Source organism: Shewanella sp. 10N.286.51.B7 (assembly GCF_002873615.1).
Taxonomy (GTDB): domain Bacteria; phylum Pseudomonadota; class Gammaproteobacteria; order Enterobacterales; family Shewanellaceae; genus Shewanella; species Shewanella electrodiphila.
In genome coordinates, this window is sequence record NZ_MCUF01000017.1 from 1 (window position 1) to 56,099 (window position 56,099).

The 56,099-nt window shown below is 40.8% G+C and carries 45 protein-coding genes and 1 pseudogene; 17 read left to right on the plus strand and 29 right to left on the minus strand.

Going from position 1 to position 56,099, the window contains the following annotated elements; translation table 11 throughout:
* Positions 1–57 precede the first annotated feature (57 nt).
* The gene (locus BCU84_RS02425) at positions 58–963 is read left to right on the plus strand and encodes a LysR family transcriptional regulator (protein WP_102526517.1); all 906 of its coding nucleotides are present in this window, start codon (positions 58–60) and stop codon (positions 961–963) included.
* Positions 964–1,042: 79 nt separating this feature from the next.
* Here the strand turns inward: BCU84_RS02425 and BCU84_RS02430 are convergent, their stop codons facing one another.
* Positions 1,043–1,771, minus strand: a complete 729-nt coding sequence (locus BCU84_RS02430; protein WP_157936184.1) for an energy transducer TonB — start codon at positions 1,769–1,771, stop codon at positions 1,043–1,045.
* 464 nt (positions 1,772–2,235) lie between these two features.
* Between BCU84_RS02430 and BCU84_RS02435 the strand changes: the two genes are divergently transcribed.
* The gene (locus tag BCU84_RS02435) at positions 2,236–4,320 is read left to right on the plus strand and encodes a M13 family metallopeptidase (protein ID WP_102526519.1); all 2,085 of its coding nucleotides are present in this window, start codon (positions 2,236–2,238) and stop codon (positions 4,318–4,320) included.
* A gap of 105 nt (positions 4,321–4,425) precedes the next feature.
* On the opposite strand, the gene BCU84_RS02440 is transcribed toward BCU84_RS02435, so the two are convergent.
* The gene (locus BCU84_RS02440; protein ID WP_102526520.1) at positions 4,426–5,409 is read right to left on the minus strand and encodes an MDR family oxidoreductase; all 984 of its coding nucleotides are present in this window, start codon (positions 5,407–5,409) and stop codon (positions 4,426–4,428) included.
* A 48-nt stretch (positions 5,410–5,457) separates the two neighbouring features.
* Positions 5,458–6,102: a TetR/AcrR family transcriptional regulator gene (locus BCU84_RS02445; protein WP_102526521.1), complete on the minus strand. Its 645-nt coding sequence runs from the start codon at positions 6,100–6,102 to the stop codon at positions 5,458–5,460.
* A 690-nt stretch (positions 6,103–6,792) separates the two neighbouring features.
* Between BCU84_RS02445 and BCU84_RS02450 the strand changes: the two genes are divergently transcribed.
* Positions 6,793–7,995 (plus strand): ammonium transporter, encoded by a 1,203-nt coding sequence (locus tag BCU84_RS02450; protein ID WP_102526522.1) that lies wholly within the window; start codon positions 6,793–6,795, stop codon positions 7,993–7,995.
* An 87-nt stretch (positions 7,996–8,082) separates the two neighbouring features.
* On the opposite strand, the gene BCU84_RS02455 is transcribed toward BCU84_RS02450, so the two are convergent.
* Positions 8,083–8,742: a nitroreductase family protein gene (locus tag BCU84_RS02455; RefSeq protein WP_102526523.1), complete on the minus strand. Its 660-nt coding sequence runs from the start codon at positions 8,740–8,742 to the stop codon at positions 8,083–8,085.
* A gap of 323 nt (positions 8,743–9,065) precedes the next feature.
* Here BCU84_RS02455 and BCU84_RS02460 point away from each other — a divergent pair, with 323 nt between their 5' ends.
* From BCU84_RS02460 to BCU84_RS02470, 3 genes are all read left to right on the plus strand, one after another.
* The gene (locus tag BCU84_RS02460) at positions 9,066–9,887 is read left to right on the plus strand and encodes a polysaccharide deacetylase family protein (protein ID WP_157936185.1); all 822 of its coding nucleotides are present in this window, start codon (positions 9,066–9,068) and stop codon (positions 9,885–9,887) included.
* A gap of 209 nt (positions 9,888–10,096) precedes the next feature.
* The gene (locus BCU84_RS02465) at positions 10,097–12,592 is read left to right on the plus strand and encodes an EAL domain-containing protein (protein WP_102526525.1); all 2,496 of its coding nucleotides are present in this window, start codon (positions 10,097–10,099) and stop codon (positions 12,590–12,592) included.
* Between the two features lie 149 nt (positions 12,593–12,741).
* On the plus strand, positions 12,742–13,620 hold the full coding sequence (locus tag BCU84_RS02470) for a patatin family protein (RefSeq protein ID WP_241906342.1): 879 nt from the start codon (positions 12,742–12,744) through the stop codon (positions 13,618–13,620).
* 260 nt (positions 13,621–13,880) lie between these two features.
* On the opposite strand, the gene BCU84_RS02475 is transcribed toward BCU84_RS02470, so the two are convergent.
* Positions 13,881–15,056, minus strand: coding sequence for a patatin-like phospholipase family protein (locus BCU84_RS02475; protein ID WP_102526527.1), 1,176 nt, complete (start codon positions 15,054–15,056; stop codon positions 13,881–13,883).
* Between the two features lie 921 nt (positions 15,057–15,977).
* Here BCU84_RS02475 and BCU84_RS02480 point away from each other — a divergent pair.
* The 3 genes from BCU84_RS02480 to BCU84_RS02490 all read left to right on the plus strand — a co-directional run bounded on the left by BCU84_RS02480 (position 15,978) and on the right by BCU84_RS02490 (position 21,568).
* Positions 15,978–17,657: a hypothetical protein gene (locus BCU84_RS02480; protein ID WP_198589517.1), complete on the plus strand. Its 1,680-nt coding sequence runs from the start codon at positions 15,978–15,980 to the stop codon at positions 17,655–17,657.
* A gap of 270 nt (positions 17,658–17,927) precedes the next feature.
* On the plus strand, positions 17,928–19,994 hold the full coding sequence (locus BCU84_RS02485) for a carboxylesterase family protein (protein ID WP_102526528.1): 2,067 nt from the start codon (positions 17,928–17,930) through the stop codon (positions 19,992–19,994).
* Between the two features lie 101 nt (positions 19,995–20,095).
* Complete coding sequence (locus BCU84_RS02490; RefSeq protein ID WP_102526529.1) at positions 20,096–21,568, plus strand: phospholipase D family protein; 1,473 nt, start codon at positions 20,096–20,098, stop codon at positions 21,566–21,568.
* Between the two features lie 149 nt (positions 21,569–21,717).
* On the opposite strand, the gene BCU84_RS02495 is transcribed toward BCU84_RS02490, so the two are convergent.
* From BCU84_RS02495 to BCU84_RS02525, 7 genes are all read right to left on the minus strand, one after another.
* The gene (locus BCU84_RS02495; RefSeq protein ID WP_102526530.1) at positions 21,718–22,596 is read right to left on the minus strand and encodes a DMT family transporter; all 879 of its coding nucleotides are present in this window, start codon (positions 22,594–22,596) and stop codon (positions 21,718–21,720) included.
* Positions 22,597–22,837: 241 nt separating this feature from the next.
* The gene (locus tag BCU84_RS02500) at positions 22,838–23,938 is read right to left on the minus strand and encodes an alkene reductase (RefSeq protein ID WP_102526531.1); all 1,101 of its coding nucleotides are present in this window, start codon (positions 23,936–23,938) and stop codon (positions 22,838–22,840) included.
* A 54-nt stretch (positions 23,939–23,992) separates the two neighbouring features.
* A complete protein-coding gene (gloA, locus tag BCU84_RS02505; RefSeq protein WP_102526532.1) occupies positions 23,993–24,370 on the minus strand; it encodes a lactoylglutathione lyase in 378 nt (125 codons plus the stop codon).
* 376 nt (positions 24,371–24,746) lie between these two features.
* On the minus strand, positions 24,747–24,932 hold the full coding sequence (locus BCU84_RS02510; protein WP_102490408.1) for a hypothetical protein: 186 nt from the start codon (positions 24,930–24,932) through the stop codon (positions 24,747–24,749).
* Between the two features lie 194 nt (positions 24,933–25,126).
* Positions 25,127–26,209 (minus strand): L-dopachrome tautomerase-related protein, encoded by a 1,083-nt coding sequence (locus BCU84_RS02515; protein WP_102475381.1) that lies wholly within the window; start codon positions 26,207–26,209, stop codon positions 25,127–25,129.
* Between the two features lie 82 nt (positions 26,210–26,291).
* Complete coding sequence (locus BCU84_RS02520; RefSeq protein ID WP_055026561.1) at positions 26,292–26,582, minus strand: putative quinol monooxygenase; 291 nt, start codon at positions 26,580–26,582, stop codon at positions 26,292–26,294.
* Positions 26,583–26,781: 199 nt separating this feature from the next.
* Complete coding sequence (locus BCU84_RS02525; protein ID WP_102526533.1) at positions 26,782–27,072, minus strand: putative quinol monooxygenase; 291 nt, start codon at positions 27,070–27,072, stop codon at positions 26,782–26,784.
* Positions 27,073–27,288: 216 nt separating this feature from the next.
* On the opposite strand from BCU84_RS02525, the gene BCU84_RS02530 reads away from it, so the two are divergent.
* Positions 27,289–28,212, plus strand: coding sequence for a LysR family transcriptional regulator (locus BCU84_RS02530; protein WP_102526534.1), 924 nt, complete (start codon positions 27,289–27,291; stop codon positions 28,210–28,212).
* Positions 28,213–28,272: 60 nt separating this feature from the next.
* Here the strand turns inward: BCU84_RS02530 and BCU84_RS02535 are convergent, their stop codons facing one another.
* From BCU84_RS02535 to BCU84_RS02545, 3 genes are all read right to left on the minus strand, one after another.
* Positions 28,273–29,052 carry a glycine betaine ABC transporter substrate-binding protein gene (locus tag BCU84_RS02535; RefSeq protein ID WP_102475383.1) on the minus strand — a complete coding sequence of 260 codons (780 nt, stop codon included), beginning with the start codon at positions 29,050–29,052 and terminating at the stop codon, positions 28,273–28,275.
* Between the two features lie 44 nt (positions 29,053–29,096).
* Positions 29,097–29,837 carry a sulfite exporter TauE/SafE family protein gene (locus BCU84_RS02540; protein WP_102526535.1) on the minus strand — a complete coding sequence of 247 codons (741 nt, stop codon included), beginning with the start codon at positions 29,835–29,837 and terminating at the stop codon, positions 29,097–29,099.
* A 98-nt stretch (positions 29,838–29,935) separates the two neighbouring features.
* Positions 29,936–30,226 carry a putative quinol monooxygenase gene (locus BCU84_RS02545; protein ID WP_102475384.1) on the minus strand — a complete coding sequence of 97 codons (291 nt, stop codon included), beginning with the start codon at positions 30,224–30,226 and terminating at the stop codon, positions 29,936–29,938.
* 299 nt (positions 30,227–30,525) lie between these two features.
* Between BCU84_RS02545 and BCU84_RS02550 the strand changes: the two genes are divergently transcribed.
* Together BCU84_RS02550 and BCU84_RS02555 are read left to right on the plus strand one after the other, a co-directional pair.
* Positions 30,526–31,554, plus strand: a complete 1,029-nt coding sequence (locus BCU84_RS02550) for a radical SAM protein (RefSeq protein WP_055023927.1) — start codon at positions 30,526–30,528, stop codon at positions 31,552–31,554.
* A 17-nt stretch (positions 31,555–31,571) separates the two neighbouring features.
* Positions 31,572–32,129 (plus strand): DUF1349 domain-containing protein, encoded by a 558-nt coding sequence (locus BCU84_RS02555; RefSeq protein WP_198589518.1) that lies wholly within the window; start codon positions 31,572–31,574, stop codon positions 32,127–32,129.
* A 456-nt stretch (positions 32,130–32,585) separates the two neighbouring features.
* Here BCU84_RS02555 and BCU84_RS02560 read toward each other — a convergent pair whose 3' ends face one another.
* From BCU84_RS02560 to BCU84_RS02600, 9 genes and pseudogenes are all read right to left on the minus strand, one after another.
* A complete protein-coding gene (locus BCU84_RS02560) occupies positions 32,586–33,077 on the minus strand; it encodes a tyrosine-protein phosphatase (RefSeq protein ID WP_102526536.1) in 492 nt (163 codons plus the stop codon).
* 191 nt (positions 33,078–33,268) lie between these two features.
* A complete protein-coding gene (locus tag BCU84_RS02565; protein WP_102526537.1) occupies positions 33,269–35,452 on the minus strand; it encodes an OsmC domain/YcaO domain-containing protein in 2,184 nt (727 codons plus the stop codon).
* Positions 35,453–35,735: 283 nt separating this feature from the next.
* Positions 35,736–36,650, minus strand: coding sequence for an aspartyl protease family protein (locus BCU84_RS02570; protein WP_102526538.1), 915 nt, complete (start codon positions 36,648–36,650; stop codon positions 35,736–35,738).
* A 167-nt stretch (positions 36,651–36,817) separates the two neighbouring features.
* Positions 36,818–37,498, minus strand: coding sequence for a flavin reductase (locus BCU84_RS02575; protein ID WP_102526539.1), 681 nt, complete (start codon positions 37,496–37,498; stop codon positions 36,818–36,820).
* Between the two features lie 67 nt (positions 37,499–37,565).
* Positions 37,566–39,173 carry a cryptochrome/photolyase family protein gene (locus tag BCU84_RS02580; RefSeq protein WP_102526540.1) on the minus strand — a complete coding sequence of 536 codons (1,608 nt, stop codon included), beginning with the start codon at positions 39,171–39,173 and terminating at the stop codon, positions 37,566–37,568.
* Positions 39,166–39,291, minus strand: a pseudogene (locus BCU84_RS02585) (DUF2256 domain-containing protein); the annotation flags it as partial. The pseudogene BCU84_RS02585 and the gene BCU84_RS02580, both read right to left, overlap by 8 nt.
* A 40-nt stretch (positions 39,292–39,331) precedes the next feature.
* Positions 39,332–40,840 carry a DASH family cryptochrome gene (locus tag BCU84_RS02590; RefSeq protein WP_102526542.1) on the minus strand — a complete coding sequence of 503 codons (1,509 nt, stop codon included), beginning with the start codon at positions 40,838–40,840 and terminating at the stop codon, positions 39,332–39,334.
* Positions 40,841–40,897: 57 nt separating this feature from the next.
* On the minus strand, positions 40,898–41,191 hold the full coding sequence (locus BCU84_RS02595; RefSeq protein WP_102526543.1) for a hypothetical protein: 294 nt from the start codon (positions 41,189–41,191) through the stop codon (positions 40,898–40,900).
* A 119-nt stretch (positions 41,192–41,310) separates the two neighbouring features.
* Positions 41,311–41,811 carry a VF530 family DNA-binding protein gene (locus tag BCU84_RS02600; protein ID WP_102526544.1) on the minus strand — a complete coding sequence of 167 codons (501 nt, stop codon included), beginning with the start codon at positions 41,809–41,811 and terminating at the stop codon, positions 41,311–41,313.
* A 219-nt stretch (positions 41,812–42,030) separates the two neighbouring features.
* Here BCU84_RS02600 and BCU84_RS02605 point away from each other — a divergent pair, with 219 nt between their 5' ends.
* Positions 42,031–42,888 (plus strand): PA4780 family RIO1-like protein kinase, encoded by an 858-nt coding sequence (locus BCU84_RS02605; RefSeq protein ID WP_102526545.1) that lies wholly within the window; start codon positions 42,031–42,033, stop codon positions 42,886–42,888.
* A 307-nt stretch (positions 42,889–43,195) separates the two neighbouring features.
* Complete coding sequence (locus BCU84_RS02610; RefSeq protein WP_102526546.1) at positions 43,196–44,437, plus strand: 4Fe-4S binding protein; 1,242 nt, start codon at positions 43,196–43,198, stop codon at positions 44,435–44,437.
* A 102-nt stretch (positions 44,438–44,539) separates the two neighbouring features.
* Here the strand turns inward: BCU84_RS02610 and BCU84_RS02615 are convergent, their stop codons facing one another.
* A complete protein-coding gene (locus BCU84_RS02615; RefSeq protein WP_102526547.1) occupies positions 44,540–46,150 on the minus strand; it encodes an ABC-F family ATPase in 1,611 nt (536 codons plus the stop codon).
* A 406-nt stretch (positions 46,151–46,556) separates the two neighbouring features.
* On the opposite strand from BCU84_RS02615, the gene BCU84_RS02620 reads away from it, so the two are divergent.
* The 3 genes from BCU84_RS02620 (at position 46,557) to BCU84_RS02630 (ending at position 49,384) form a co-directional block, all read left to right on the plus strand.
* Positions 46,557–47,147, plus strand: a complete 591-nt coding sequence (locus BCU84_RS02620; protein WP_102526548.1) for a carboxypeptidase-like regulatory domain-containing protein — start codon at positions 46,557–46,559, stop codon at positions 47,145–47,147.
* 45 nt (positions 47,148–47,192) lie between these two features.
* Positions 47,193–48,365 (plus strand): lipase family protein, encoded by a 1,173-nt coding sequence (locus tag BCU84_RS02625; protein WP_102526549.1) that lies wholly within the window; start codon positions 47,193–47,195, stop codon positions 48,363–48,365.
* Positions 48,366–48,541: 176 nt separating this feature from the next.
* Entirely contained in the window at positions 48,542–49,384 is an 843-nt protein-coding gene (locus tag BCU84_RS02630; protein ID WP_102526550.1) for a hypothetical protein, read from the plus strand.
* A 240-nt stretch (positions 49,385–49,624) separates the two neighbouring features.
* On the opposite strand, the gene BCU84_RS02635 is transcribed toward BCU84_RS02630, so the two are convergent.
* The 4 genes from BCU84_RS02635 to BCU84_RS02650 all read right to left on the minus strand — a co-directional run bounded on the left by BCU84_RS02635 (position 49,625) and on the right by BCU84_RS02650 (position 55,704).
* Positions 49,625–50,155, minus strand: a complete 531-nt coding sequence (locus tag BCU84_RS02635; protein ID WP_102526551.1) for a 2Fe-2S iron-sulfur cluster-binding protein — start codon at positions 50,153–50,155, stop codon at positions 49,625–49,627.
* On the minus strand, positions 50,152–52,977 hold the full coding sequence (locus tag BCU84_RS02640; RefSeq protein WP_102526552.1) for a molybdopterin cofactor-binding domain-containing protein: 2,826 nt from the start codon (positions 52,975–52,977) through the stop codon (positions 50,152–50,154). The genes BCU84_RS02635 and BCU84_RS02640 overlap by 4 nt, the downstream gene beginning before the upstream one ends.
* 468 nt (positions 52,978–53,445) lie before the next feature.
* On the minus strand, positions 53,446–53,838 hold the full coding sequence (locus tag BCU84_RS02645) for a ribosome recycling factor family protein (RefSeq protein ID WP_229369118.1): 393 nt from the start codon (positions 53,836–53,838) through the stop codon (positions 53,446–53,448).
* A 312-nt stretch (positions 53,839–54,150) separates the two neighbouring features.
* Positions 54,151–55,704: an ammonia-forming cytochrome c nitrite reductase subunit c552 gene (locus BCU84_RS02650; protein ID WP_102526554.1), complete on the minus strand. Its 1,554-nt coding sequence runs from the start codon at positions 55,702–55,704 to the stop codon at positions 54,151–54,153.
* Positions 55,705–56,099 lie beyond the last annotated feature (395 nt).

Sequence of the window (56,099 nt, forward strand, 5' to 3'; positions counted from 1 at the left end):
TAAGATAATTAATTTAAGATGATGATTTTAGGGTGTTGATTTTAAGATGATGATGACATGAGTCGAGAACACAAGAAATTTGAACGGCTATTTCTGTTCAGTGAAGTCGCAAAACAATTAAGTTTTACTGAAGCCGCAGCATCGCTTGGGATCTCAAGAGGATATCTTTCTGAGCAAATTAGACAGCTTGAAAAAGAGTTCGCCAGACCCTTACTCATCCGCACCACTCGCAGTGTAAAACTCACGCCTCAAGGTGAGCTTATCCTTGCAAGCATGAGTCATGTAAAACAGTCGCTTTTAGATTTAGACCGACAGATCCGTCATGAGAATAACAGTATTGCGGGACGGATTAAAATCACCGCACCAAGTCAATTTACCCAGCGTTATTTATTAGCTATCTGCAGTGAGTTTCAGCAACAACATCCACAGATTAACTTTAGTCTCGATAGCAGTTACACCACCCATGACCTTGCCAAAAGTGATTTTGATTTAGCGATTCGCGCGACTAACACACCACCACAAAATATGGTGGCAAAAAAGCTGTTTTCTTATCAGCACATTTGCTGTGCTTCCCCTCAATACCTTAACCGTAATGGTATGCCTCAACGGGTGACAGATTTAACTAAGCATGAATGCCTAACAGCAACGGAGTTTACTGAATGGCCATTAAATGGCGAGTCATTACCTGTATTAAGTAGCCTTAGCGTTAATGACAATCACATGCTCAAATCGTTAGCCATTGCCGGACAAGGGATTATTATGGTGCCCGAATACTTAGTGGACAAAGAAATAGCCTCAGGGCAACTCATTACAGTATTGCCACAGGTAAGCACTATCTCTTCAGCCACGTATTTGATGCATCCACAATTGATCCATCAATCAGCTAGATTGTCTCGCTTTATCGAATTTACCTTGCAATGGATAGCCAATAATTTACCGCCCTCTCAGCAAGCTGCCAGCTAATCATTCTTCCTCGACGATAAATTTAGTCGACAAAAAACCTATCAATACTTGATAGGTTTTAGTGCGAATAAGCTCAAGTTTAGTTAGCCTGATCAAGGCTAAAGTCTAGCCTCACTTGCAGCCCTTTTTGCTCAATGGCTTGCCCTGCAACCGTTTTAGGTTTGTACTTCCAATTATTAATCGCTTGTATTGCCGAGCGATTAAACACTCTTTTGGGCTCAGCCTGCATCACTTGAGCATTGATCACTTCGCCCGTCTTACTAATATCAAACATCACAATCACATAGCCCTCTTTACCATCTCGCGCTGCAGCCATGGGATATTGCGGTGAAACCTGCACAACAGGCATCGCATCTCCATCATTGTAGCTGCGATCATAGTTCTCTTTTGGCACAGGTAAGGCTTCAGGCGTAAAACCTTTAATGACGTCAGCATCTCCCTCTGAAGAAGTTGACATAGGAGTATGATCAATAATTGCAGGCACTTTTTGAGGTTGCACCCTGATTTTTTTGATCACTTTTTGAGGCTCTTGTGGCTTTTGAAAAAAGTTAATCACTGGCAATGGAGCAGGTTCATCAACATATACAGCGTCACTTTTAACTAATTGCGCCATGAAAACGAATAACGCTAAAGTGACAATTGCGCCTAACAACATAATTCCAGCTTTAGTGATTAGCTGACGTGGTGCTAACAATCCCCCCTCTGAAACAAGGGCATTGCCCATATGCTGCATCACTAAATTTACTTGGTTATGCAACTGAGTTTGCGCCTGAACTTGAAGCTTAAAGATGATATTGGATTTGATCATAGACATTCCTTGTTATTTATTATTAAAACAATAGGTGGTGCCTTTTAACCTCTAGTTGCCAATTAAGTTAACTGGCAAATATTTTGTTACAAATAGCTAAAACTCGCCCAAATTTAACATCAACCAAACAAATTATTCACGCAAAACCAACCAACCAGAAACACAAAAAGCACATCACAAGGGGGAGTGACAAACATATTAAGTTGATAATATCGCGATATTTTTCAGAACTGGGGGGATAAACTTAGTTATTGTCCGCGCCTAAAATCTAGGCTGATATTGAAATTACTCAATAAAAACAAGATTTGCTAACAATTATTAAATTGACTTTTTTCTTCAGTCTAAGAGTATGGATAGGTTTTTTACCGATAAAGCCCACTTTCGTTAAAATACCCATAAAAAATAACATCAAATAATTATAAAAATATAAACCGATTCCATCCTTTGTAAGGAAGCAGACAACAATGAAAAAAACACTGATCGCAATTGCACTGGCCTCAACATTTTTGAGCGCTTGTGGCACTTCAGATGTAAAAACAACAGATAACGCCACAGATAAAGTTAAAGCAGCAGTCGCCACCCTAACCCAAAAAGCTGAATTGGGTGATTTCGGCGTTGATTTAACCGCCCGTAATGAAGCTGTTAAACCAGGTGATGATTTCTTTATGTATGCCAGCGGTACTTGGTATGACAATTTTGAAATGCCTGCTGATAAAACTCGCTACGGTGCATTTACCGCATTAGGTGAACGCAGCGAGCAGCAAGTCAAAGAAATCATTGATGATATCGCAAGCCGCAGCGACCTAAATGCTGAAGAGCAATTAATTGCTGACTTTTATCAGTCTTATATGGACACAGATACCATCAACAAACTGGGCATCAGCCCAATTCAAGGTACTTTAGACACCATTACAGCGATCAAAAATACCGATGACTTAACCCAAGTTTTTGGTAATGCATGGCTAACCGATGCTGAATCGCCAATTTCTGGTGGTATGTGGTTTAACCGTCTTGATCCAAACCAGTATGAATTATCAATTGGTGCCGGTGGTTTAGGTCTTCCAGATCGTTCTTACTACCTAGAAGATAGCGAGCGTTTTGTAAAGATTCGTAGCGCGTACGTAAGCCATATTGCTGAAATGCTTGCTTTTGCAGGCATTAAAGATGGCCAAGCTCGCGCTGAAGCGATTGTGGCATTAGAAACTAAAATAGCTGAAGGTCAATGGCCACGTGAAAAACGTCGTAACCGTGATTTAACCTTAAATCAGGTAAAACGTGCTGACTTAAACAATGAATACCCTAACTTCAACTGGGACTTATTCTTTGAGCAATCAGGTTACCAAATACCACAGCTTAACGTTTCTCAGCCTGAACCTATCAAGGCAATGATTGAGTTGGTTAATAATCAGCCACTCAATGTATGGCAAGATTACCTCACCTTCCACACTGTCAGTAACAATGCAGGTTTATTATCAGAAGATATCTACAATGCTAGCTTTGCGTTTTACGGCAAAGAACTCAGCGGTCAAGAAGAGCCTAAGCCACGTTGGAAGCGCGCTGTCGCTGAAATGTCTGGTACTCAGTCACTTGGTTTTGCAATCGGTAAAGTCTATGTTGCTCGCTACTTCCCTGAGTCATCTAAGCAACAAATGGCTGAGTTAGTAGAAAACCTTCGATCTGCATTAGGCCAACGCATTGATGGTCTTGATTGGATGGGCGATGAAACTAAAGTGAACGCTCACGCTAAGCTAGCTGCCTTCAAGCCTAAAATTGGTTACCCTGATGTGTGGCAAGAGTTTGATGGATTAGCACTGACTAACAAAGATTTGCTAAGCAATATCAAAAATCTACGTCAGTACTTCCATGCTGATAGCGTTGCTAAAGAGCTGAAGAAAACCGATCGCAATCGTTGGGGCATGACACCACAATTTGTCAATGCTTATTACAATAGCTCATTTAACGAAATTGTATTCCCAGCGGCAATTTTACAACCACCATTCTTCGATCCTAACGCTGATCCTGCTGTGAATTACGGTGGTATTGGCGCAGTTATTGGCCATGAAATGGGCCATGGTTTTGATGACCAAGGTTCTAAGTCCGATGCTAATGGTATTCAGCGTAACTGGTGGACTGATAGCGACCGTGCTGCATTTGAAGCGAAAGCAGATATGCTTGCCGCCCAATACAGTCAATATGAGCCTATCCCTGAAAACTTCGTTAATGGCCGTAATAGCTTAGGCGAAAACATTGGTGATGTTGGTGGTCTATCTATGGCATATCACGCTTACCAGTTAAGTTTAAATGGCAAAGAAGCACCTATTATCGACGGATTAACTGGCGATCAGCGTTTCTTCTTAGCTTGGGCACAAGTGTGGAAAGAAAAACGCACCGAACAAAGCATGTTAAGCCAGCTTCGCGCCGGTACCCATGCTCCAGGTCGATACCGCGCATTAGCACCACGTAACCATGATGCATGGTACAAAGCATTTGATGTTAAACCTGGTGACAAACTTTACTTGCCTGAAGATGAACGTGTTCGCATCTGGTAATCAGTTAACCATTCAAACGTGAGTTTTCATATTGAACTCGCACAAAAAAGCCAGTCACTGACTGGCTTTTTTATTAACTCATTAAGGCGGTATTAAATAGAAATTTTATTTCGCTAGCTTCACCACCACGCGGCCACGCACCTTGCCAGCAATCAGAGCATCAGCGGTATTAATCACTTCATCTAAACTGATTTCTTTGGAAATATCATCAAACATTTCCGGCTCGATAATCTCAGCCAAACGCTGCCAAGCCTCTAACCTATCTTCAAGTGGGCGCATGACGCTGTCGATACCCGCTAATGTCACCCCGCGTAAAATAAATGGCATCACTGAAGATGGAAAATCCATTCCCTGGGCTAAACCACACGCTGCCACTGTGCCGCCATATTGGGTACTAGCACAAATGTTTGCCAAGGTATGACTCCCTACAGAATCAATCGCACCAGCCCAACGTTCTCTCGCTAATGGACGACCAGGCTCTGATAAAGTATTACGATCAATCACCTCTGTAGCGCCTAACTTTTCTAGATAAGCGGATTGATCAGCACGACCTGTTGAAGCCACAACTTTATAACCAAGCTTGGCTAGAATAGCGATAGCAAAGCTCCCTACTCCGCCATTGGCGCCTGTTACTAATACTTCACCTTTATCCGGTGTCACACCGTTTTTTTCAAGTGCAATAACAGACAGCATGGCCGTATAACCTGCAGTACCAATTGACATAGCTTGTCTTGGCGTAAACGCTGCAGGAAGCGGAATTAACCATTCACTTTTTAAACGTGCCTTTGTCGCTAAGCCACCACAGTGAACTTCGCCAACTCCGAAACCATTAAGTAGCACATGGTCGCCTTGAGTAAATTTATCACTATCTGATTGCTCAACCACACCGACTAAATCAATACCCGGGATCATAGGAAACTGCCTAACAACCGGTCCTTTTCCGGTAATCGCCAAAGCATCTTTGTAATTTACCGTGCTATAAAGTACCTTCACGCTAACATCGCCTTCAGGTAACAGACTTTCATCAATTGCTTTAACTTCTGCGTGATAACCTTGGTCATCTTTTTCAATCAATAAACCATTAAACATGGTGTCTCCTTAATATAGACCGAGCGTCTATAAATGGTTGAAAATTTTTTATCGCGGTAATCCAGCGATAAAAAACTCGAGGTAATTCTGTAAAGGTTGGGTGCTTTGAACTAGCTTAGCGCGGCTTACCGCACCTTCCCAGCCAACCCAAAACTGTTCAGCAAGTAATTCACAATTTGCACTTTGTGCGATTTCACCTTGAGCTTTAGCCGCCTCAAGACAAATGGATAACCTTTGTTGCCAATCTAAAAATATATCAATCAACTGCTGGCGATAGCTCTCAGGCAGCAAGTCCACTTCTTGGCCTAAATTGCCCACTAAACAACCTCGTTTAAACTCAAATCGCGCCATGCCTGTTTTGGCGCTTTCTACAAATTGGCCAATACGTGCTAAGGGCGAATAGGCTTGATCTAACAAGTGCTTATCAAGTTTGTGCGCAAAATAAGTCGCATAATTGTCAATCACAACCTGACCAAACTCTTCTTTACTGGAAAAGTAATAATAGAAAGATCCCTTAGGCACGCCTACTTTTCGCAATATTTGATCAATCCCTGATGAAGCAAAACCTTTTTCGGTCAGCTGCTCAAGGCCGCTGCGAATTAACTCAGCGCGAGTATCTTGATTGTCTCTTGCAGCCTTTGGTGGTCGACCTCGACGAGGTTTAGCCGCTTTTACCAGTTGTGATTCTGTCATGGCTCAATATTAGACCGATCGTCTAGTTAAATACAAGTATCGTCTGCAATCTCAATCCAAATTTGAGAATTTGATCGCAAATGATCTCTTAAAGGAAAAAAGGTAGTCGCAAGCTATAGAACAAAGCTGGATTGAACAACGCTTGATTGAACAAAGCTGGATTGAACAACGCTTGATTGAACAAAGCTGGATTGAAACAAGTCTCATAAATTACAGTTTAAATCATGCTAGAACTTGCTAAGGATATTCGTCAATCTTAAGCCATTCATTTTGTGGCTTAGTGTTTAACTCTTATATTAGTGTTTAACTCTTATATTAGTGTTTAACTCTTATATTAATGTTTAACTCTTATATTAATGATTAACCTTTGTGATAGCTTAACTTTTTGATAGCTTAACTTTCTGATAGTTAAACTTTGCGATCGCATAAATCTATTTGCACTATCATGAAACCAGCTTGCACCAAGTTGAATCATTAAAGCCTTAAAACTGCCCTTAAAAATCGAAACTCAACCAAAAGACTCACAACTATCGCACCTCTATAGCTCATCGAACTCACTGTTAGCACAGTAATTTTACTTACCTGCACCAATAACGAACCTGCCAAGCGTAACATTTTTACAACATGGGAATAATTCTTGCTTCACTAAGCCTATGAATTTTAATAAGAGAATAGCTTTGGGGAGCATAAATGGACAATATTAGTGACGCAATCGGGGTCATTGCACAAAGTGCAGACACCCTTTTTATCCTACTTGGTGCAATTATGGTGCTTGCGATGCACGCAGGCTTTGCATTTTTAGAGGTTGGTACCGTTCGACACAAAAACCAAGTTAATGCATTAGTTAAAATCTTAACTGATTTCGCCTTTTCAGCTGTCGCCTACTTCGTCATAGGTTATCAAATTGCTTATGGTAGCCACTTTTTTGTTAGCGCCGACACGCTAGCAGCAAATAATGGCTATGACTTAGTGAAGTTCTTTTTCCTATTAACGTTCGCGGCAGCGATTCCAGCAATCGTATCAGGCGGTATTGCTGAACGTGGCAGTTTCCGTCCATTCTTGTTTGCATCAGCGTTAATTGTTGCCTTTGTTTATCCACTTTTCGAAGGGATTATTTGGAATGGTAACTATGGTTTTCAAGCATGGCTTGGTAGTACTTTTGGCGCTGAGTTTCACGACTTTGCAGGTTCAGTTGTCGTCCATGGCATGGGCGGCTGGTTAGCGTTAGTCGCAGTTTACTTTTTGGGTGTCCGTGGTGGTCGTAAACCAGGGGTAGCCTTTGCACCTTCAAACATTCCGTTTCTTGCATTGGGTTCATGGATCTTAATCGTTGGTTGGTTTGGCTTTAATGTCATGTCAGCACAAACCTTAGATGGCATTAGTGGCCTTGTAGCATTAAATAGCTTAATGGCCATGGTGGGCGGCACTATTATTGCGCTTATTGTCGGTAAAAATGACCCCGGATTTATTCATAATGGTCCACTAGCAGGCTTAGTCGCTGTTTGTGCAGGTTCTGATTTAATGCATCCTATTGGCGCTTTCGTGGTAGGCGGGGTTGCTGGCGGACTGTTTGTATTTGTGTTCACTAAGCTTCAGCGCAGCACTAAAATTGATGATGTCTTAGGTGTATGGCCACTTCATGGTTTATGTGGTGTTTGGGGCGGTATTGCAGCGGGTATATTTGGCCAACAAAGTCTTGGCGGCCTTGGTGGTGTAAGCGTTATGTCGCAACTTGTTGGCACTGCTGCTGGCGTCGTATTCGCTGTGGTTGGTGGGTTCATCGTTTATGGCATCGTCAATAAAGTATCTAGCTTACGTTTAAGCCAAGAAGATGAATATATCGGCGCTGACTTAGCCATTCATAAAATTGGCTCCACCAATGCAGACAAGTAACCGAAATCAATAAAACCATTATTGTACTGATTTTCAGTAACAAAAAAGCTCAAGCAATGGCTTGAGCTTTTTATTGAAATCTGACAATTATAAAACTGTAATGACGTCAGCTTCTGGTAAGCGGGCTTTCGGTAAGCCTTTGTTATAATCTTCGCCGTCTTTGTGGTAACCAATCGCTAACGCGAATTGACACACATAACCGCCTAATTCTTCATTAAAAATCTCACCGATTAAATCCGGGTCAACCCCTTCCATTGGCGTTGAATCAATACCTAAGCGAGCAAGTACATGCAAAGTATTACCAATTGCTATGTAAGTTTGTGCCTTAGTCCAGCCGCCATTATAACCATTCTCATCGGTATTAAGATCCACAAAACCAAAAGCTCCGTTAAGCATGTTGTCATACATTTCAGCAGGTAAATGACCTGAAGAAACTTCAACATCAACGACTTTTCTGTAGTCATCTTTAGTGAAATTAGGGTTATGAGCGAACATAATAATATGTGACGCTTCAGTCGCATGTGGTTGGTTAAACTGATGCATATTAGCAAATGTGTCGTGGAAACGTTGTTTTGCTGCATCGCTCTCAAGCACAATGAATTTCCATGGCTGTGAGTTAATAGAGGAAGCTGATAAACGTATAGCTTCTTTAAGCACAGTCATATCTTCAGCCGAAATACGCTTTGATGAATCGTATTTTTTAGCAGTGTAACGGCTGTTTAAATCTTTAATAATTTGGTGAGACATGATGATTTTCCTCATTGAACGATGTCGATGGAGTGCATATTAAAGATCATTACGAAAGAGAAAAAGAGCCGATAGCTCCAATCATTATGGTCTTAATCATCCACAATGAACCACTTTGTTGTTCCAATTTGTTTTCTAGTGAAAATTACCGCCATAATAACAAGCGCGCTTTTAGGGCTGTTTAAGTAGCGGGTTACTGTTTGAGAATCTATTTAGAAAATAACATTCACAATGGCTATAGCCATTACGATGACTATGACAATAGCCATGCTATAGCCCATTCATGCATCATGGTAAAAATCAAAGCTCAAGGAATAGCGAAAATGAAATCACCAACTTGGACCTTAATGGCTGCTTTTATCACAGCAACCTGCTCGATGAGTCTCCCTTATTATGCTCACTCAACCGACATAGAGACCGATTTCATTTGGCCAGCTAATTATCAAGCCGCTGTCAGTCTGTCCTATGATGATGCGTTAATGAGTCAATTAGCCCATGCTATTCCAGCACTGGATAAATATGGCTTTAAAGCCTCTTTTTACCTCACCTTAGCAAATCCCGGTACACAGCAAGGAATGGAGCAATGGCGCTCCGTAGCCGCTAATGGTCATGAGCTAGGTAATCACACCATTTTTCACCCTTGTAGTAAAAGTCAAAAAGACCGTGACTGGGTTGCCGCTTATCATGATATCGACACTAAAACCTTGACTCAGATACAGCAAGAAATCAGCGTCGCCAATACTTTTCTGCAAGCAATAGATAGTCAAACCAGTCGCACTTTTACTATTCCCTGCGGCGATACTGAAACCGCTGAAGGTAATTATGTCGAGGTAATAAGAAACGATTTCGTGGCGATTAAAGGCTTTAATCCGCAGTATGATGCCAAATTTGATTTGTTGTTGATGCCCGAAAATGTCAGTGGTGAAGCGCTGATTAACTTTGTAAAAAAAGCCCACAGACAAGGTGGCATCGCCAATATCTTGTTTCATGGAATTGAAGGAGATTACTTAACTGTCAGTAATCAAGCTCATGATGAATTATTGCAGTATTTAAGTGATAACCGAGAAACGCTATGGGTCGATAATTACCGAAATATTATGCAATATGTAAAGCTCAAGCATCAACCACTCAATCCCCAAGAATAAGCTAAGTGATCGATCACTCATACTGCTGAAGCAAAAAGTGGTTCACTCCTCTTTTCAACCATTTTCCAGTCGGTCGAAAACCGATAGTTAGACACACTTCAAACTTTAATAAATTAACTGATATTTATACTTTTTTTCTAAATAAGCCTGTGATTTTTGTTCTATACTGAATTTAAGCTAATCTCGGTGTAAAAGGATTTACAAAGATAATGATGGTGTTATGGAATGAACAGAAACTGATTAATTTAATTAAGTTTGCACCTGCCTTAACAGTGTGCTTTTTCATGATTATTATTAATATTGTCATCATCAGTGACAACCAAGAAAAAGCCAACAACAGTATAATATCCCTCAGAGAAGACGTCATTGCTCGCCAAAAACAAGAAATCAAACAGCAAGTCAATCAAGTTATAAACATCATTGAATTCAAAAAAAGTGCAGCGCTTTCACAGCTAAAAAACCTATCTAGAATGCGAGTAAATGAAGCCCACGCTATTGCTCTCAATATCTTTAATATCAACCAAGATAAACCTGAATCAGAAGTCAAAAAAATGATTGTTGATGCATTAAGGCCGATTAGGTTTAATGATGGCAGAGGTTATTTTTTTATTTTCCAAATGGATGGCATAAATGTACTACACGGATTAAAACCTCATTTAGAAAATACCTCAGTATGGAACGCTCAAGATCTTCGTGGGACTTATATCCTGAAAGAGCACATCCAGAAAATACAACTGCATAACGGTGAAGCTTTTTATCATTGGTGGTATCAAAAACCTGGCTTTCCTGCTAACCAAGAGTTCGAAAAAGTGGGCTATGGCAAACAATTTGGCCCCTATGACTGGTTTATCGGCACAGGCGAATATCTCGCCGATGTAGAAGAAGATATTAAAGATACCCTCCTAAACTGGATTTCTGAATATGATGACGACAAACATCAGCGTGTCTTCATTATTAATAAGAGTGGTCATCCACTGGCCAACCCTATCAGCCATCAACGACATGACTTCGTCGAACACCATGAGCACACGACTCAAGAATTAGTCAATCAGTTGCTCTCTCAAGTTAGCATTGAGGGGAATTTCATGGAATTTGATTTAGCTAATTTAACCAAAGAAAAAAGAGCCCATGTTGAGATTAGTTATGCCAAATTACTTGAGCCATGGGGCTGGGTTGTCGGGGCACATTTCAATTCACATGACTTTGAAAAGTATCTGAATAATAAACAAGAAAAATTGCTTCTAAATAACCATGAAAAACTGATGAAGGTGCTCACTTTAAGTATTCTATCGACCTTTTTTATGGTGGGAGGCTGCCTATTCGCCAGTAATTTAATTGCTAAAAGATTTAAAAAGTTCAAGTTTCAAATTGAGAAAGACTTTAAAAGGTTAGAAAACTCCAAAGCCACCATGAAGCATATGGCGATGCATGATGGCCTAACAGGTTTTCCAAATCGATTATGCTTCGTAGAGCATATTGCTAAAGGGATCAAAACCGCTAACAAAAAGCATAAAAAACTCGCGGTATTATTGATTGATATCGATAATTTTAAAAAAATTAATGATGTTTATGGCCATTCAGTTGGGGATGAATTACTCAAAGAAGTGAGCCGAAACATAGAACAATCTATAGTGTCAGAAGACACAGCTTCACGCTTTGGCGGAGACGAGTTCGCATTTTGCTTTCCAAACTTAGACAACATTCATCAAGTGCATCAAAAAGTTGTCTTGATCCAGGGTATCTTTAATCGAGAATATAGCTTGAATGACAATCACCATGAGATTAAAGGTAGCATTGGGATCAGTATGTACCCCTCTGACAGCCAAGACCCTGAAGGGTTAATTCGTAAAGCCGATATTGCACTTTATAAATCCAAAGCCAAATTGAATGGTTTGGTCAATTTCTTTGATGAAGAGGTCGATGCTCAAATAACTTATGAATACCAACTTGAAGAACAGCTAAGATCCGCTTTAGCCAAGAATGAAATTAGCGTCTTATATCAACCTCAAATCACCACAAATTCTGAAAAACTGCAGAGTGTTGAAGCATTAGCCCGTTGGAACAATCCAATACTGGGTAACATCTCACCAGAAATTTTCATTAATATTGCCGAGAAAACAGGCCTAATAAACAGCATAGGTTTGTTTATATTCCGTAAAACCTGTGAAGATATTTTAGCCATCTCACCCAATGGCGATAGTGCGATCCGTGTGGCTATTAATATTTCTCCCCATCAATTATTGGATATCAATTTTGCCGAATCGATTACTCAAATAGTTAATGAGGTCCATATTGATCAGCAACGTATTACATTAGAAATTACTGAAAACTTAGTGCTGAAAGATTTAAAAAAGACATCCATTATTTTAAATGAATTAAAAGCACTAGGATTTGGTATTTCCCTTGATGATTTTGGTACAGGATATTCTTCATTAAGCTATTTAAATGAACTGCCGATAACTGAAATCAAAATAGATCGCTGTTTCATTAATAATATGATCAGCAGCCCTCAAAGTAATGCCCTAGTCAAAGCCATTTTAGCTATAAGTGAAGCTTACGATATCAAAGTTGTCGCTGAAGGCGTCGAAGAAAAAGAACAGTTTTCAACTTTAAAATCATATGGTTGTGAACTAATACAAGGTTACTACTTCGATAAACCCTTAACGTTAGCGCAATTAGAATCAAAATACTTCCATAAACACTAAAACCTTAATAAGTGCTCAGCCTTGGGTACTGTCTGCAACTCTATCTGAGATTGAAGTGATTGAGTCTTTACTCTATGGTGATTAACATAGAAAGCGGCTTTCTAATTACAGCCTAATAACTAATGTACATAACTCAATAAATAATCAAAATGAAACCAGTTAACACACGCATGGATACCAATTTACTTCAGCCATCTCCCCCACCTCACGCCTTGATTGTAGAAGGTGGTGCCATGCGAGGGATTTTTGCCTCAGGAGTGTTAGATCGTTTTATTGATTTAAACCATCGCCCTTTTGATTTTTGTATCGGTGTTTCCGCTGGTTCAACTAATCTCGCCTCTTGGCTTTCAAATCAAAAGCAACGAAATTACCGTATTATCACCCACTACTCATGCTTGCCTGAATTCATTGATTTAAAACGTTTTATTAAAGGTGGACACTGGCTAGACCTAAACTGGTTATGGGATATTCTTGCCAAAGAATGTCACTTTGATATGGACACCTTTAGCCAACAACCGGTCCCACTATTTGTGGTCACAACAGACATTACTACTGGAAAAGCGGTTTATATTAAAAGTAATGCTGACAATATCGAACATATCTTAAAAGCATCATGTTCAGTACCTATCGCATTTAGAGATTTTCCAGCCTATCAAGGCAGCCCCATGACAGATGGCGGTATCGCTGACTCGATTCCAATTATCAAAGCCTACGAAATGGGAGCGAAAGAAATCACTGTCGTGCTATCAAGGCCACTGGGTTACCGAAAGAAATCCCCGAAACTACCTTGGCTAATAAAGCGTGCATTAAAAGCTCACCCACAACTAGCCAATGCAATGGTCAATCGTGCCAATAGTTATAATGACGCGATTGATTTTATTCAGTCACCACCCCTGGATTGCAAAATCAATGTTATCGCTCCACCAGCAGAATTCAATGTTGGCCGTCTAACCACAGATAAAGCCATCTTAGAGTCTGGTTATCAAATGGGCATTGATGCCGCCAATCTAGCAGTTGGTAACAGTTGAACCGGCAAACTCAGCCTTAAATAATATCTGCCTTAAACAATATCATCCTTAAAAAATAGACAAAAAAAACCGGACATAAAGTCCGGTTAACGTGTAGCTTCCGTGCACTGGTTACGAAAAAAATGCCTTAAGGCAAGTTGGCTATTCGTGACACCACAAAACATGATAACGAACGCCAATAACCAACGAGTAGATTAATAATTAAGTTATTGTTTTTTCTTATACTAATTATAGATAAAACATACTTATAACGGTGTTACTTATGGCAGTTCTTGTGACCACACGGTGCCATTTACTACCTTGTCAAAGCCATATTGATAAAGCGCTTTCATGTATTCAAGGTCAAACATCGCTTTGGTTTTTGAAGGCGCTTTAAACTCATCATCAACATAGGTAAAACGTAAATCGATTTGCTGAAGTTCGCTATCGTAAAGCATCTTGTATAAGTCTCCACGACTTTGCAGTACGGTTAAGCTTTTTAAACTGCGAGTTAGGAGTTTCATGCCTTTATCTGGCGTCGGTTCATAGGGCATATTAAACATGCCGTTGCGAATAACATGAATATAAGGCTGCTGCGTTAACCCTAAAGCTTTAGACACTTTGCTAAAGTCAGTTTGAGTCGGTTCAAAGAACATTTGCGCCGATAAACCGCCATCGACATGCAGCTCTTCGTACTGTTCACCTTGATAATTCACTTGAATAAACTGCGGCGGAAAAACCCCAGGAATTGACGAACTTGCAGCAATAATCTGATGAATTAAAACCTGTTTATTTTCTATATCGCTATTGGCAATTTGACCAATATTCCAAATGGATAAACGACCTGAATCAAATTGAGTGGTGCCAATAAAGAGTCGACGACCCGCTTGATGTTGCTTGGCAATTTGCTCAATCATTTCTGGGTTATATACATGGGTAATAAACTCGAGCATATTGTCGCCATTGCTAAACCCGTCTTTGAATAACGTATTTAAAAAATTACGTTTACCAATCACTTCTTTATCTGTGATACCTAACATGACTTCTTTTAGTCGAGGAACTTCATCGCCACCTAAAAATGCAAATGGTGCAATCAGAGCCCCTGCACTCACGCCTGTTACAATGGTGTATTGCTCAAGTTTATCTTGTTCATATAAGCCATTTACGATACCAGTACCAAACGCACCTTTAGCACCTCCCCCCGATAGCACGAGAATATTTAACGCATCACCTTGAACCTTCAGTGGAGTTGATTTGTTAAGCTCTGAATATAAAAAATCATCCTGCTCACCGGCCCAAAAACGTAAAGGTTCTTTCGATGTATTATCGGCAATATCACCAACGATAGCCTGTTCATATCCTTTTTCAGGAATACGAATATCTAGTGTATGCGTCGTGCTACAGCCCATTAAAATGGTCACTAACAATAATGCAGCTAATTTCTTAATATGAGTCATGCTATCTCTCTTTTGGTCTGTATAGCGACATGCATCTCACTCGTTTAACTGTTTTTATTAGCAGTAAACAGGAAGGCTTATCGTTCAATAAACGGGGTTATATCTGTTATGACTAATTACCCCCTAATAAGCACACCATGGTGTATTTATTTTAAGGCTAACGTCATATATGCAGCTTGAATTGGGGCACTATAAAGACAAACTAACCTGCACTTAAATCACGTTTGTAGGATTAAACCCTCGCCTAGAACATCCATACCTTTAACTCTCTTGCTGAGTGTTTTGGCTTGCTCCAATAAAAAATAACAAATCAAATCACCACCTCTTCCAAGAGTCATCTTCCGTTTAAAAGCACAAAACCTTAGCTAAGCGTCTAAAGCTAAGCGGCTAAAACTAAGCGACTAAAGCTAAGCGGCTAAAGCTAAGCGGCTATAACTAAGCGCCTTAGGCTAAACCTTTAAAGTTAAGCGACTATAACTAAGCGACTAAAGCTAAGCGGCTAGAACTAAGCGACTAAAACTAAGCGACTAAAACTAAGCGCCTATAACTAAGCGCCTATAACTAAGCGACTAAAACTACGCCCTTAAAACCAATCGACGATTGGCAATTGGTTAATTGCCATTCAGCTCAATTAACTCGCTCCCACGACTTAATAAAGAACAAATAACCCTCAGCGAGCAAAAAACAACCTGAGGGTTTCATCCTACAAACGCGATTAACTTAAATTAATGTCTCCCCCTAGAATGCTCGCCAACACATTAAGACCGATGCAATTTCAACAATGTAACAAGATGAGCAGCACATAAAGATGCGCCACTTTAAGCAGAAATTGTATGGGGTTCACAACTGACCAAGGTTCGTTAGTTGATATCAATAACGATTGAATACGCATAGTTTTGCGGTTCAATAGGAGTATTAGACATGAGCTTTACAAAGAACTGGATGACATCATTCCCAATGCAAGTATTAACCCTTGGTATAGGCTTGTTGGCACTCAATTATCCAGTGCATGCATTTGCTGAAGATACGCAAATCGAAGTCGTTAAACAGCAAGAACAAATTTTGACTGGCAGAGCTATTTTTGCAAAGTACGGTATTGCTGATGATCTACCTAAGCTTGGCTTAAGCTCATTAGCGCAAGGTGAGCACTTGGTCGAGCATGTAAGCCGCACAACTAAAGTGGGTGACCAAGAGCGTCGTTCAGAAGTCTTCTTGGTTCAAAATACTGATGAGAAAGGCAACATTGACCTTAGGATTAAATACGATCCATCCAAGGTTGATGAAAATGAAGACATCATCAATGAAATTGAAGCCAACACCAAAATTGAGTATCGCTTACGTAAATATGCCCAAAGCTACGATCCAAACTCTGTTACTGCAACTGAGCTGGGTAATGGTCAGGTAGAAATTGCATTTAACTATTCAAAATTTGGCTTACCACAAGACATCGCTTATTTCCGTTTTATGCGAGTTAAAATCATTGCGGAAAACAATCAACCAGTGCGTATGGTTATTAAAAATACTCGTGATTTTGCATACCAAAATTTTCGAATTAATGACTATCAACAAGTGGTTGATTTTGAGGTTCACGATGAAGGCGTCAGAATTAAGCAAAAGCACATCCAAGCTATTGGCATGAATAAAAAAGCCCAACCTGTGAGTGTTACTACCTTGGTTGAACCTGTGGTTTTTTACGATGATGAAACACACTCTAAAGTGCTAAACGAAGCACGTTTATCACAGGTATCTGATCCGAGATACAAAGAGGAAAGCGTAAAGTTAGACAGAGTCTTTCCTTTAATGAGTGACATGGTTCGCCAGCAAGGCATTGATGTGCCTTTACCGTTTGGTATCTCTATGGCGTACCGCAACCAAGATATGAACTTTGGCTTTACTGACTTTGACATTATGGGCATTAAGTTAAATGAGCTATTCGATCCCTATAAATCGGTAGCCCAAGTGAATGCTGAAACATTAACTTTACGCGGTGAAATGAACATCCTGCCATTTTGGAATGTGTTTGGGTACTACGGAAAACTGAATGTTGATGCCCAGGTTGATGCGGAGTACACCGGTGAAATTGGTCGCCAACTACAAGATGCACTGAATAACAAACTACCAGGATTAGGTAACGCACTATGTGATGAGCTATCTGCATTATGTAACTCGGGCACATTATCAGTGCCACTTGATTTACATTATGACTTAGCCGGTATCGGTACGACTTTATCAGTTGGCTACAAACAGCTTTTTGCCTCAGTAACAACCACTTACACCAAAACAAAAATGGAAGGTAGTGATAAATGGAGCGACGGTATCTTAACGATTCAACCTATGTTGGGTTACCAATTAGCTGATTACCGTGCACAAATTTTTGTTGGTGCTGAGTATCAAGACTTAAATCCGAATATGGAAGGCACGATTGCTGGTGTTGAACTAGGCGGAGAAGAATTTTTCTATAACGTCGGCGTAGACCTAAACAAATGGGCTTACTTAATCGGATTTAACAAGCAATTTGGCAAAAACTACAACCTGAGTGTGCTTTACAACAAAGGCGAAACACGTAACTCATTTACGGTTAACTTTGGCTACCACTTCTAAATATTAATTGTTCGACAAAGCACATGACGAGCTAGCCAACTAAAGGCTAGCTCAATATCACTGACTATGGCTATGTAGGCTGAAAACTCAATGAGGACTCCATCCTACATATGCGATTACAGATAGATAGCTTGAGCAATTATTATACACCCACATTCACTGACAGCGCAGCCAACAGACCTTAACAATAATCAGTAAGCCTAACTTGGCGAACTGCTGGCTACGTCAACAGCCTAGCTTATAACAGCTAGAGTATTACAGGATACAACGATGACTTTGTTCAATAAAACACTACTAGCCGTTACCATTACACTGACTTTAGCCGCTTGCGGTAGTGATAGTGATGAGACGCCAGAAACAACACCGACTCCACCACCACAACTTCAGCCGTTACCACCTGAAGAAGTCAGCCTTGAAATCGGTAACAGCATTATTACAGCAACAAAAGAATCTCACGTAGTCACTTCAAGTGACGGCGAAGAGTCTTTAGCCAGCATTGAAAGCTTTAAAGGCATTACTTACGCAACAGCAGAACGATTTGTTCACAGCGGCGTAAGCGACATGACAACTGAAGTTAATGCCACAGAGTTTGGTTTTGCTTGTCCCCAGCTTAAAACCACACAGGAACTGCAATCTGAAGATTGTTTAAGCCTTAATATTTGGCGTCCTGCAGATGTCGCAGAAGAGACATCATTACCTGTTTATGTATTTATTCATGGTGGCGATTTCGAGTCTGGTGCAGGTTCTGAACCGCTTATTCATGGCGATACCGTTGTCGCTCAAGGTACAGCTGAAGGTAACCCATTTATTGCCATTACCCTTAACTATCGTTTAGGCATGTTAGGCAGCCACTGGCTGAAAGATTCGCAGGGCGGCAACTATGGCCTTGGCGACCAAAAAACAGCCCTTAAGTGGATTAACCAAAACATCGCAGAATTCGGCGGTGATATTGAAAATGTCACCTTAATGGGTCAAGGCGCTGGCGCTATGTCTGTCGGTATTTTACAGCAAACTGACACCGAAGAGCCGATGTCAGGTGAGTACTTTACTCGCGCGATTATGCAAAGTAATCCAGCAGGTTTCGATTATCGTAGTTACGACCAAGCAGAAGATTTTGCCGATAAAATAGCAGATTATCAGGCCGAAATGCCTGAGCTTGACCAAGTTGATTTAAAAGATTTGCCACTTGATCAATTGTTAGAAGTACAAAGAAAAGCATCATCAGCGCTTTCGCGCATTGGCGACTGGACTGGATTATCTTGTGTTGACTTAGACAACTTAGTTGGCAGTGGTATTTGTTTAACCAGTAAGGTTTCAAATGAAACGACGCCATTGGCAAACTTAATGCCTTTCGCGCCTTACATTGAATATAAAAAACCGATTTTTGGTTCAACCATTAAAGGTTATCACTTAAGAACTCAGCCAGCACTTGATCACTTCACTGTGCCAACGGTTGTGGGGTCAAACACTGACGAAGCTAGCAGCACCGCTATGCTGCCAAGCTTAACGTTTTTAATTCCAACCATTATTAACTTAATGACTGAAGATGACCAAGATTTAATCGAGCAAGGCGATGTTAACCAAAACATGATTGAGTGGCTTGCAGACAAAAATAACATGGCATTAGTAGAGCAAGAAATAGCCCAACTAACTGCTGATGATATTAAAGCGCAAGTCGAACTTGGCGATATTTTACCAAGCTCTGCATACGAGGCGATTACCAAGTTTTACTTTGGTTTAGGTAATGGTGACACCACGAATGGCTTATTAGGCTTAACTGATTTTTACCCAAACAAAGAAGGTGAAGTGTCAGGCGCGTTAGCCAACATGAAGCAGTTTAAAATGATGTTGAATGACGTGTTATTTGCAGGACCTGCACGTAAACAGGCTCGCGACAGCCAAGAGGATAATGTAGAAGCGACCTTTTACCAATTTGGTTATCACGCAAGCTTTAACGTATGGACTTACAATACCGATGGACAAGAAGGCGCTGTGGATATTGGCGATGTACTTAAGACTGTAAGCTGTATTAGCGGTGCTTGTAATGCATCAGAACTGCCATTTGTGTTTAACAAACCGTTAAAACTGGATGGTTCTTCAGTAAAAGTAAGCACTAAAGACCAAGCATTGATGGATAGAATGTCTCGTCTATGGTTCAGCGATGAGCTGTTTAACGACTACCAATACAACAGTGACAGTGTACTTGTGTTTGATGAAGATGGCGTTGAAACCTTCACCCAAGATTGGGATAGCAAACAACCAGGCGTCGACCCAGAATTACGCGACGGTCGCCTACAAGGACTAGAAAACCTAAATCTAATATTAGGTTACATGTAAGCATTAACCAGGTGTCTAGCACAACACACTAATGACATGTTAATAAGGCCAGTTCGCTGGCCTTTTCTATGACTTTTTCTTGCTAAGGTAAAATATTTTCAATGACATTATTCAAACTTAACCAGCACAATTCCATTTGGGCTTTGCTATGTGGCATCTTGCTGTTAAGCGGCTGCGCCACCCCGAACCCAAGCGTACCAGACGATTTTGAGGCCAACTTTCAAAAGCGTGATTATCAAGCTAAAGCTTATATCATCCCTAGAGCCAATGAAGCATTTGCACACCGTATTGAGTTAGTCAGGCAAGCCAAAAGTAGCATCGACATGACCTACTTTTCATGGAATGGCGATACCTTAGGACTAAGCCTGCTAAATGAAATTAGCAAGGCTGCCGATCGCGGCGTCAAAGTTAGGTTAACCTTAGATGACTTATTAGTGTTTAATGACAAATGGTTAGCTGATATTGATAAACACCCTAATGTACAAATCAGAATATTTAACCCTTTTAATTCGCGCAAAATGGGTTGGGCTGGACGGGCTTTTGATTTTCAAATTCATCAGCAGAAGCTAGATAATCGCCTGCACGAAAAATACTTTAACATTGATCATCAGTACATGATTTTAGGTGGTAGAAATATCGGTGACGAATATTTCGGTTACAGTAAAGCGGCCAACTTTTACGACCTAGATGTTTTATTTTCAGGTGACGTCATCGCGCCTTTCGCGACCAATTATGAGCGTCAGTGGCACAGTGAACACTTAGTGCCTATTGCCGAGCTGATTCATGTTAAAAAAGACATTAACGATACCCGCTATTTTAAAAAAGCCTTCAATAAGGCAACAAAAAAGCATGCTGAAATTATTGCCGATATTGAGCACACCATCAACACAATGCCAGCAGCGCAGTGGATTGATGTCACCGTTTCCCCAGTGTTTGATTCGCTAAATAAAATGGAAAACCGTTTACCTTACTTTAGACAACGTGCTGAAATTGCAATCCAGGATGAATTGGCTAATGCCAAAGAGGCGGTTATTTCAACCCCATATATTGTGCCAACCGACGGTGATTTTTCGGTGGTATCAAAGCTTACAAAGCAAGGTGCAAAAGTACAGCTAGTCACAAACTCATCGGCATCGAACGACTCGTTATTTATACCCGCCTACTACGAAGAACACCGTAAAACCTTACTGGATATGGGCGTCGATATTTTCGAATATAAAGACACGGCTAAAAATGATGACCACTTTTATCATGGCGATACTTATTATCACAATAAAACCATCATTTTAGATAGCCGCGTGTCTTATATCGGGTCGTCTAACTTTGATCCGCGCTCAGACTTTATCAATGTGGAGTTTGGGTTATTTGTTCACAGTGCAGCCTTTGCTGAGAAGTTGCATCATTACCTATTTGCCCAGCAATCATCTCTGTATTGGCAAGTGAGCAAAAACGCTGAAGGCGAGATTGAATGGCAGTCGCAACAAGAAGTACTAAAGTCAAACCCAAACTATGGTAGTTGGCATAAGCTACCGGATTGGTTATTCAAGAAAATGGATGGTGAGTCGGAGCTGTAATTAAATCCAAAAGGTGTTGATTAATGACTTTAATCAACACCTTTTAACTGTGCTTTGATTCAAATAACTTCGCCGACTATAACCATCTACCATTTACCATTGGCTGATTGGGTGATTGGGTGATTGGGTGATTGGGTGCAGCGTTCTGCTTAATCAGCTTTCTGTTTATTTGTAGACTTAAGTGAATGCTTTGATAATTTAATATACATAATCAATGACAAGAAGATCACCACGCCACCCGCTAGCTTTTGCATTTCTACGCTTTCACCTAACATCAAGATACTCAACATTAAGGTCCAAATCGGCTCTAAAACCATAATCAGCGCGGCGGTTTCCATGTTCACAGAATACTGACCTATGGTCTGTAATAAGTAACGCAGCGATGTCGCAAACACTGTAGATAACACAAACCATATCGCCAAGTTACTGCTGACTTCAAACGGTGCTTGCTGCGTGAACGCAACATAAATACCGCCGACTAAACCTACCATAAACAGCTGTAAGCAGATTGAATCTAACGGTTTAATACGATTGCTGATCTTCTTATTTAATACAAAATGAACTGACAATAACGCTGAAGCGAATAAAAAGAACCATTGAGATTCATCCACTTGCCAGCCATTGGTTAATGTCATGAGCATCATCCCAGCAATACTCATGGGTAAGGCATACCAAAAAGCTTTGTTAGGTTTAATCTTAAATAAAATCCAGGCTGTCATCGGTGCAATGATCATGGCTAGGCTCATAATGAATGCCCCTTCCGACAAGCTTTGGGTCACTGACACCGCATGTACCCATACCAATAGTGCCAGACCTAGAAAGATCCCCACGCCACAAGCAAGCAGAATTTGTTTCGCCCGCAAACGCCATAAGCTTTTATAGCAAAATGGCAGTAACACTAGACTTGCTAGCATGAAGCGACTGGCAATAAAGGTCTCGCCTGGCATATCCATTACCACGACTTTCGAGGCAATCCAGCCAAGTGCAGCCAACAAAGTGGCGATGAATAAAAACAAGGCTCCGCGCATGTATGGCCTCTAAAGTGGAATTGATGAATATGAAAAGAAGTGACGCTGTTATAAACGATTATCGATAAAGTCACGAACATTGTTTTTGTAAACTGTGAAATCAACGAGATTTATCACGATGGATTTAAATAATTAAAATACCAAAAAAATAGCAACCAAGCGTTAGCGAGGTTGCTATTAATCTCTATTCTAGTTGATCGCAGCGGATTCAACTAGCCAATCTTTTTAGCCATGAGCTAGTTTACTGCTCACTGTACTCTGGGTAATCAGTTAAGCCTTTTTCATCTCCGCCGAATAAGGTAGCAGGATCATGGGCAACTAATGGGTAACCATTTTTAATGCGGTTCGGTAGGTCAGGGTTTGATACAAACGGACGACCAAAACCAATCATGTCAGCTAAGCCATCGTTAATCGCTTGTCCGCCCTTTGCTGCGTCATACTTACCTGCGTAAATTAACACGCCTTTGTAAGCTTCACGTACGGCTTGTCTGAATTCAAGTGGGGTTTCAGGCGCATCATCCCAATCTACTTCTGCGATGTGTAAATAAACAATGTTATGACCATTAAGCATTGCTGCAGCAGCGGTATAGGTTTCAACAGGCGTTGCATCAACAGTGCCGTTAAGTGAGGTAAATGGCGCTAAACGCACACCCACTTTATCAGCGCCAATGGCATCAACCATCGCCGTGACGACTTCACTTAAAAAGCGCAGACGGTTTTCGATTGAGCCACCATATTCATCAGTGCGATCGTTCGCTTCTGAATCAATGAACTGATTGATCAAATAACCATTTGCCGCATGTAACTCGATTCCATCAAAGCCAGCTTCAATGGCATTTAATGCAGCCTGACGATACTCGCCAATCACTTGTTCGATGTCAGCTTTGGTCATTGCACGTGGCTCAACCACATCCACAAAACCCGGTGCATTGCTGCCGTCATCAATGAATACTTTTACATTTTCAGCTTTCATCGCTGATGATGAAATTGGCTGTTCACCGCCAATGTTTGCTGGATGGGTAACGCGACCTACGTGCCAAAGCTGGGCAAAGACAACTCCACCATTAGCATGCACGGCTTCAGTGGTTTTCTTCCAACCCGCAATTTGCTCAGGCGAGTAAATGCCTGGTGTCCAAGCATAGCCTTGACCCATTGCAGAAATTTGGGTGCCTTCAGCCACAATTAGACCTGCTTGTGCGCGCTGACCATAGTACTCAGCCATCATATCGTTTGCAGAGTTACCAGGCTGTGTTGCACGAGAGCGTGTCATTGGTGGCATAACAATACGATTTTTTAGGGCGTGTTCACCTAATTGAATAGTTTGAAATAATGCATCTTTCATGGTCTTTCCTTATAACGAAAATGGGAAATCAATCGGCAATATGCCAAGGAAAACTTAATCTAATTGAATCAGTTCAATCTGGTAGTTATCTGGATCAGTAATAAAAGCAATGTGAGTTTCGCCGCCTTTAACAGGGCCTGGCTCGCGAGTGATGTTTCCGCCTAATGCTTTAATCTTGTCACACGCCGCATAAATATCGTCAACACCTAAGGCTAAATGACCAAAAGCGTTACCCATTTCATATTCATCGGTATCCCAATTATGGGTCAATTCGATAGTCGTGCCGCCTTGCTCATAACCAACAAACACTAAGGTATAGCGATAATCAGTATTTTCATGACGCTCTAACACCTTCATACCCAATACATGAGTGTAAAATTCTATTGATGTATCAAGATCAGCAACTCTGATCATCGTGTGTAGAAATTTCATAAAAAACCCTTAAGCATGTGCAAATAAATGTGCTGCTATCACTAGCGATTAAAGCTATTTTACGACTTAGTATTATAAAAATATAATCATTAAAAATTCTTAAAATCATAATTTTTTGTTATCAACAACTAAGTATTCCCCATTTTATAGCCAGAACCACAGGTTAATTTGCAATTGTCGACGTACATTAAGGTCTGAAACTAAACAATGAAGTGTGAAATAGAGACATTAAAGATTGAAAATTTTCATACTAGCCATTGGAGCATTTAACAAGCTTTTGCCCCAAAACAAGCTAGAGCAGGATTGAGGCTAATTTCAAGACACGCGATTAGACTTACTTTTCCTTATGTCTAGAGTTCTGACTATGTGGCCAAATTTACTGATCCACTACAGTTGATGCTTCTTCGTAAGAAAGGTGATCTGGAAAAGTTATAAAGCGATCTTCATGACCCACCACTTCCTGAGCTAACATACCATCAGTACTGCCTCCGCCTCTGGCCACATCGTTGATACCTTGATTGATCGCGACAGTGTCCCAAGTCGGAAAAAACAGGCCAACCACGCGGCTCCAACCTGAAGATGTGTAACCTTGCTACCGTCAGCAATCACATCATCTCCGCCAACAGCAGATGAGGCAAATTCAGACATCTGGATAAGGTCTCGACTCGGTTTTATCGTGAATTTTTCATGATGGGCTCGCTATTGAATTGAAAAATAAGGACAGGAGAGAATGACTCCCGCCATAAAGACCATCAATTAGTTAAGTTTGATTCGAAGCACATGGTATGGCTTGGTTGAACCTTCTTCGCCTTCGTTGAAAGCAGGGTGGAAGTGAAGAGAGTTTTGAGTGACGTACAAGTAATCACCCTGGATAGAGAAACCATCTGCCCATGACAATAACTTGTCATCTTGTGCAAAGATTTTGTAGCCGTCTTTATTCACCACACCAACAGCATTTTTCTCAATATCACCGACATAGATATCACCGTTATCTGCGATAATCATGCCATCACTTGGACGTTTTTCACTGAAAAATTCAATCTGCTCGGCCAATGCATCTTCACTAAGCGCTGTGTTAGCAAGAGCAGCGGCAGGAATACGGTAGATAGCACTACCATTGACTGTACCAAAATATAGCCATTCATTATTTGCATCAATAGTGATTGGATTCACACCAAGATAAAGCGCATCAACGCTACCATCTTCACGCTTTGTCGCCATACGAGAACTATCAATCACAACTTCATGCTCAGGTGAAAGCAGTGCTTTATTTGATTGCAAAACGCGGCGAGATTTACCTGTATTTAAATCTACAACAACAAAGGCAGGCGCAGCTTCGCCATACAGATTACCTAAACTCGTATCGGCAATGTACATCTGGTTACGCAGTGTATCTAATGCAAAATCCTGTAAAAAAGAGTTACCGACCTGTACGTCTTTTCCAATTTCAATGCGTTTAAATAGCTTATCGTTGACGGTATCCCATGCAACAATTTGCGAAGGCGAAGTTTCACTGCCCATATCTAACACCCACACAACACCATCATCGGTACTATCAATACCGATTACTGAAGCCAAACCAACCTCACCTTTATCTGGACCATCTGCCCAGTCTTGGGTTGGAAATGCTTTGGTTGAGCCATCCTTCATCAATTCAACAACACGAAGTTCAGGTGCATCAAGGGGTTGCATAGAAAGGAAAGTACGCCCCTGCTTCGTTACTGTAATGTTCCCTGGTCGTGTGCCATCAAGCTTGGCAACCACTTCGATATCAGCCGCTTGCGCTGTGTTAACTATCATCGCAGTCGCAAGTGTTAGTAAGATTTTGATATTTTTCATGTCGAGCCTCATTGGTGTTCTTTGATGCCCTAACCGTTTTAGTCAGGGCATAGTGCTATAACAAGCTTGTTTTATTTTGTCGTTACGCGATCTTAGTCATTTCGTTGACTGTGAAGCTTGCGACAGAGCCTTCCGTTGCTGTCATGTAGTCCGCAAGGTGCTGGTTGCCCATATGAGCCTGCCAAAGTTCACGTGATACCCAGTTTTCATAAAAAGTAAAATGCGCTGGGTTTTCGTTGTCTTGATGAAGGTCATAGTTGATGCAACCTTCTTCAGCGCGAGTAATGTCGATAAGCTTTAGTAGCTCGGCTTTCACCAGTTCAATTTTGTCGTCATTAGCTTTGATGTTTGCAACAATCGTTAATGTAGTCATGGGATGTTCCTTTTAAATTTGATACCGAAATCGTCGGTAATTTTGATGTCTTTAATGTTTTAGTGATAGGGCAACTCGTCATGTCATATTGAGTTACTCACTAAATGTAGTACAGGTACTACACTCAATTACTGACTTATATTTTAAATACTTTCAAATCTATTTTGATAATTGAATGTTTGAATACGTTAATTTTTAACTAAGAGATCTTGGTCATTTCGTTGACAGTGAAACTTGCGACAGAGCCTTCGGTTGCTGTCATGTAGTCAGCAAGGTGCTGGTTGCCCATATGAACTTGCCAAAGTTCACGTGATACCCAGTTTTCATAAAAAGTAAAATGCGCTGGGTTGTCGTTGTCTTGATGAAGGTCATAGTTGATGCAACCTTCTTCAGCACGAGTTATCTCGATAAGTTTTAGTAGCTCAGCTTTCACAAGTTCAATTTTGTCGTCATTGGCTTTGATGTTTGCAACAATCGTTAATGTAGTCATAGGAGTTTCCTTCGTTCTGAGTTAGTGCCGTGCTTAGCGCACTGCGTTGTTGGTATGGAGGTATAATAGTGCGAACATTGCCAATGAAAAACAGCCTATCAATTGAATAATTACCAATTAAAATTTGATAATAATCTTTTAATATTTCATGTGGTGCGATATAAAGGGATAGTCATTTTCAGATTTTGTTAACACACTGATTAAAAGGTAACGGTTATGCTCTTAGAGGATTTTCAGGTCATTTTAAAAGTCGCAGAGTTTCGCAGCATCACTGCTGCTGCGACAAATCTGGATATGCGCACGGCAACGGCAAGTGCGGCGGTAAAACGTGTTGAGGCATCATTAGGGGCTGAATTATTTGTACGAACGACTCGTCATATACGCTTATCTTCTGCCGGCGAGCGTTATTTGCCTCAGTGTGAAGAGGCGTTGCAGATGCTTGAAAAAGCCAAAATGAACATGCGTGAAGAGCTAGGGATTATTGATGGAGAGATCCGCATCGCCCTTTCGTCTGATTTGGGCCGAAATGTGGTCACACCTTGGCTTGATGAATTTTTGTTGGACTACCCAGACGTTTCACTTCGCTCCAGTATCAGTGACAGCAACATCGATTTTTATCGAGATTCTGTTGATATGGCGCTGCGCTATGGCTCACCAACCGATGCGAGTATGTACGGTTTTAAAATTTGTGATGTGCCAAGGCTGTTGTGCGCCAGCCCGGAGTATTTAGCAAAATACGGTACTCCATCCGAGCCAGATGATCTGCTTGAACATAATGCCCTGTTTTACCAGTTACATGATATTTTGCAAAATGAGTGGTTGTTTAATGATGGAAAAGAGGACATTAAGGTAAAACTGAAAGGTAACAGAGCATCTAATGATGGCGATCTCGTTCGGCGCTGGTGTGTGGCGGGGAAAGGGGTAGCAATCAAGTCTTGCCTCGATATGGCCGATGACTTGCTAACAGGGAAAGTGGTCAATGTAATGGCAGACTATAAACCGACTTCCACTGAGCTTTGGTTAATATGCCCAAGCCGACAATCTATTACCCCAACCGTCCGCCTATTAAGGGATATGCTTAGAGAAAAGACCGAACAGATTCTAATCCAAATGAAGGACAAAGGGATTCTATTGGGTTAACTGTTGAGGTTGTGAGGGCGTGGAAATTGCCAGCCCTCAGTAAAGCGGTGATGGTCTTAACTACTGATGGTTGTCCAACCACTCACGAGTCACATCATCAACCGCTAATCCCGCACGGCAAACCTTGTAATCCAATTCTGCGATGATTTCATTTGAAAAGCGCAATTGATCTAGCTGTGCCAACTGTGCTGGGGTAAATACGATTGATCTTTCTTGTCGAAGTAATAATATGGCGCGATCAACGCTACCCAATAATCCTTTGGGCTCTTTTAATTCACGGATAGTAAATAGGTGGTGCAAGAACTGTGGTTTCCACAATGGCACAATAACCCACTCATTATTTTCAACCGCACGTTCGTAGGCACCAAAGCAATCCTCTTCTGAACCAGAGTGAAAATGATAACCCACATCGCTTAATCCATATTGGTCCATCATTTCAATAGAGAATCGGGTAATGCCAGCACCTGGGTTAATACCTTGAATGTGTTTGTTGGTGCGCTTAACGACTTCTGGTTTTAATAGGTCACTGATTTGTGAAACAACCTCTTCAGGTACATAATCGGGCACCCCCCATAGAGCGTACGGTTTATAGTGCAAACCTAACTCTAACAAAGGCTCTACCGTTTCAACATCGGATTTATAGATACCGTGGCTTGAAGGTAACCAGGCCGAAGAGAGCATGTCGATACGGCCCGCTTTTAGATTTTGGAAATTTTCTTGATGTGGTGCGTAGACACGTTCCACCTGAAAACCCATATCAGTTAAGACATGGCTAACTATCGATGCAGTAACGCGATGAAAAGATAAATCGGTAACCCCGAGATTGATAATGTTAGACATAACGTGACCTTATGATAAAAGAAAAAGAGGTTTTAAAATCGCATTTAAAGTGCCGTGAGGCCGGAATAGAGCATCTTTGTTCCCGTAAGAAACAGAACGCTATAACTTATCTTGTAAATCAACTCTTGAGAGATGATATTCACCATCCACACACCGGCTCTAACCCCTAAAAACGCAATCGGCACCAAAACTAACGAGGTCATCAAGTTTTGCATATCGATCAGCCCCATATAGCTGTATGGGATCAACTTAATAAAATTAAGCACCGTGAAAAATACTACGCTGGTGCCGATTAATTGTTCTTTCGGCAGATTTTTTGGCAGTAGATGCATGCTTGCAGGCGGGCCACCGGCATGGGCAATTGTACTGGAAAACCCAGACAACATACTTAAGGCATAGCCCTTTATCGGGTGGCTAAATTGAACCTGCTTTAGCAGAAACTTTTGTGTTAAAAAGACCAAAGCCAGCCCCCCAATGATAAGTTCAACTACAGATGTTGACAGACTACCCATAAAATAAGCAGCACTCATCACCCCCAAAATAGCGAAGGGCATCATACTTTTTAGCTCGACGTAATTGCAGTTCTTGCGGTGGTAAAACAGCGCCATTAAATCCATACCACACAATAATGGTAATAAAATCGCAGCGGCTTGAACTGGCGATACGCTCATCGCCATCAAAGGTACCGATAGCATCCCCAAAATACCGCCGACCCCTCCCTTGCCCATGCCATAGAAAAAAACGGCAGGTATCGCTGCAACATAAAACCAAAGGTCTGTGATCATGATATGTAAACCAAGAAAATACGTAGATGAAAACAAGTGTATTTGAGCAAAAAACTTTTAAAGCCATTGACTCAAATAAGGGGGAATACAAAGTTGGCTTAAGCGATTTGGGTCATTTCGTTTACAACGAAACTAGCCACACAGCCTTCAGTTGCTGCCATATAATCGGCAAGGTGTTGATTACCCATATGTGCTTGCCAAAGTTCACGTGATACCCAGTTTTCGTAGAAAGTGAAGTGTGCTGGGTTTTCGTTGTCTTGGTGGAGGTCATAGTTGATGCAACCGTCTTCGGCACGAGTGACGTCGATTAATTTCAACAGCTCTGCTTTTACCAGTTCGATTTTGTCTTCATTGGCCACGATGTTTGCAACGATAGTTAGCTTAGTCATAGTGTGTTCCTTTGTATGGAGTTGAAGCAGCTGATGGTGTGCTGCGTTGTTGGTTTGGGTGTATATTACGGTGATTATTGCAAAGTAAAAACAGTCTAAAAATTGATTTATTATCAAATTTGGTTTGAGAATTGATTTTTAAGTCTGACCATAAAGAGGGAATTAGATCGCGTTGTGTGGTGATGTGTACGGTGTTTATCTATTTATTTTTGATAATAATTCAAATAATACCGCGTTTTTACCGTGTAAAATTTGCCGTAGGATGGCCAAATCAATTTCAATTCATTGGATAAATAACCATGTCACAGATACATTTTCAACAGGGCCCAATACGCCCACCATCAGAAGCAGACAGTTTGCTTATCAGAACCACACAAGGGTGCCCGTGGAATAAATGTAAGTTCTGCACCCTTTTTGAAGGCATGGAGTTCTCTATTCGTCCGGTTGAAGATATTAAGCGTGATATCTGGGCGGCGAGGGCGTTTTATAAAAACAGAACCTTTGATAGCTGTTTTTTGCAAGATGGCGACTCATTCGCCATGGAAACCCAAGACTTACTTGACGTGCTCAATACACTGAAAGAGGCTTTTCCGGAGCTTAAACAGATCAGCTCTTATGGCCGGGCGCAGACCATGACTAAAAAATCGCCAGCGGAGATGAAAGCAATCTGCGATGCTGGGCTAAACATGCTTTACTGCGGTATGGAGTCGGGATCTATCGAGGTTCTAAAACTGATGAAAAAGGGGATCACCCCGAAATCAATCTTGAAGTCAGCCGAATATGCCAAGCAAGCGGGTATGAAAATGATGACCTTCATTATCCTTGGCTTAGGTGGAAAAGAACTGTCAGAGCAACATATCGCAGCAACGGCCGAGCTACTGAATCAAATCAACCCAGACGAAATTCGCATACTCTCGCTGGCGGTTAAATCGGGAACTGAATTGGATGAGTTAGTACAAAACGGCCAATTTACACCACTAACAGAGCGAGAGATGCTTGAAGAACAATATCAGCTTATCAGCAAGCTAGACGGCATAACGGGTAATTATGGCAACTTCCATGGCATCAATGTATTGACGGAACTTAATGGACAATTACCACAAGATAAAGAGACATTTTTGCGCACCATTGAGCACTTTATGATGATGAGTGAAAACGACCAGAATAACTTTGTTTTAGGTCGCCGCATGCACTATTACGCCACACTGAGTGATATGCGAAATCAGCTTATGTATGACAGCGTACAAAAAGAACTAGACCGAATTAAGCTGCAAAATCTTGGCAATCTTGACGATATTTTCTATCAACTCCGCCAACGTATGATCTAATAGTAAGGAACAGCGCAATGATAAACAATCTAGATAATTGGACGATTCAAAATGAAAACCCAGAGCACTGGTCGTTTAAAAATGAAGTGCTTACAATGCAAGTTCAAGAGGGCAATATCTTTGGTGCTGGCGCTAATGATGTAAAAAACATCTTTATTTATCCGGTAGACAAGCCAGAATACAGCGCGGAGGTGACGATTAATCTAGATCCGAACCTCAGTTTCGAGCAGGCTGGACTAGGGATTTACTGGGACAATGATAACTATATAAAAATCAGTAAAGAGATGTTTATGGGTGCGCGATCGCTGGTGTTTGTTGTAGAACAAAATGGTCAGCCTGATATTAAACATCGCTTATTATTCGGTGAGTCGACAGTATCGGTAAAGCTTGAAAGAAGCGACACTAAAGTTCGCGCTTATTATCGAACGCAAGATAACGACACATGGCAGTCAATTATAAGCACTGCCGCACTATCAGGGCACGAGCAAGGCGTTATGCTTTACACCTTTAGCGGCAGAATCACTGTGCCCAACTTTGCTGAATTTAGTGAGTTTGAGCTAACTGATTTGAACTAATGTGCATCCCGCATAAGATGAACTGGCCTGCTCCATTAATAAAGATTGAGTGGGTTAGTTAAGTGACGTTGCCATACTTTTAATGATCCATGTGTTGCTGAATTAGCAATTTCGCTAAAACGGAATTGTCCAGAAGTGAGTTTCAAGCTTTAATGTTACTTGATGAATCTGTTGTAACGTAAACATCAAGGCTTCAGCTAGGTAAAGTTTCGAACTTTATTGTATGGCGACAGCAATCAAAACCATAAGTGACTCAGTTAAATTCAGATACTCGGTCAGCAGATTTTTAAGTAAACGATGTGAGGATATATTCGACCAGAACTGCTTTAGATAGCGTTTAAAAGCATCAGAGAGAAAAACTTGTATTAAATTAGGGTATTTAAAAGAAGGTAAGAAGTGGTCAGTACCGCCAATCTAAAAGACACTCATTAGAAGTCGATACTGACGAAAGGATAATTAAGCGTAAGAATTAAAATAAGCCACTTGCACAGGGTTTTTAAGCGCTTTAGGGCGAATATTTTGCACTTCTGCAATCACCTTATCGGCTGGTATGCCATGGGCCAACATGATTAAACCGATCACTAAACCTGTACGCCCAGTGCCGCCTTTACAATGAACAGCGATGGTGCCCTTTTGTGCAACTAGCTCAAGTATTTCATCTTTGTGCGTTTGCCACGCTGCTTCAAATACTTCATTAGGCGCTGCATCGTCAAGAATAGGTAATTGAATCCAGCGAATATCATTCTCAGCGCAAACATTCGGTAAAGACTCAACATTATTAGCCACCATTTCTTTATCAAACATTAACGTCAGCAGCATATCAGTACCAGCTTGCTTTAAGGTAGCAACTGAATCAGTTAATGAGGCCTCTTTAGTACCAGGACAAGGGGTAAAAATCAGTTGTGCGCCATTGTCTAAGGTTAAGGCGTCAAATGGGTGTGAAGACATAAACATATTCCTAAATGATGAAGGGCAAACGTATGGGCCTATTATAATCCAAAGCTCGCATCAGTATTATGACAAAAGCCGATTTCATATTTTTACAAACACTGATACATGTTCAACCACTTATAATGCAGCAAATAAAAAAGCGAACCTTGAGGTTCGCTTTTATCGTTAATACATTGGCTGAATGTAGATTACTTCGCAGCCAATTTACGCGCTTGATGCAGCTTTTTATAGCTTTCAATCAGACGCAAATGAGGCTCAATCCCTTCAAGGTTCATGCTGGTTTTAGTTAAACCATAAAAACGCACGCTACCGTTTACACTGCCGACAACATTTTCCATCACTTCTTCCCCGAACATACGGTTAAAGCTATGTAGGTAATGCTCAAGCTCAAGATCTTCTTCTAGTTCAATTTCAAGTACGGCGTTTACCGCTTGATAGAACAAGCCACGTTCAACCGTGTTATCGTTAAACTGTAAGAAGTCACCGACCAATTCGCTGGCTTCTTCATGGGCACCCAATGCTAGGTAAATAAGGATTTTCAGCTCCATAATAGTCAGCTGTCCCCACACGGTATTTTCATCAAATACAATGCCAATCATGGTGCGAATGTCAGTGTAGTTATCTTGCTGACTTTCATCTAAACGATTCACTAAATCCACTAATTCTTCATCTGATAATGAGTGCAGATTTAAAATATCTTCGCGGTAATCCAACGCTTTATTGGTGTTATCCCAGATTAAGTCTTCTACTGGGTACACTTCAGAAAAATCAGGTACCAACATACGACATGCTGATGCGCCTAATTGATCAAATTCAGCGGTATACACTTCTTTGCCTAACGCTTCTAAAATGCCAAACAAGCCGTTGGCTTCTTCCTCTGAGGTGCCAGAGAAATCCCACTCGCAAAATTCGTAGTCGTGATTACTGCTAAAGAAACGCCATGAAATAACACCCGTTGAATCAATAAAGTGCTCAACAAAGTTTTCTGGCTCACTAACAGCCATGCTGTTAAACGTAGGCTTAGGGACATCGTTTAACCCTTCAAAGCTGCGACCTTGCAGTAACTCTGTAAGGCTTCGCTCTAATGCCACTTCAAAGCTTGGATGCGCGCCGAATGAAGCAAACACACCGCCAGTTTTCGGGTTCATTAAGGTGACACACATGACTGGGAATTCACCACCCAGTGAGGCGTCTTTAACAACAACTGGGAAGCCTTGATCTTCTAAGCCTTTAATACCCGCAAGAATACTTGGGTATTTCTCAAGCACTGACATTGGCACATCTGGCAGAACTATTTCTTGCTCAATGATTTGACGCTTAACTGCGCGCTCAAAGATTTCTGATAAACACTGAACTTGGGCTTCTTGCAGGTTATTACCCGCGCTCATGCCGTTACTTAAGAATAAGTTTTCAATTAAGTTTGACGGGAAATACACCGTTTCGCCATCAGAGTGACGAGTATAAGGAATCGTGCAGATACCACGCTCAATATTACCTGAGTTAGTATCAATCAAATGCGAGCCATGTAGCTCTTCATCTGGGTTGTAGATATCTAGCGTGTACTCATCCAAAATCCCCTTAGGCAGCGCATCATCTTCTTCAAGCTCAAACCACTTTTCATTTGGGTAATGCACAAACTCGCTGTTAGCGATCTCATTGCCAAAGAACTGATCGTTATAGAAGAAGTTACAATTTAAGCGTTCAATAAATTCGCCTAATGCTGAACATAATGCACTTTCTTTGGTTGCGCCTTTACCATTGGTGAAACACATTGGTGATGCAGCATCACGGATATGTAATGACCACACGTTTGGCACTATGTTACGCCAAGATGAGATTTCAATTTTCATCCCAAGGTCGGCTAGCATGCCTGTCATGTTTTTAATGGTTTCTTCTAGGGGTAAATCTTTACCTAGAATGAAGGTGCTTTCATCACCGTCAGGTTGACCCATTAGCATTGCATTGGCATCTGCATCGAGGTTTTCAACGGTTTCAACTTTAAATTCTGGACTGGTTTGTACAACTTTCTTCACTGTACAACGATCAATTGAGCGTAAGATCCCGGTGCGATCTTTTGCAGAAATATCATCAGGCAGTTCAACCTGAATTTGAAAGATCTGGTTATAACGATCTTCAGGGTCGACAATATTATTTTGCGACAAGCGAATATTGTCAGTAGAAATATCACGCGCCTTACAATACACCTTGATAAAGTACGCCGCACACAGCGCAGATGATGCAAGGAAATAATCAAACGGACTTGGCGCAGTGCCATCACCTTTATAGCGAATAGGCTGATCGGCCGTGACCGTAAAATCGTCAAACTTGGCTTCAAGCCTTAAGTTATCGAGAAAGTTAACTTTGATTTCCATTGAATACACCCACAACTGACTAGCAAAATATAGTTAAAACAGCGCTAACGATCGCGCTTATCTATCGAATTAGGGTGAATTATCGGTGTTTTTAGCGCATTAGTCTTGGGTTAATTACAAATAATGCGGAATTATAGGAGTTAGCATCTTTATACTGACAAAATAAAACTGAATATTTGATAAACATATTCCAGTAGTTAACCAATAATTGATGATTAGCAATTTATCGACGCTCTATAAATTGATTATTGAGCGCCCCAAATTGAAGTAGAAATTGTAATAATCAAGAATCTTCAGGAACACCTATGTGCATATTTCCAGCTTTGTAATCAATGGTTAATACAAAATGCTTGAGTACATCATAACCCAAAAGCCCTTTGATATTTTTTCCTTTAATTTTGGAAAAACTCACATCACCTCGTCCTGACACCGACTCTTTCTGCCCTTCTGCAGGTACAGTAACTCTCACATTTTCAAGAGTATAAGGTCCAAACTTTACTTCTGGTAATTGAAAATTATCAACAACGCCCAACTGATTCGCACCTATAGTTACCCCCGATTGCGAGCCAAACTCTTCTAGCCAGTCAAATTTGGTCGCGATACTGCGCTTAAGAAACAAGCCACCACTGTTTCCTGTATCTAACACTAACCATGAGTCCTGTTGACCATTGAGAGACACCTTCACAATTGGTTGGCCTTTTGCTCTATCTATTTGCATGGGAATATTACCAAGGCTAGCCAAATCGACAGAGCCTCTTTCAAATATTCTAAGACGACTATTGGGGTAATCGATTTGAAAGATAAATTTTTCTAATAAACCTGCGCCTAATAAAATTTGCACTTCATGATGGCCAAGACGAAGCCCTGCGAGTTCGTCTAACTCTATGTCCGCCCCAAAAAGGTTCACTTCAACATTATTGAAAAGTCTTCGGGTTTCTGTTCCGTAGACTCCCTTGACATTGATTTTCCGACCTTTATCAAACTCAAAACCGTGTTTATTGATAAAGCTTAAGTTAATCGCATTAACCTGAGCGCCACTGTCTAATATCGCTCGGCCTTCAATACCATTAATTGTGACTGGAAGAGTGATATGCCCATTGCTGATATCGAATTTAGCCCATTCGCTGACAGCAAGAGCATTGAAAGAAGTGACTAATACGGAGAGAAGAAATAGACATCTAAAGTAGAAAAAATACATCAATTATCCTTAATAATGTATATTAGTAAGGTTACAATTTAATAACTAAAGTCATTAATGTCAATGACTTAAATATTGGCATTATGCTAATATTTTATTGTCGACTACATTTTCATTTCTCAAATATTGATGTTTAAATTTCAGTTTACCCCTCATTACGGACTTAATTATCGACCTCTATTGAGGCTATTATTCACATCGTCATTTAAATTCAATGCTATAGGCTTTTTATATGGTTTAGCATAACTTAAGCGACTTAAACGCTCCGTGACATGATAGCTATCGAGCCCTGAAACAATAACTGTGTCGAGTTGCTCGATATCAATGTAGCCATCAGCTGCAACAATGATCTCTGGCAGTAAAACATGCTTGATTTCACCGATAACTAACACGGTATTATTAATCGTAAGTGGGGTAATTTCCCTCACATCTAAGGCGTATTTAAGCAAACTCTCGCCAACAAATGGCGCTGCAACACCTTCAAGATATTGAGGTGTTAACCCTACTTCATCAAACTCTGACACCTCAACGTCATAGCGTGCTGAAGTTTGGTGGGCTTGCTGATAAATACCTGAAGACACATGATTTATCGTATAAACACCTGTCTGTTTTATATTACTAAGTGTGTCTCTTGGCACTGTATTTGGGCGAATAATCATCCCCATCAGCGCTGGTGATGCGCCTAAATGAAACACAGAACTGACCATCGACAGGTTAGTAATACCGTTTTCATCTTGGCTGCCAACAAGGTTCGCACTTTTAAACCCAGATAAACTATTAATAAAATGGGCACGGTATCGCGACTCAAATGCAGAAAAGTCGGCAGTTGAAAATTGTTTTAAAATCATCTTATTCCTATGTGTGAATATCTAATCAACCAGGATTACAGGGTTGTTATAACGGTGTTTTTCGAACTCAAATAGTATCTAAATTATCCAGTAATTTTTCAGCATGCTGTAAAATACGCGATCTATCGGCCTCTGACTTATTGAGCCAATTCGCATAAACCATTCTTGTTCGCGGATTACCATTAAAACTGTGTTGATGTTTGTCCATAAAGTGCCAATATAAAGAATTTAGCGGGCATGCATCATCAGTATCGATTTTATTGACTTTGTAATGGCAACTTGAGCAATAGTCACTCATTTTATTGATGTAGTTACCACTGGCAGCATAGGCTTTTGAGCCAACAATACCACCATCAGCGAACTGGCTCATGCCTCTAGTATTAGGCATTTCAACCCATTCAATGGCATCGATATAAATACCTAAATACCAATCATCGACTTCATCAGGGTTAATGCCAGTAATTAGACAAAAATTACCCGTGACCATCAACCGCTGAATATGATGGGCATAAGCATAATCAAGGGATTGTTTGACCGCATGATGCTGGCAGTTCATTTTGGTATTAGCATCCCAAAACCATTGAGGTAAATTGCGTGTAGCATCCAAATGATTTAGTTGACCATATACAGGCATATTGGCCCAATAAATCCCCCGAACAAATTCACGCCATCCCAAAATTTGCCTAACAAAGCCTTCAATTTGCGCGAGAGAAATGGGGTTATCGCTATGCAGGCTTTGCTGATAAAAACCAATAGCGGTATCAATAACTCGCTGTGGACTGAGTATTTTGCTGTTCAACGCAAAAGATAGCCTGCTGTGATATAAGCTCCATTGACGCTGTGCTAACAAGGTATCTGCTTTTGAGGTCATTGCATCTTGAAACGTTCCGAAACGAATTAAGCAATTACGGCAAAAATGCTCTAGTAATTGAATCGATTGCTGGCGTGTTACTGGCCAAAGTAAGCGAGATGACATCCGCCCTATTATTTTGATGTTATGCCGCGTTATCCTGTCGATAATCGCACTAACATCATTCTCGAAAATAAGCGGCTCAGGAATATCAGGCAAGTCATTTGATTTAAGTTTTTGGCGGTTATCCGCATCAAAATTCCATTTACCTCCCGCTGGCTCCTGGCCTTCCATTAATAAGTTAAACCGTTTCCTCATTTTGCGATAAAAGTGCTCTATCCTATGCTTTGTTGATGCTTTAAAATCATGACTTAATTCAGCATCAGACAGATAAAAATGTTCGCTTTCATAGGCCAAACTTTCAATTGCATGACTTGCACAAAAACAACGCAGTTGCTCCCTTAAGCGATACTCATCTGGCAACTGATATTCAAATTGCTTGATACCATATTGAATAAATAACCTATTGAGTAACTCCACAAGATCTGAATACAAAGCATCTGAGTACAAAGCATCTGAGTACAAAGCGGTATCATCTAAGGTCAAGTGCAATACCTGATGCCCAGCTTGCCTAAGCGCTTGTGCAAATTGTTCCATGGCTGCAAAAAATGCGCAGATTTTTTGTCCGTGATGACGAGTATAGTTTGCCTCTTGCTTTAGCTCAGCGATGAGATAAACAGTGTCAGGATGTTTATCTGCAAACCAAGAATGTGAAGCATTAAGCTGATCGCCAAGAATAAGACGTAAACGTTTCGCTTTAATCATGTTTACTCCTGTTACGCTCACCAGCACATCGCTTAGAGCAGTACTTCACATTAGCCCAATCTTTGTGCCACTTTTTACGCCAGCTAAATGGTCGCAAACATACAGGGCAAGTCTTATCAGCAAATGACGTTCTGCTCGCAGAGTTTTCACGATAGGCCTTATTCATGGTGAAAGTCACGCTTATTTAACTTGCTCTTACTATGCGACTTTTTATCCACTAGAACATCTTCAATAGGCCTGTGTTTAATAAGCTTGGAATCAATAGGCTTGGAATCAATAGGCTCGCAATCAATAAGCTCGCAATCAATAGGCCAGTCATCAATATCTACTGAATCCAGATGTGTGATATCAAGGCTGCAATCATTGGGTGACGAACACCAACGAGCAATAAAGTCACCGTTTGGATCATATTGCTGAGTCTGTTTTTCGATATTGAAGTGCCGCCCTCCACGAGGATCGACGCCAACTCCTGCAATGTATTGCCAATTGCCCCAATTGGATGCCACATCATAATCAATCAGCTGTTGCTCAAAGTAGGCTGCGCCAAAATGCCAATCAACACCCAGTTCATTGACTAAACAACTGGCCACAATTTGCCTGCCTCGATTTGACATATACCCAGTGCTGTTCAGTTGCTTCATGCAGGCATTCACTAATGGATAAGGAGTGCTACCTAAACACCATTTGGTAAATCGCTCTGGAAGAAAGCTGGTTAATGGCGGCTTAGTGGCTTGGCCTTTAAAGCGATAAAGCTGAGTTCCGTGTTGCAATGCTAACCAATGGAAATACTCACGCCATAACAATTCAAACCCTATCCAATAGGTCGAATCGTTAGCACCATGAATTTGTTCATATTGTTTAAGCTGCGCCCATATTTTCCGTGCAGAAATATTTCCCATAGAGAGGAAAGGGCTAAATTTAGTCGAGTTTTCAATACCGTCTAATTCATTACGAGTCTGTTTATACTCGCTGGGGTAAGATTTTGAAAAGTAGTGTGATACGTGCTGTTGAGCCGCTTGCTCACCGCCAGAAAACAACGCCGACTTCGTTGCTTGAAATTGGCTTAAATCAGTTAATGCTTCACTTATTAACGTTATAGACTGCGTACTAATACCATTAAATGTGTTGCAAGGCTGCTCGACTGATAGCCCTGTTTTTTCAACTTTTCGGCGAAATTGCGAGAAGCTCGTCATCGCATTTACATAAAGGGTAATTTGCTGTTGGTTGAATAATCCATTATTCCATTCTGATATTAACCGTAATTGAGGTTGTCGCTTAGCGACTTGTTGCCATATTTGCCTTTCATCCCAGCCCACTTGTTTACTGTACCCTAGGGTTTTGATGCTATTTTGCTGCACTAAATCGCTAATAACAGTAACAGGGTCGCCAATGCATAAATGCAGCGTGTGCCCTAATGATTCAAGTTGCTGCTGCAAGTCTGCTAACGATTGCAGCAAAAATGCCAGCTTATGCTGTCCCATGGATTGTTGCTGGTATCGAATGGATTTGAACCAGCGTTCATCGAACACATAAGCAAACGCTACGGGTAATTCAGTTTTCCGCTGAGATTCTGATGTTAAGACATCGACAAATAACGCATTTAGCGCCAAATTATCCTGCAAGCGGAGATCTTGAGTAAATACAAATAAGGAGCGTTCTTCTGACAAAATATACCCAAAGATGATTCAAACATATCTTTGATACGAACCAGAAAGGGGAAAGGTTTACTTAGATGATTTAGGTTGGGCTTGGGACGTTTTATCTTGTTGTGAAATTGCAGATTCAAGTTCACGCTGATGATTTTCGTGATTAACCAGTAGCAAGGTTAAATACATTTTCGTCGGCAGTGATAACACCATACCAAAGGCAACACACATGGCGCTGAGGATAATGCCTTTAATGCCCATTAGCTCGACAGTATGATTAAAGTTATGCAGGTAAATACCGAGTAAGATAAGACTGATACCACAGCAAATACTGATCCTGAGCATTACAATCAGTGTTGATGCTTTTATCATCGCTGATTATTCCTCATTCTTATTCAGTATTGAACTTTGGTTATTATATTAGCTCAATTAATAATAAAACGATTAACTTTAATCAGCTGCTACTTAGCAGCTGATATGCAACGGTTGCTCTACTTACCCCAAGGGTTAGACGGGTCTTGTGATGGTGCAGGGCGATTGCCTTTAGGTTTGTTTTGCGCGTAACCACCCTGTGCTCTTGGCTTATCTTTGCCGTACTGCTTAGGGCGATCATTATTATTACGCTTCATTTCTTCATAGTCAGCAGTGGCTTTTTCACGCATTTCCGCAATCAACTCAACGGTTAATTCTTGTGGTTTGCGAGGCACAATACCGTCAGCAAAACCACGTTCGCGAGGCTTTAATTCAAACTGAGCCGCACTACCTTTAGGCATACTTTTAAAACGATATAAGTAAAAGCTTTCAACACGTTCCCTCGCCCATTCAGTTTTCTTTAAAAACTTAAGGCATGACTCCATGCTAGGATTATTGTTAAAACACTCTAAACGCAGTGCTGCGTACAAAATCTTCCAATCATAAAAGTCCACTAGCTCTGACACCATAGTTTCTGACTTTAAACCATGTAGTGGGTTATTTTGCTGTAATTCAATCATGAAAGATCCTATTAACTGCCAATTTGCTATCAATCGTTCGATTTAAATAATGCTAATAAGCATTGAGTAAGATAGCAATGATAGCAAGCAACTACCTAGCATAGCTATCATCAACCTATGTTTATCCTAAAAAGCCTCATCTCAACCAAAGTTAGCCTTTTAAGGCTATTCTACTGATTGAGCATTCCATCTACTCGCTATTTACGGTATAACGGCGCAATGAAAATCCCCAAACGAATCCAACCTCTGGTTGAAGAAGGCTTAGTCGACGACGTCCTGCGCCAATTAATGAGCGGCAAGGAAGCCAGTGTATATGTAGTGCGCTGCGGCGATGATATTCGCTGCGCAAAAGTCTACAAAGATGTTGATAAGCGCAGCTTTAAACAAGCTGTTCAATACCAAGAGGGAAGAAAGGTCCGCAATAGTCGCCGTGCCAGAGCCATGGAAAAAGGCTCTAAATTCGGCCGTGACCAGCAAGAAGAAGCTTGGCAAAATGCCGAAGTGGATGCCCTGTTTAAGCTTGCCGCAGCAGGCGTTCGTGTACCTGAACCCTACGGCTGTTTTTCAGGCGTGTTGCTAATGGAACTGGTGACCGACACTGACGGTTTTGTGGCTCCTAGATTAAACGATGTGGTGTTTTCTCATGAAGACGCTGTGCGCGATCATGCCAGTATGATCGAGTATGCCAAACTGATGCTGTGTGCGGGGTTGATCCACGGCGATCTGTCTGAATTTAATGTATTAGTTGATGACAAAGGCCCTGTGATTATCGACTTACCTCAGGCTGTCGATGCCGCTGCAAACAACAACGCTGTATGGATGTTCGCCCGAGATGTGAATAACATGACTCAGTATTACAGCCAGTTTGCACCTGAGCTTGCTAACACCCAATACGCAAAAGAGATGTGGGCACTTTTTGAAGCCGGTGAACTTACGCCAGAGTCGGTACTCACAGGCGAATTTACTGAAAGTGAACATATCGCTGATGTGGATTCAGTGCTTGAAGAAATCAATGCAGCTAAAGAGGAAGAGCAAGAAAGATTACAGCGCATTGTTGAGGCAAATGAAGAGTTTTAACTAGCTTTAACTATTAATAATATAGCGAGGCCCTCTGATGCGTTAATAAGCAATGCCCTTATTAACGCATCCATTCAAGCTTGTTATTAAAGGTTTCAAATAAACAACGCTAAAAAGAATTCCTAACAGATAAAAATCAAAATACCAGACTGTTTCAATTGTTAATCCAAGGTTAGTGATATAGCTCAATTACTTTGCATACTTATTGGTTATTTTTTCGAGCTAATTCACATCCTTAATCAAACCAACGAACTAGCACCAGCGCTCTGCACTCTCATTAGTATTCACACTTTTTAGAAATCAGCATATGAGCACGATCGAATCAATCACCTTGGTATTAGCCTTGGTATACAGCATCAGTTTACTGTATTGGAGTAAACAAAAATGGGGCGCAGCTTTGTGTGGCGCACTGTTAATGGCAGCTCTAGTTATCAGCTTGCATTGGCCACTATTTGTCGGCCTAGGTTTATCTTTACTCTTACTACCCTTATTCAATAAGTTTCAGCCTGCGCTTGCCCAAGGCGGTGTCGTTAACGGTCAACGCGTTAAAGGCAATAAAGCCAATCAATTAAAAGAAATGATCAGGCATGCCCTCGCCCTGTCGATGATGCTTGTTGGGGTTCAATTTGCCATCAATGCCGCAATGTTAAAGGCTGAAATAACCCCTTGGTTAGTACGCCCTGATATTGGTGATGCCTTTTTGCCTATTGCTGGCGGTATTGAGCTTAAAGCCATTTTAGGTCTAGGGCTGTGGGATCAAAATCATCCAGCAGCTGCAGTCATGCTAGTTGTGGTGTTACTGACAGGGTTATTATGCAAACGTGCATTTTGTGGCTGGGCCTGCCCGCTTGGGTTAGCGGGCGATTACTTATATAGCTTAAGAAAGCGCTTTATCAAACAGGAGCTTGCACCACCCGCTTGGTTAGACTGGATACTACGCATGATAAAGTACTTGCTATTGGCAGCACTGGTTTTGTTAGTGTTCACTATGCCACTAGCCAGTATTCCACATTACTTAGATGGTTATTATCACAAGGTTGCCGACCTTAAGATGGCGCTGTTTTTCTTAAGTCCCACTGCAATAAGCTTAATGTGTTTTAGCCTAATTCTGGCAATAGCGGCTTGGAAGCGACAGGGCTTCTGTCGTTATATCTGTCCTTATGGCGCACTGCTTGGACTGGTTAGTTTTTTAAGCCCATTTAAAATTCGCCGCACAACTGAGCAATGCCTTATTGAAGGTAAAGGCATGAAATGTGACAAATGCACCCGCGCATGTCCCGCTAATATTATCGTGCATACCCAAACCACCATTCGCAGTGATGAGTGCCAAGCCTGCATGAACTGTATCTCAGCTTGCCCTAAAAAAGAGGCGTTACATTTTAGTACTCGATGGGGAATGGTAATGTCATATAGAGGCTTAGCAGTCCTAGTCTTAATGCTGTTATTTATGATCCCACTTTGGGCGTATGTCGGCGGATTTTGGCATAGTGAAACTCCAACAGAGATCCGAATGATGTTAATCCAACACCTCAATAGTATTGGTCACTGATTATCAAAAATAAATTGTCTAGAACAAGCTGACATAAAAAATGCCGTTAACCATTAAGTTAGCGGCATTTTATTATCAGCGGAAAAATCTAAATTGCTGTGCTTATTTACCTGCGAGTGCAGCGGCTTCAGCTTGGCTAGCTAGGTATTCATCAAAACTGCCGTGGAAGCTGACGAGTTGTTGATCTCTTACATCAATAATGTGCGTCGCCAATGATGATACAAACTCACGGTCATGACTTACGAATATTAACGTACCTTCAAACAACTTAAGTGCATTGTTCAACGCTTCAATGGCTTCCATGTCCATGTGGTTAGTCGGTTCATCCATGACTAACACGTTGATGTCTTGCATCATTAACTTGCCGTATAACAGACGGTTTTTCTCACCACCTGAACAATTTTTTGCTTTCTTGTTGGCGTCATCTTCAGTAAATAACAAACGACCTAACATACCACGTACCATAAGGTCGTTATGTTTAGGGGTACGCCACTGCGACATCCAATCAAATAGCGATAAATCATTATCAAAGTCTTTGCTGCTGTCTTGCGGACAATAACCAATTGCAGCGTTTTCAGACCACTTAATCGTGCCGTGATTGTTCGCTAGCTCATTGACTAAACAACGCAGCAAGGTGGTTTTACCCACACCGTTTTCACCAATAACCGCAAGCTTAGCGCCCGCTTCTAAAATTAAATCGCCACCTTTAAATAAGGTTTCGCCATCAAAGCCATGGCCTAATTCTTCAATCACTAATGCTTGGCGATGCATTTTCTTACTTTCATCAAAACGTAGCGATGGCGTCATACGGCTTGATGACTTCACTTCATCTAAACTGATTTTATCTAGTTTTTTAGCACGTGAGCTTGCTTGTTTCGCTTTAGATGCATTGGCACCAAAACGGTTAACAAAGTCTTGCAGCTCTGCCATTTCAGCACTCTTTTTAGCATTGCCTGCCAATAGCTGCTCTTGAATAAGGCCAGACGCTTCAAGGAAGTATTCGTAGTTACCCGGATAAACACGCAGCTCACCATAATCGATATCAGCCATATGAGTACAAACTGAATTCAAGAAATGTCTATCATGTGAAATGATAATCATGGTGCACTTACGCTTGTTAAGCTCGCCTGCTAACCAAGAAATGGTATGAATATCCAAGTTGTTGGTCGGTTCATCAAGTAGCAAAATATCTGGGTTTGAGAATAATGCTTGCGCCAGTAACACCCTGAGTTTCCAGCCTGGTGCAACTTGTTGCATCAAGCCAAAATGAAAGCTTTCTTCAATACCCGCTTCTAATAGAATTTCACCAGCACGAGATTCTGCGCTGTAGCCATCCATTTCAGCAAACTCACTTTCAAGATCGGCCACTTTCATGCCGTCTTCTTCGCTCATTTCAGGCAGAGAGTAAATACGATCACGCTCTTGCTTCACTTCCCACAGTTTTGCATCGCCCATGATCACAGTATCAACCACACTGTATTGCTCAAAAGCAAACTGGTCTTGGCTCAAGGTACCGACTTTTAAGCCCGGTGTAATTGAGACATTGCCAGAGCTTGGTGCTAACGCACCACTGAGGATTTTCATGAAGGTGGATTTACCACAACCATTTGCGCCGATCAGACCGTAGCGGTTGCCGTGGCCAAATTTAGCAGAAATGTTTTCAAACAATGGCTCAGCGCCAAACTGCATGGTGATGTTGTTTGTACTAATGATAACGGCAATCCTCGGGGTAAATAGTCGAATAAATGAGCTTTAAAAGCAGCGCGGCAGTATACAGAGTATGCAGTTTTTTAGATAGAGCTAATCCCACATAGATAGCTATAGATAATGATAAAGTCTAGGTCGGGGCATTATTTAATAAGCTGAATGTGATGCAAAACACGTGTTCCTATATTAGTAATGTAAAAAAGCCATTCAAATGGATAGTCAACATTCCGCTAATCATTACACTAAAAAATCCACTAATCATACACAGTCATCAACTATCGAAAGAATAAGATAGTCACCATTCCTCCAAATAAATAGAGCAAAAATAATTACTTTTGATAATAGATCTCAATCTATCTAGCCGATAGAATTTAGTGATTTTTTTATATTTATAGCAAGGAAGCGCGAATCTATGAATACTCGTATTTTCACTGGCGTTATTGCGATTTTACTACTGATTGTGACAGTCAGTAGCCTATCGGAGGAATCGATGTTGGGCCTATTCAAAAAAGCAGTAGATGTAGAAGTTTTTCCTGAAGTTTCTGGCCGATTAACGCTAAATGGCGAAGCTGTAGAGGGATTAACACTGACACGTGGTTTTTTATACCTCAATGCTATGGAGCAAGGCATAGAAGATCAGGCAACAACAGACAAAAATGGCCAATTCAGATTTCCAAATTTGACATGGGAAACTAAGTACCCAAATAACCCATTAGCATCTCAAATCATCGCACAAAGAATAACAGTTGATGATTCTAATTTTCCAGATGTTGACGGTGTCTATTTATGGAGTACTGAGTCTAGAGGCTTAAAACACATCTCATATTTTCAAGAAAGATTATTAAGTTTGAATTGCGAACTCACCGAGTCTGAAATAATTCATCAGATCATTGATGAAGCTTTTCCTGATGGATCGGTTCGTTATGAAGTGGGTAGCATTTGTCGCTGGCCTTCATTAGAAAAGGTTGAAGTAGAAAAACGCAAAAAGTTCGGAAAATGGTAGTCCCTTTTGCAGGAACTAAATAGCTGAAAAACAAGGATAGTTTTCATGACAACATTATCACCTAAACTAGCTTCACAACTTGCTTCGAGTACATATTCTTTAACAGGAAGCGATGCTTCATTTTTTAGAGAAAGTACCTTTGGCACTTCATACATTAGAGATAATTTTTCTTTTAAAGAAATAGGTATTGGTAGAACTGGTGGATTCATTTTAAACCGTCACTCAGGTTTCGCTGCTGTAGGCGTCGGAAAGGGCCAATATCAAGGCGATGCGGTTATCGCTGTCAGAGGGACGGAGTTCAGTTCAAAAGCCGATTGGGCAACCAATGCACAAGTTGGACTTACTGCGAGTGATGCCGGTCAAATTGTGCATGCAGGCTTTAATAATGCTTTTAATTCTTTAAAACCTCAATTTGCCACCTTTTTAACTCAATGGCGAAAGAATAACCCTGGCAAAGCGATTCACTGTGTAGGACATAGCCTGGGTGGTGCAATCGCATCTCTAACGGCTGACTGGGCTGCACACTCTAATTATGCTTCAAACATCAATTTATATACATTTGGAGCGCCAAGAGTAGGACAAACCAGCTTTGCCACAAAAAATACTAACCGTCTTCATAAAATACACCGCTGTACACACGGCGCAGATATAGTACCTAAAGTGCCTTTATGGCCTTTTATCCATGCTCCTTTTAAAGGCTCTGAGTACCGACTTGATAATAGCCAAGGGATCCGTATTAGTGCACATGGAATGGATCCCAAATCAGGGGCCAATCCTGGATACTTGACCACTGCTAATACAGAAGACTGGGGACAGCTATCAGTTAAAGCAAATGAGTTCTTGCAACCAGTGACATTGCGTTATGAAAACCGCAATCAAGCTAGTTACAGCGATTATTGGTGTGACCGTTTAAGTGCTGCATTGATTACGACGTTAAAACGACATGGTTATTATGCGGCGGTAGCAGCGCAGGCCACAGCTTCTGGGGCACTCACTTTATATGACCTTATCGCAAAAACACTACTTAAAATTTCAGAGGCGGCAAAAACTGCAGCTGATGAAGTAAGAGGATTACTTGGTCATATGTTGGCATTTGCAGGGTCAGTTGTCACAGTAGTAACCGATTTAACTTTTATCACCATCCGCACTATATTCGAAAAAATGCTCAAGCGTTTATATGAAGGCGTGAAACAAGCGATTAAATTTGTTCACAAATAACTGGCACTTAACTTATACGCTTTAGTGAAATTGTAAATAGCTAAGCTGCAAAGGACTAGGTTCCTACACATTTAGCCGAGTTCTATTCGAAATGAAACGAACCTTTGGGTTCGTTTTATATTTCCAACAGTAACAGTCATAGATGACAGTTACCGCAAATAAAGAATCAGTAAAAAATGGATTTTAATACTTGGTTAGTTGTTGTCTCAATATGCTCATTAATTTCAATATATTACACACAGCGCTCAAATAAAGCTCAAACTCAATCTCAAGATCAAGATCAAGATCAAGATCAAGTCGATACTCAAGTCGAAATCCAACCCCAAAAGAACACCTTCACCATTGACAGTCTCATCTGCTTAACACCCATTTCTGTGTTCTTTTTCGATGCTCCACACTGGGATCAATTTCTGTATCTTGGCTTTATTCTAATGGTGACAATTGCCATCAACGCATACATAGACCACATTCGAGGAAATGATAAACAGCACTCAATGCAAGTATATAATTTGGTCTCAGCATTTTTTGTATATGGGCTCATTGCCTTTTTTATATACGAACCAGATACGAGTCAGCCCATAAACCAAGTGACACAACATTTATCTGACTCAAGTACAAGCCAAAGTCATCCTATTGGAGAAGCCTCTGTTTCTGAAAGACAAAGCCCTATTCAATCATCAATAAGCTTTTGGGAGATGTTCATAGGTTATTTGATAGTGCTGGGCCTAAATGCCCTCTTTACAGCTATCAATAATCCAAAATTTGATGCATTTAGCTTAGCAAGCCCTATGCTTTACTTTGTTCTGCCATTTTTAAGTGACAATTTTTGGTGGTGTTTGATTGTGAGCGCAATTTTGGCTTTTACTACCGCCCATGTCAGCATTGAAATAAAACTAAAAGAAGATAACTCAGCGCAAGCGGGCATCATGTTTGCTTCTGGATTTGCAATCATGATCGCGATCTCTTTGAGTATAATAATTTACTTTATGTTAACTCTGATGAATCGAGCGGCCAGCTAGCATCTAAGGACATAATGACCTACCAAGTATCGAATTCTAGCCTTACCGCTCTTATTTCAGCTTCAGCGCACATGTATGCCCCTTGACCTTAGCGATTAGCGATTAGCGATTAGCGATTAGCCTTTAAAAATGAATTTATACTGGGTGTTAATTACCTTGAACGTTTCTATTATTGCTTTAAATAAAAGCGCATTCCCATTACAGGGAATGCGCTATAGGTTACGTAACCATTTATTATCGTTAAATAGTTAAGCCTTTGGTCGCCAAAATCAGTTTTTTAGCCGCTTTAAAGTAACGTACATATCCAGTACAACGACAGACATGCTCTCCTAAGGTATCTTCAATCACCCGTTCTACTTGGTCTTTCGCGATGGTTTTTTGTTTCAGTTTTTCAATCAATGCCACTGTTTCATTAGTAAAACCAGGGGCGCACCAACCACATTGAAACGCAAAGTTTTTGATAAAAGCATTTTGCACAGGATGCAGGGCGATAATTTCACCCACGTTATTTTTGGTTGCATGGCCTTCAATGGTTCTAATATTCAGGTTATTAAAAAGCATGACATTTGCAATACAAGTCCGCCTAGTGCTTGAGGTGCCATCATCATTATCTACAATCACCACACAAGCATGGCAAATACCTTCGCCACAGCCAAATTTAGTCCCAGTAAGGTTAAGGTACTCATGTAAAAAGTTGACCATTGGCATGCCTGGGTCTATCTCAAGTGGCCCATATTGCTTACCATTGATGGTTAAGTTTAACGTGCTCATGCATTGGCCTCCGAAATATCTTTAGCTGTAATAGGTAAATGGTAGAAACGTTTTTCAGTGGCTTGATAAATCGCCTCAACAACCGCGGGAACAATTGGGATCATCACCACTTCAGCTAAGCCTTTTGATTCATCACTTCCATCAATAGTCGGTAGGAGCGTGTAGTCAAGAGTCCACACACCATTGTCTTTGGCAAACGGGACTTTATAACGGTCAATGTTCCACTCCCCATTACCCGCGCCAGTATTATCTTGTGGTAATGCTTCATGAAGTACATGGCCTATCCCCATGGTAAGCCCACCTTCAATTTGTCCTTCAACTAATTCCCGTACATGCACTTTTCCAGGTTCTATCCATGTGTGCGTTCTAAGAATGTCAACTTCGCCAGAGACCTTGTGAACAGCAAGTTCTACCATAGTTAAACAAGGAGTGTAATAACGTACCATCGCGCTATTGAGCTTTACTTCTGGATAATTGACAGCTTGTCTTTCTTGCACCACAAAGCCCTGTTTATTTTGCTTAGCTTTTACTGCGTCACTGGCGCCGATGCCGTATTCCAATGCGATGGCATCTAGTGGGTATTCTTTTTGCTGCTGATTAAGTTCAAATTTTGCTGTTGCCCATTGCCAACGATTAAAACCATGGGTCATGACACCCGTTATCATGCCTTCGGCGTGCGCTTTCTTACATATGATAGACAGTGATAAAGGCTCAGCATCTTTAGCATGCAATTGGCCACCTTGCCAGCTCACATCGGTAATGGTGATACCGCTAGATCCTTGCTTTTCCCATATCGTTTTTGCGGCCATAAACAATGACTCTTCAAATAAAATTTTGGCTGCATATTTAGTCGAATGACTTTGAAAAAAAGCTGATTGGCTTGCTGATGATGCTGATACGACCATAGGGGTCCAACGTGGATTTTTTGCCATTTTGTCTTGATGTTCTTGGCTCATTATATACGGGCTAGCATCATCAAAAATCTCCAATGCATCAAACACTTCTATTTGTGCAATATCAAGGTTATCTGCTGCTGAGCCCAAGTATTCTGAAATTAAGCAGGCCTGAGAAGTATCAGTACCTGTACCCATTTCAACAGAGAACACTTTCACCACCACTTTTCCATCTGGCGTTACACCAACATAGGAGGACGGAGCATTAGAGCCAGTGCCGTAATCTTTACTGACAAAACCAAAACCAACGCCCATTGATTTATCTGGATTGGCTTGGTCAAACTTGGTTTTATTGGCTTGTCTGTTTTGCCACATTTCATGTTTTTCAGCCAAATCGAGCATTTCTTGGTAGCGAATATTTTCAAGTGGCACCGAGCCTTGGGTATTTTTGTCACCATTAACCATGGCGTTGACGCGGCGAAGTTTGAAAGGATCCACCTTCATTTCATCTGCTGCTTCGTTAAACATCATTTCTATAGATGCCATTGATTGCAAAGAACCGTAACCTCGCATTGAACCAGCCGTAGGCAAATATGATGGTAAACAGGTCGCCACAATATCATTTCTGGGAATGTAATAAATGCCTTGAATAGCACTCGCTCCCACCATGGCAACTGATGAGGAAAAATTCTCTCTACCACCACCATCTAAGATCATGTCTGCCACTAAACCTTTGAGTTTAAGGCTCGACTTATCAAATGCTAACTGATTAGTAAAATGGAACGGGTGGCGCTTAAGTCCTGACTGAAATTGCTCAAATCGATTATTGGCCAGTCTTACCGGAGCATCTGCAAAAATCGATGCAATCATGCCGTAATACGGAAAAATAGTATGGTCTTTACCGCCAAACCCGCCTCCAATATAAGGAGAATGAACCACAAGATTTTTAATCGATTGGGTTAATGGGCTTTCACTGAGTACCTTGCCAGCTTGAAGATAAAAATCTTGGGGGGACTGTGTCGTTATTACCACGTGTAAAGTTTGGCTTTTTTTATCGAAAAAGCCGTTGTAGGCTTCTGGTTCTAACATCATCGGTTCAATCGATTGCGTTTTGTATTGTTTATTTAATACAAACCAATCATCGTTAGATGTCATCTCTTGACGAAGGGTCTGCGCAAGATACATCCCTCGCTCGCCAATATCATCACTGTCTTTTACTGGGTTAGGCCAAAGCAATTTTTGCCCCTCATATTTAGGGAAAAATTGCCCCGAATGATATGTACTGTAGATATCATCATCTTGGGAGCCTTTAGCTGACTCTTCACGGACAATCCGCCAGCCAGCATAAGGTTGTTTTGAGGCAGCATTATAAGGCACGGTTTCTGGGCCATATTGCACAAAATGCTCATGAAATTGCAGCATCATTTTGGCTTTTAAAAACTGAGCAAAATCATTAAATAATAAAATGGCCACTTCATGGCCTAAATAATCAGGCGCGCTGCCTTTTTTAAGCAGCATATTATCACCGTAAAAAGGCGGTAACTTTAGATCATTACTCTCTAAATCTTCAGCTGTAATAATTTTGTAAGGCATCAGATCTTTAGGAATAACACTGAGGTCGAGGCCTTGATACACTTTATCGGCAATGTGAGCTCGCACAATAAAAGCATGATGCTGAGTGTCTGGCCAAGACGGGATATCTTTTGCGCGATAATCACGACCGTAAATTTTCTCGCCAGTGATTTTTTCTATCGCATCAAATCGAAATGCAGGCTTGCCATCTTGATACCAAGTTTCAGCCAGTGAAGAAGCAACACCTTTAGCCATTGCACTTTGCTGTTGCAATAACATCGGTGCACTATAAACAGTTACCCCACCGATAACGCACTTTTTCATGAAGTCCCGTCGGGATAATTCCCACTGTTTCATACCTAACTCTCCTAAAGTTACCTGATGAGTAAATATCGTTAAGATTCATTTTCAAATAAAGAAATGAGCCTAAGAGAAGCAAATTACCTAAGTCCAAAATACCTAAGTTCAAAATACAAAACCAAGCAAAATAATGGCTCGTAAGCAAGTATAGACAGCTATTGAGCAACTGATTCAAATCTATTGTGATTTAAATTAGAGATGCACGATATACCTGGGAATAATGGTGATACTAAAGACATTGTCGACACACAAAGGAATAAGCATCAGGCTTAGCTTTGATGATAAATAGCCTAATTAATGCCATTCAATGAACGTAATAAACAACCAGTGACAGAGGGGTTAACAACAGGCGTTATTGGGAATAATAGATGGGAGTAGAAGCTCAAATAAGTGTTTAATTTTAAAGCAAAAAGTATGTATAAGTACATATATAACAACACTTAATAATCTGCTTAATCATCATATCTACCAAATATCAGTCTCAAATCGCGCTGTGCGGGCTTCAACTTCAGTACAATCGGTTAATTGCATCAATTCAGCTAGGGTAATATTAGGCGTTTGAGTAATAAGCCGTTGTAATTTTTGCGTTAAGGTTTCAAGTTTATCTTCATGGCCAATTAAACCGATATCGATTTTCTTAATCAGATAAGCAAAAGTAATTGAATCATTGGTTTTAAGCGACACTCCTATGGTTTGCACATTGATAGCATCGCCTACAAGCGTCCAGTTTCTGGAGCGCCTTACTCGTTTAAGTTCACATTGATATTGAGCGCAAATGACTTTCGCTTGATTAACACTGTCCCGTCCTATTCGGTGAATAAGTGACGGTAAAGCAATGGTAATGTGTTGAACCTTCAAAATGATATATCGCATTGATAAGAGGTAAGTCTATTTTACTGATTTAGCCCACTGATGATAGCGCTATTAACGACTTCAATGACCAAGCGAATCTTTATGCACATCGCGTATGGTATACATTGCGTATGATGCACATTGCGTATGATGCAAATTGCGAATAATAAACATTCTCCAATAAGGTTTTACTTATAAAAAATGCCAGTCGATGAACATCGACTGGCATTTTGCTGCCACAGTGACAGATTTGAACGGTGATAGTGGAGAGTCTATTTATTCAAATCGCACTGATTCATTAAAGCGTCAGTAACTGAATTACTTAAGCTCTACTGGCCATTCTTTTTCTACACGCTTTTCAATGAATAGCTCTTTTGACGCTTTCATTGCTTCAAGGTCTAAACCAACAAGAGGCTGAACTTTCGCTTTAGTGTCGTATTTAGTGGCATCGTACTTGTATTCTGGTGCGTACTTTTTCAGTAATGCATCAGCTTCAGTAATTGCAGTATCTAAAATATCGTTAGATTTCTCTAACAAACGGATGGCTTCTGCAGGGTTATGAGCATGGATACCATGTGATGCTGTTGCACTATCCCAGAACCACTGAGCATTTCTCACTTTGGTCAGTAAGCTGTTCATTTCGCCAGATAGTACTGATTTAGTTTTCAATGCGGCTTCGTAGTTACCTTTCGCCACTGCAATGCCTTTACCAGCTTCTAAACCTTCAATACCATTCGCTGACCAGATTGCTTGCGCTTTAAAGTGCACTTCAGTCAAACGTGGATCTGTGCCGTCAGCTTCAAAACGTAGCTTATTGATTTCAGCTTTACGCTCATCAAGGATTTCTTTGAAGTCTTCTGCTTCATGACAGCTTTGGCAGCTTGATGGTAATGTTTCAGCTTCAAACGTCACTTTATGATTAGAGTACTTGCCGCCCTTTTCATTTTCAGCTTTAGGCATATGACAAGTTGTACAACCAAACTCTAAATGGCTATCCATTGCATGCTCAGTACGATCAAGCATGTTTTCAAACTCTGGGTGTTGCGCTTTAATCATTGGTGCACCAGAAACAGCATTGGTCCAATCTTTAAAGCCGCGCTTATCAAAGTAAGCCAGTTGTGCTTCAGCTGCAAAACCTTCATATAAACCGTCAGTTCCTTTGTAGCCTACAAACTCTTTATAGTCTGTATTAACACCAGGTACCCAGTAATCCATTGGGTATTTAACTTTCTTCTCATCGGTACCGTCGAAGTAGTATTCAACGTGACACTGAGCACACGTCTGACTGGCCTGCATTGTGGCGTCTTGCTTATCGAAGTCTTTACCAATCGATTTCATAGCGCGGTCGGTGTATGGACGACTTAAACGAATCTCTTCTTTGCCTAATTCATGACAATCAGCACAACCGATGGTGTTAGACATCTCGTGGCCCCAAGTTGACCATGCATTGTCTGAAAACTTGCCTTCGCCGACTTCGTCATACATGCGAGCGACATCAGGTGTTTTACAAGACCAACAGCTTGCCGCCATTGCTTCACCAACCATCTTACCGTCATGGCCTACCATTGGGTGACCAACGCGTAATGTTTTAACGATATCAGTTAATGCAAAGTGATGACCACGAGCACGATTGTAGTCTTTAGCGAAACCATAACCTGCCCAGGCGCTGACTAAGTTAGGGTTGCTTGCTAATAAATCATCTAATTCACCTGAAGCTGGTGTAGTTTCTTCAGTTTCGGCCCAAGTTTTATATTGTTCTGGGAAAGTTTTTTGCCAGTTTTCACTTTTATATAAATCGACTTCGCCCGCCACACTGTAACCGGTAAAAGCAGTTGTTAGCATTACTGCGACAGCTATTTTTCTTAATTTCATCATCATTCCTCAATGGGATTATTATTATTTATAATTTGATAAATACATCTGTTCATCTCACTTACCAAATACATCAATCAAACTTTCAAAATTAAAAAATCTAATTAATTTAAAACAATTAATATCACAACAAGTTAATCACGACAGGGCTTTACAGTATTAATGTGACCATAACCAAAGCAAAGCTAATTACTTGTCACACTTCAAATTTTTACCTACAAAAGACATACCTCCTAAGGGGTATTAAATTGATTTTATTTAGATGAAATAGCGCATTAATCCATCTAAATAAAGCAGGAATATTTATACAACCAGCCACAAAAAACACATGAAGTTAAAAAAACACATGCATACAGATAGTTAGGTTGATATCAACATTAATAAAAAACATTAAT

Coding starts and splice junctions, on each gene's coding strand:
- BCU84_RS02425 (WP_102526517.1), top strand. CDS start 58: ATGAGTCGAGAACACAAGAAATTTGAACGGCTATTTCTGTTCAGTGAA.
- BCU84_RS02430 (WP_157936184.1), bottom strand. CDS start 1,771: ATGATCAAATCCAATATCATCTTTAAGCTTCAAGTTCAGGCGCAAACT.
- BCU84_RS02435 (WP_102526519.1), top strand. CDS start 2,236: ATGAAAAAAACACTGATCGCAATTGCACTGGCCTCAACATTTTTGAGC.
- BCU84_RS02440 (WP_102526520.1), bottom strand. CDS start 5,409: ATGTTTAATGGTTTATTGATTGAAAAAGATGACCAAGGTTATCACGCA.
- BCU84_RS02445 (WP_102526521.1), bottom strand. CDS start 6,102: ATGACAGAATCACAACTGGTAAAAGCGGCTAAACCTCGTCGAGGTCGA.
- BCU84_RS02450 (WP_102526522.1), top strand. CDS start 6,793: ATGGACAATATTAGTGACGCAATCGGGGTCATTGCACAAAGTGCAGAC.
- BCU84_RS02455 (WP_102526523.1), bottom strand. CDS start 8,742: ATGTCTCACCAAATTATTAAAGATTTAAACAGCCGTTACACTGCTAAA.
- BCU84_RS02460 (WP_157936185.1), top strand. CDS start 9,066: ATGAAATCACCAACTTGGACCTTAATGGCTGCTTTTATCACAGCAACC.
- BCU84_RS02465 (WP_102526525.1), top strand. CDS start 10,097: ATGATGGTGTTATGGAATGAACAGAAACTGATTAATTTAATTAAGTTT.
- BCU84_RS02470 (WP_241906342.1), top strand. CDS start 12,742: ATGAAACCAGTTAACACACGCATGGATACCAATTTACTTCAGCCATCT.
- BCU84_RS02475 (WP_102526527.1), bottom strand. CDS start 15,056: ATGACTCATATTAAGAAATTAGCTGCATTATTGTTAGTGACCATTTTA.
- BCU84_RS02480 (WP_198589517.1), top strand. CDS start 15,978: ATGAGCTTTACAAAGAACTGGATGACATCATTCCCAATGCAAGTATTA.
- BCU84_RS02485 (WP_102526528.1), top strand. CDS start 17,928: ATGACTTTGTTCAATAAAACACTACTAGCCGTTACCATTACACTGACT.
- BCU84_RS02490 (WP_102526529.1), top strand. CDS start 20,096: ATGACATTATTCAAACTTAACCAGCACAATTCCATTTGGGCTTTGCTA.
- BCU84_RS02495 (WP_102526530.1), bottom strand. CDS start 22,596: ATGCGCGGAGCCTTGTTTTTATTCATCGCCACTTTGTTGGCTGCACTT.
- BCU84_RS02500 (WP_102526531.1), bottom strand. CDS start 23,938: ATGAAAGATGCATTATTTCAAACTATTCAATTAGGTGAACACGCCCTA.
- gloA (WP_102526532.1), bottom strand. CDS start 24,370: ATGAAATTTCTACACACGATGATCAGAGTTGCTGATCTTGATACATCA.
- BCU84_RS02515 (WP_102475381.1), bottom strand. CDS start 26,209: ATGAAAAATATCAAAATCTTACTAACACTTGCGACTGCGATGATAGTT.
- BCU84_RS02520 (WP_055026561.1), bottom strand. CDS start 26,582: ATGACTACATTAACGATTGTTGCAAACATCAAAGCTAATGACGACAAA.
- BCU84_RS02525 (WP_102526533.1), bottom strand. CDS start 27,072: ATGACTACATTAACGATTGTTGCAAACATCAAAGCCAATGACGACAAA.
- BCU84_RS02530 (WP_102526534.1), top strand. CDS start 27,289: ATGCTCTTAGAGGATTTTCAGGTCATTTTAAAAGTCGCAGAGTTTCGC.
- BCU84_RS02535 (WP_102475383.1), bottom strand. CDS start 29,052: ATGTCTAACATTATCAATCTCGGGGTTACCGATTTATCTTTTCATCGC.
- BCU84_RS02540 (WP_102526535.1), bottom strand. CDS start 29,837: ATGATCACAGACCTTTGGTTTTATGTTGCAGCGATACCTGCCGTTTTT.
- BCU84_RS02545 (WP_102475384.1), bottom strand. CDS start 30,226: ATGACTAAGCTAACTATCGTTGCAAACATCGTGGCCAATGAAGACAAA.
- BCU84_RS02550 (WP_055023927.1), top strand. CDS start 30,526: ATGTCACAGATACATTTTCAACAGGGCCCAATACGCCCACCATCAGAA.
- BCU84_RS02555 (WP_198589518.1), top strand. CDS start 31,572: ATGATAAACAATCTAGATAATTGGACGATTCAAAATGAAAACCCAGAG.
- BCU84_RS02560 (WP_102526536.1), bottom strand. CDS start 33,077: ATGTCTTCACACCCATTTGACGCCTTAACCTTAGACAATGGCGCACAA.
- BCU84_RS02565 (WP_102526537.1), bottom strand. CDS start 35,452: ATGGAAATCAAAGTTAACTTTCTCGATAACTTAAGGCTTGAAGCCAAG.
- BCU84_RS02570 (WP_102526538.1), bottom strand. CDS start 36,650: ATGTATTTTTTCTACTTTAGATGTCTATTTCTTCTCTCCGTATTAGTC.
- BCU84_RS02575 (WP_102526539.1), bottom strand. CDS start 37,498: ATGATTTTAAAACAATTTTCAACTGCCGACTTTTCTGCATTTGAGTCG.
- BCU84_RS02580 (WP_102526540.1), bottom strand. CDS start 39,173: ATGATTAAAGCGAAACGTTTACGTCTTATTCTTGGCGATCAGCTTAAT.
- BCU84_RS02595 (WP_102526543.1), bottom strand. CDS start 41,191: ATGATAAAAGCATCAACACTGATTGTAATGCTCAGGATCAGTATTTGC.
- BCU84_RS02600 (WP_102526544.1), bottom strand. CDS start 41,811: ATGATTGAATTACAGCAAAATAACCCACTACATGGTTTAAAGTCAGAA.
- BCU84_RS02605 (WP_102526545.1), top strand. CDS start 42,031: ATGAAAATCCCCAAACGAATCCAACCTCTGGTTGAAGAAGGCTTAGTC.
- BCU84_RS02610 (WP_102526546.1), top strand. CDS start 43,196: ATGAGCACGATCGAATCAATCACCTTGGTATTAGCCTTGGTATACAGC.
- BCU84_RS02620 (WP_102526548.1), top strand. CDS start 46,557: ATGAATACTCGTATTTTCACTGGCGTTATTGCGATTTTACTACTGATT.
- BCU84_RS02625 (WP_102526549.1), top strand. CDS start 47,193: ATGACAACATTATCACCTAAACTAGCTTCACAACTTGCTTCGAGTACA.
- BCU84_RS02630 (WP_102526550.1), top strand. CDS start 48,542: ATGGATTTTAATACTTGGTTAGTTGTTGTCTCAATATGCTCATTAATT.
- BCU84_RS02635 (WP_102526551.1), bottom strand. CDS start 50,155: ATGAGCACGTTAAACTTAACCATCAATGGTAAGCAATATGGGCCACTT.
- BCU84_RS02640 (WP_102526552.1), bottom strand. CDS start 52,977: ATGAAACAGTGGGAATTATCCCGACGGGACTTCATGAAAAAGTGCGTT.
- BCU84_RS02650 (WP_102526554.1), bottom strand. CDS start 55,704: ATGAAATTAAGAAAAATAGCTGTCGCAGTAATGCTAACAACTGCTTTT.